The organism is Shinella yambaruensis (assembly GCF_022899355.1).
GTDB classification, from domain to species: Bacteria; Pseudomonadota; Alphaproteobacteria; order Rhizobiales; family Rhizobiaceae; genus Shinella; species Shinella yambaruensis.
Genome location: NZ_JALJCK010000005.1, coordinates 1 through 55,739, shown reverse-complemented (window position 1 = coordinate 55,739; position 55,739 = coordinate 1). Strand labels below are relative to the sequence as shown.

At 64.6% G+C, this 55,739-nt stretch carries 55 protein-coding genes and 1 pseudogene (1 of these 56 running past the window's edge); 31 read left to right on the top strand and 25 right to left on the bottom strand.

The features are described from left to right. The 3 genes from MUU56_RS12805 to MUU56_RS12795 form a co-directional block, all read left to right on the top strand. Positions 1–76 carry the 3' portion of an NAD-dependent epimerase/dehydratase family protein gene (locus MUU56_RS12805; RefSeq protein WP_244767686.1) on the top strand. Its footprint begins 824 nt before the window's first position, so only the last 76 of its 900 coding nucleotides appear in the window; its start codon lies off the left edge, out of view; it ends in the stop codon at positions 74–76. 43 nt (positions 77–119) lie between these two features. Then, positions 120–1,070, top strand: a complete 951-nt coding sequence (locus tag MUU56_RS12800) for a ketopantoate reductase family protein (protein ID WP_244767685.1) — start codon at positions 120–122, stop codon at positions 1,068–1,070. A 108-nt stretch (positions 1,071–1,178) separates the two neighbouring features. Then, a complete protein-coding gene (locus tag MUU56_RS12795; RefSeq protein ID WP_244767684.1) occupies positions 1,179–1,997 on the top strand; it encodes a DMT family transporter in 819 nt (272 codons plus the stop codon). Positions 1,998–2,017: 20 nt separating this feature from the next. On the opposite strand, the gene MUU56_RS12790 is transcribed toward MUU56_RS12795, so the two are convergent. After that, a complete protein-coding gene (locus MUU56_RS12790; RefSeq protein WP_244767683.1) occupies positions 2,018–2,824 on the bottom strand; it encodes a sugar phosphate isomerase/epimerase family protein in 807 nt (268 codons plus the stop codon). A 107-nt stretch (positions 2,825–2,931) separates the two neighbouring features. Here MUU56_RS12790 and MUU56_RS12785 point away from each other — a divergent pair, with 107 nt between their 5' ends. Beyond that, a complete protein-coding gene (locus tag MUU56_RS12785; protein WP_244767682.1) occupies positions 2,932–3,705 on the top strand; it encodes an SDR family NAD(P)-dependent oxidoreductase in 774 nt (257 codons plus the stop codon). A gap of 9 nt (positions 3,706–3,714) precedes the next feature. On the opposite strand, the gene MUU56_RS12780 is transcribed toward MUU56_RS12785, so the two are convergent. Further along, on the bottom strand, positions 3,715–4,497 hold the full coding sequence (locus tag MUU56_RS12780) for an IclR family transcriptional regulator (protein WP_244767681.1): 783 nt from the start codon (positions 4,495–4,497) through the stop codon (positions 3,715–3,717). A gap of 61 nt (positions 4,498–4,558) precedes the next feature. Further along, positions 4,559–5,602: a LacI family DNA-binding transcriptional regulator gene (locus MUU56_RS12775; RefSeq protein ID WP_244767680.1), complete on the bottom strand. Its 1,044-nt coding sequence runs from the start codon at positions 5,600–5,602 to the stop codon at positions 4,559–4,561. Positions 5,603–6,044: 442 nt separating this feature from the next. On the opposite strand from MUU56_RS12775, the gene MUU56_RS12770 reads away from it, so the two are divergent. The 6 genes from MUU56_RS12770 to MUU56_RS12745 all read left to right on the top strand — a co-directional run bounded on the left by MUU56_RS12770 (position 6,045) and on the right by MUU56_RS12745 (position 9,960). Continuing rightward, positions 6,045–6,764: an amino acid ABC transporter ATP-binding protein gene (locus tag MUU56_RS12770; RefSeq protein ID WP_244768099.1), complete on the top strand. Its 720-nt coding sequence runs from the start codon at positions 6,045–6,047 to the stop codon at positions 6,762–6,764. 111 nt (positions 6,765–6,875) lie between these two features. Beyond that, positions 6,876–7,502 carry a nuclear transport factor 2 family protein gene (locus tag MUU56_RS12765; protein ID WP_244768098.1) on the top strand — a complete coding sequence of 209 codons (627 nt, stop codon included), beginning with the start codon at positions 6,876–6,878 and terminating at the stop codon, positions 7,500–7,502. A 61-nt stretch (positions 7,503–7,563) separates the two neighbouring features. Continuing rightward, complete coding sequence (locus MUU56_RS12760) at positions 7,564–8,430, top strand: sugar phosphate isomerase/epimerase family protein (RefSeq protein ID WP_244767679.1); 867 nt, start codon at positions 7,564–7,566, stop codon at positions 8,428–8,430. Further along, positions 8,427–8,900, top strand: coding sequence for a type II 3-dehydroquinate dehydratase (aroQ, locus tag MUU56_RS12755; protein ID WP_244767678.1), 474 nt, complete (start codon positions 8,427–8,429; stop codon positions 8,898–8,900). Before MUU56_RS12760 ends, aroQ begins: the two co-directional genes overlap by 4 nt. Next, on the top strand, positions 8,897–9,658 hold the full coding sequence (locus MUU56_RS12750) for a sulfite exporter TauE/SafE family protein (RefSeq protein ID WP_244767677.1): 762 nt from the start codon (positions 8,897–8,899) through the stop codon (positions 9,656–9,658). The genes aroQ and MUU56_RS12750 overlap by 4 nt, the downstream gene beginning before the upstream one ends. Before the next feature lie 47 nt (positions 9,659–9,705). Then, entirely contained in the window at positions 9,706–9,960 is a 255-nt protein-coding gene (locus MUU56_RS12745; protein WP_244767676.1) for a MurR/RpiR family transcriptional regulator, read from the top strand. On the opposite strand, the gene MUU56_RS12740 is transcribed toward MUU56_RS12745, so the two are convergent. Beyond that, complete coding sequence (locus tag MUU56_RS12740; RefSeq protein ID WP_317633311.1) at positions 9,915–10,220, bottom strand: aldolase/citrate lyase/malate synthase family protein; 306 nt, start codon at positions 10,218–10,220, stop codon at positions 9,915–9,917. The two genes, MUU56_RS12745 and MUU56_RS12740, sit on opposite strands and share 46 nt — an antisense overlap. 125 nt (positions 10,221–10,345) lie before the next feature. On the opposite strand from MUU56_RS12740, the gene MUU56_RS12735 reads away from it, so the two are divergent. Next, positions 10,346–11,227, top strand: a complete 882-nt coding sequence (locus MUU56_RS12735) for an intradiol ring-cleavage dioxygenase (protein WP_244767675.1) — start codon at positions 10,346–10,348, stop codon at positions 11,225–11,227. Positions 11,228–11,236: 9 nt separating this feature from the next. Then, complete coding sequence (locus MUU56_RS12730; protein ID WP_244767674.1) at positions 11,237–12,295, top strand: maleylacetate reductase; 1,059 nt, start codon at positions 11,237–11,239, stop codon at positions 12,293–12,295. Between the two features lie 395 nt (positions 12,296–12,690). Here MUU56_RS12730 and MUU56_RS12725 read toward each other — a convergent pair whose 3' ends face one another. The 8 genes from MUU56_RS12725 to MUU56_RS12690 form a co-directional block, all read right to left on the bottom strand. Next, a complete protein-coding gene (locus MUU56_RS12725; protein WP_244767673.1) occupies positions 12,691–13,155 on the bottom strand; it encodes an SRPBCC family protein in 465 nt (154 codons plus the stop codon). Between the two features lie 13 nt (positions 13,156–13,168). Then, positions 13,169–13,999 carry an XdhC family protein gene (locus tag MUU56_RS12720; protein ID WP_244767672.1) on the bottom strand — a complete coding sequence of 277 codons (831 nt, stop codon included), beginning with the start codon at positions 13,997–13,999 and terminating at the stop codon, positions 13,169–13,171. Between the two features lie 11 nt (positions 14,000–14,010). Beyond that, positions 14,011–15,195: a vWA domain-containing protein gene (locus MUU56_RS12715; RefSeq protein ID WP_244767671.1), complete on the bottom strand. Its 1,185-nt coding sequence runs from the start codon at positions 15,193–15,195 to the stop codon at positions 14,011–14,013. Next, a complete protein-coding gene (locus MUU56_RS12710; RefSeq protein ID WP_244767670.1) occupies positions 15,192–16,070 on the bottom strand; it encodes an AAA family ATPase in 879 nt (292 codons plus the stop codon). The genes MUU56_RS12715 and MUU56_RS12710 overlap by 4 nt, the downstream gene beginning before the upstream one ends. Before the next feature lie 192 nt (positions 16,071–16,262). After that, positions 16,263–18,680 carry an aerobic carbon-monoxide dehydrogenase large subunit gene (locus tag MUU56_RS12705; RefSeq protein WP_244767669.1) on the bottom strand — a complete coding sequence of 806 codons (2,418 nt, stop codon included), beginning with the start codon at positions 18,678–18,680 and terminating at the stop codon, positions 16,263–16,265. Next, positions 18,677–19,177: a (2Fe-2S)-binding protein gene (locus MUU56_RS12700; RefSeq protein WP_244767668.1), complete on the bottom strand. Its 501-nt coding sequence runs from the start codon at positions 19,175–19,177 to the stop codon at positions 18,677–18,679. Before MUU56_RS12700 ends, MUU56_RS12705 begins: the two co-directional genes overlap by 4 nt. A gap of 67 nt (positions 19,178–19,244) precedes the next feature. Beyond that, a complete protein-coding gene (locus MUU56_RS12695; protein ID WP_244767667.1) occupies positions 19,245–20,108 on the bottom strand; it encodes an FAD binding domain-containing protein in 864 nt (287 codons plus the stop codon). 127 nt (positions 20,109–20,235) lie between these two features. Next, complete coding sequence (locus MUU56_RS12690) at positions 20,236–21,426, bottom strand: MHYT domain-containing protein (protein WP_244767666.1); 1,191 nt, start codon at positions 21,424–21,426, stop codon at positions 20,236–20,238. 225 nt (positions 21,427–21,651) lie between these two features. On the opposite strand from MUU56_RS12690, the gene MUU56_RS12685 reads away from it, so the two are divergent. Next, the gene (locus MUU56_RS12685; RefSeq protein ID WP_244767665.1) at positions 21,652–22,641 is read left to right on the top strand and encodes an aldo/keto reductase; all 990 of its coding nucleotides are present in this window, start codon (positions 21,652–21,654) and stop codon (positions 22,639–22,641) included. Between the two features lie 72 nt (positions 22,642–22,713). Further along, positions 22,714–23,775 carry an aldo/keto reductase gene (locus tag MUU56_RS12680; RefSeq protein ID WP_244767664.1) on the top strand — a complete coding sequence of 354 codons (1,062 nt, stop codon included), beginning with the start codon at positions 22,714–22,716 and terminating at the stop codon, positions 23,773–23,775. 86 nt (positions 23,776–23,861) lie between these two features. On the opposite strand, the gene MUU56_RS12675 is transcribed toward MUU56_RS12680, so the two are convergent. From MUU56_RS12675 to MUU56_RS12645, 7 genes are all read right to left on the bottom strand, one after another. Next, positions 23,862–24,704: a transporter substrate-binding domain-containing protein gene (locus tag MUU56_RS12675; protein ID WP_244767663.1), complete on the bottom strand. Its 843-nt coding sequence runs from the start codon at positions 24,702–24,704 to the stop codon at positions 23,862–23,864. Positions 24,705–24,738: 34 nt separating this feature from the next. After that, positions 24,739–25,518, bottom strand: coding sequence for an ABC transporter ATP-binding protein (locus MUU56_RS12670; protein ID WP_244767662.1), 780 nt, complete (start codon positions 25,516–25,518; stop codon positions 24,739–24,741). Continuing rightward, entirely contained in the window at positions 25,515–26,237 is a 723-nt protein-coding gene (locus MUU56_RS12665) for an ABC transporter permease (RefSeq protein WP_244767661.1), read from the bottom strand. Before MUU56_RS12665 ends, MUU56_RS12670 begins: the two co-directional genes overlap by 4 nt. Continuing rightward, positions 26,234–26,956 carry an ABC transporter permease gene (locus MUU56_RS12660; RefSeq protein ID WP_244767660.1) on the bottom strand — a complete coding sequence of 241 codons (723 nt, stop codon included), beginning with the start codon at positions 26,954–26,956 and terminating at the stop codon, positions 26,234–26,236. Before MUU56_RS12660 ends, MUU56_RS12665 begins: the two co-directional genes overlap by 4 nt. Positions 26,957–27,025: 69 nt before the next feature. Next, entirely contained in the window at positions 27,026–27,877 is an 852-nt protein-coding gene (locus MUU56_RS12655; protein ID WP_244767659.1) for a transporter substrate-binding domain-containing protein, read from the bottom strand. A 60-nt stretch (positions 27,878–27,937) separates the two neighbouring features. Next, positions 27,938–29,614 carry a M28 family peptidase gene (locus tag MUU56_RS12650; RefSeq protein WP_244767658.1) on the bottom strand — a complete coding sequence of 559 codons (1,677 nt, stop codon included), beginning with the start codon at positions 29,612–29,614 and terminating at the stop codon, positions 27,938–27,940. Next, positions 29,607–31,031: a M20 family metallopeptidase gene (locus MUU56_RS12645; protein ID WP_244767657.1), complete on the bottom strand. Its 1,425-nt coding sequence runs from the start codon at positions 31,029–31,031 to the stop codon at positions 29,607–29,609. Before MUU56_RS12645 ends, MUU56_RS12650 begins: the two co-directional genes overlap by 8 nt. Positions 31,032–31,169: 138 nt before the next feature. On the opposite strand from MUU56_RS12645, the gene MUU56_RS12640 reads away from it, so the two are divergent. Further along, a complete protein-coding gene (locus MUU56_RS12640) occupies positions 31,170–31,799 on the top strand; it encodes a GntR family transcriptional regulator (RefSeq protein ID WP_244767656.1) in 630 nt (209 codons plus the stop codon). Between the two features lie 315 nt (positions 31,800–32,114). Here MUU56_RS12640 and MUU56_RS12635 read toward each other — a convergent pair whose 3' ends face one another. After that, complete coding sequence (locus tag MUU56_RS12635) at positions 32,115–32,954, bottom strand: IclR family transcriptional regulator (RefSeq protein ID WP_244767655.1); 840 nt, start codon at positions 32,952–32,954, stop codon at positions 32,115–32,117. A gap of 211 nt (positions 32,955–33,165) precedes the next feature. Here MUU56_RS12635 and MUU56_RS12630 point away from each other — a divergent pair, with 211 nt between their 5' ends. From MUU56_RS12630 to MUU56_RS12595, 8 genes are all read left to right on the top strand, one after another. After that, the gene (locus MUU56_RS12630) at positions 33,166–34,065 is read left to right on the top strand and encodes an aminotransferase class IV (protein WP_244767654.1); all 900 of its coding nucleotides are present in this window, start codon (positions 33,166–33,168) and stop codon (positions 34,063–34,065) included. Positions 34,066–34,098: 33 nt separating this feature from the next. After that, positions 34,099–35,646 (top strand): ABC transporter substrate-binding protein, encoded by a 1,548-nt coding sequence (locus MUU56_RS12625; RefSeq protein ID WP_244767653.1) that lies wholly within the window; start codon positions 34,099–34,101, stop codon positions 35,644–35,646. A gap of 75 nt (positions 35,647–35,721) precedes the next feature. Then, complete coding sequence (locus MUU56_RS12620; RefSeq protein ID WP_244767652.1) at positions 35,722–36,660, top strand: ABC transporter permease; 939 nt, start codon at positions 35,722–35,724, stop codon at positions 36,658–36,660. Continuing rightward, on the top strand, positions 36,657–37,532 hold the full coding sequence (locus MUU56_RS12615) for an ABC transporter permease (protein ID WP_244767651.1): 876 nt from the start codon (positions 36,657–36,659) through the stop codon (positions 37,530–37,532). Before MUU56_RS12620 ends, MUU56_RS12615 begins: the two co-directional genes overlap by 4 nt. 2 nt (positions 37,533–37,534) lie before the next feature. After that, the gene (locus tag MUU56_RS12610; RefSeq protein WP_244767650.1) at positions 37,535–39,346 is read left to right on the top strand and encodes an ABC transporter ATP-binding protein; all 1,812 of its coding nucleotides are present in this window, start codon (positions 37,535–37,537) and stop codon (positions 39,344–39,346) included. A gap of 1 nt (position 39,347) precedes the next feature. After that, complete coding sequence (locus MUU56_RS12605) at positions 39,348–40,685, top strand: aminotransferase family protein (protein WP_244767649.1); 1,338 nt, start codon at positions 39,348–39,350, stop codon at positions 40,683–40,685. Then, positions 40,682–41,512: a hypothetical protein gene (locus MUU56_RS12600; RefSeq protein WP_244767648.1), complete on the top strand. Its 831-nt coding sequence runs from the start codon at positions 40,682–40,684 to the stop codon at positions 41,510–41,512. Before MUU56_RS12605 ends, MUU56_RS12600 begins: the two co-directional genes overlap by 4 nt. Before the next feature lie 2 nt (positions 41,513–41,514). Next, entirely contained in the window at positions 41,515–43,272 is a 1,758-nt protein-coding gene (locus MUU56_RS12595) for a thiamine pyrophosphate-binding protein (protein ID WP_244767647.1), read from the top strand. Between the two features lie 555 nt (positions 43,273–43,827). Here MUU56_RS12595 and MUU56_RS12590 read toward each other — a convergent pair. The 5 genes and pseudogenes from MUU56_RS12590 to MUU56_RS12570 all read right to left on the bottom strand — a co-directional run bounded on the left by MUU56_RS12590 (position 43,828) and on the right by MUU56_RS12570 (position 48,419). Beyond that, positions 43,828–44,292 carry an Hsp20/alpha crystallin family protein gene (locus MUU56_RS12590; protein WP_398432071.1) on the bottom strand — a complete coding sequence of 155 codons (465 nt, stop codon included), beginning with the start codon at positions 44,290–44,292 and terminating at the stop codon, positions 43,828–43,830. A gap of 103 nt (positions 44,293–44,395) precedes the next feature. Continuing rightward, positions 44,396–44,961 (bottom strand): annotated as a pseudogene (locus MUU56_RS12585) (biotin transporter BioY). A gap of 96 nt (positions 44,962–45,057) precedes the next feature. Further along, positions 45,058–46,410: an acetyl-CoA carboxylase biotin carboxylase subunit gene (gene accC, locus MUU56_RS12580; protein WP_244767646.1), complete on the bottom strand. Its 1,353-nt coding sequence runs from the start codon at positions 46,408–46,410 to the stop codon at positions 45,058–45,060. Positions 46,411–46,447: 37 nt separating this feature from the next. Further along, entirely contained in the window at positions 46,448–46,957 is a 510-nt protein-coding gene (accB, locus tag MUU56_RS12575; protein WP_244767645.1) for an acetyl-CoA carboxylase biotin carboxyl carrier protein, read from the bottom strand. Beyond that, the gene (locus MUU56_RS12570) at positions 46,944–48,419 is read right to left on the bottom strand and encodes a pyruvate carboxylase subunit B (RefSeq protein ID WP_244767644.1); all 1,476 of its coding nucleotides are present in this window, start codon (positions 48,417–48,419) and stop codon (positions 46,944–46,946) included. The genes accB and MUU56_RS12570 overlap by 14 nt, the downstream gene beginning before the upstream one ends. A 535-nt stretch (positions 48,420–48,954) precedes the next feature. Between MUU56_RS12570 and MUU56_RS12565 the strand changes: the two genes are divergently transcribed. From MUU56_RS12565 to MUU56_RS12530, 8 genes are all read left to right on the top strand, one after another. Continuing rightward, complete coding sequence (locus tag MUU56_RS12565) at positions 48,955–50,244, top strand: ABC transporter substrate-binding protein (protein WP_244767643.1); 1,290 nt, start codon at positions 48,955–48,957, stop codon at positions 50,242–50,244. 60 nt (positions 50,245–50,304) lie between these two features. After that, positions 50,305–51,201, top strand: coding sequence for a branched-chain amino acid ABC transporter permease (locus MUU56_RS12560; RefSeq protein ID WP_244767642.1), 897 nt, complete (start codon positions 50,305–50,307; stop codon positions 51,199–51,201). Continuing rightward, the gene (locus MUU56_RS12555) at positions 51,198–52,163 is read left to right on the top strand and encodes a branched-chain amino acid ABC transporter permease (RefSeq protein ID WP_244767641.1); all 966 of its coding nucleotides are present in this window, start codon (positions 51,198–51,200) and stop codon (positions 52,161–52,163) included. Before MUU56_RS12560 ends, MUU56_RS12555 begins: the two co-directional genes overlap by 4 nt. Continuing rightward, the gene (locus MUU56_RS12550) at positions 52,160–52,909 is read left to right on the top strand and encodes an ABC transporter ATP-binding protein (protein ID WP_244767640.1); all 750 of its coding nucleotides are present in this window, start codon (positions 52,160–52,162) and stop codon (positions 52,907–52,909) included. Before MUU56_RS12555 ends, MUU56_RS12550 begins: the two co-directional genes overlap by 4 nt. 4 nt (positions 52,910–52,913) lie before the next feature. Next, the gene (locus tag MUU56_RS12545; RefSeq protein ID WP_244767639.1) at positions 52,914–53,567 is read left to right on the top strand and encodes an ABC transporter ATP-binding protein; all 654 of its coding nucleotides are present in this window, start codon (positions 52,914–52,916) and stop codon (positions 53,565–53,567) included. Between the two features lie 43 nt (positions 53,568–53,610). Next, positions 53,611–54,633, top strand: coding sequence for an NAD(P)H-quinone oxidoreductase (locus tag MUU56_RS12540; protein ID WP_244767638.1), 1,023 nt, complete (start codon positions 53,611–53,613; stop codon positions 54,631–54,633). A gap of 104 nt (positions 54,634–54,737) precedes the next feature. Continuing rightward, a complete protein-coding gene (locus MUU56_RS12535) occupies positions 54,738–55,499 on the top strand; it encodes an IclR family transcriptional regulator domain-containing protein (protein WP_244767637.1) in 762 nt (253 codons plus the stop codon). Positions 55,500–55,617: 118 nt separating this feature from the next. Then, on the top strand, positions 55,618–55,739 hold a 122-nt coding region (locus tag MUU56_RS12530; protein ID WP_280531055.1), incomplete at its 3' end, for a CoA-transferase.

Here is a 55,739-nt window from a genome sequence, read left to right as displayed (position 1 = left end):
GGGGCTTCCCCGAACGCCGCTCGAAGCCGGCGTGCGGCGCACGATCAATCACTATCGCCGCCGCGTTGGCCGCTAACCGGGGGTTTCACGGCGTTTTCTAGGATGTGGAAAGGACAGACATGAAAATCGGGATCATTGGCGCGGGCGCGATGGGCAGCATCGTCGGCGCGCGGCTGGCGAAGGCCGGCATCGACGTGACGTTGTTCGACACCTGGCGCGAGCACGCCGACGCCATCCGCACGAACGGGCTGACCATCGAGATGGACGACGGTCCGTTCACCGTCACGCTTCCCATCCACGACCGGCCGGCGCCCGACATGCGGTTCGACATCGTCGTGACGCTGGTGAAGTCGCATTCGACGCGCGCGGCCGCGATGATCGCCCGGGAGCATCTTGCTGAGGGCGGGGCCGTCATCTCTTTCCAGAACGGGCTGGGCAACGAGGAGGTGATCGCCGAGGTGATCGGGCCGGACCGCACGCTCGGCGGAACGCTCTATTTCGGCGGCAACGTCATCGGCCCGGCGCATGTGAAACATTCCAACCCGCATGCCGGCATCGCCGTCGGCGGGCTCACGCCCGAGGGGCAGGGGCCAGCCCGGCACCTGGCGGAAGCGTTGCGGGCGGCGGATTTCGAATGCCGGGTCGAGGACGACGTCATGGCCGTGAAATGGCAGAAAGCATTGCTCAATGTCGGCACCAACCCCTTCGCGACGATCCTCAACCTGCCGAACCGTGCGGCCGGCGACATTCCCGGAATCCGCCAGGCGATGATCGCCTGCTGCGCCGAGGCGATCGCCGTGGCGAAGGCCAAGGGCGTACGGCTGCCGGGCGGCGACGATCCGCACGACTATGTGCGCCAGGGCACCGACGTCCACAATTACGAACACAAGTCCTCCATGTGCATCGACCTTGCCGCCGGCCGGAAGACGGAGGTCGACTTCATGAACGGGGCGATCTCGGCCTTCGGCGCGCAATACGGTGTCCCGACCCCGCTTAACACCACGGTGACGGCCGCCATTCATCGCGTCGAGCAGGAAAAGCGGGAGACCGCCGCGGGCGCGTCCGGGTAGGCCGCCACCTGCTCGTTCCACCGTCTCCCTCGCAGCCGTCCGCCGGGCAAGACCATGACAATCGCACAGCCTGCAGCCGTTCCTCAAAGCCTGATCCGGGCGAGCGCCATGATTCTCGCCGCGGTCAGCTTCTTCGCCGTCGGTGACGCCTTCTCGAAGGTCGTTGCGGAACGGTCCGGCCCGGTAATGGCGCTCTGGGGGCGGGCCCTGTTCTTCGTCGTCTTCGTCGTGCCCTATTTCTGGTCGCGGCGCCTGCCGGAAACGTTCCTCGGCCCGAATGCCCGCCTGCTGGCGGTCCGTTCGCTGCTGCCGCTCGTCAGCGGCATGACCGTCATCATCGCCTTCATGTATCTTCCCCTGGGTCAGGTCACGGCGATCATCTACATCTCGCCGGTCATCAGCGTCGCGCTGGCGCGGATCTTCCTCGGAGAGCCGGTCGATCTCTATCGATGGCTCGCTGTCGTGATCGGCTTTGTCGGCGTGCTTCTCGTCACGCAGCCTGGTACGGACGCGTTCGACTGGGTGATGCTGTTGCCGCTGCTCGGCGGTGTCGGCCTGTCGTTCAACCATGTCATCACGCGGCACCTGTCGACGCGCATCCCGCTGAGCGCTGCCATCGTGCACATGGCGATCACCGGGCTTGTCGTCTGCACCATCCTCTTGCCTGTCTATTGGCGGCCGCTGGATGCGCAGGGCTGGCTGCTGGTGGCGGCCACGGGCTTGGCGCAGGCCGTCGGCCAAGTGCTGTTCCTCGCCGCCTTCGCCCGAGCGCCGGCCTCGCGTGTCGCGCCCTTCACCTATGCGCAACTCGTTGTCGCGGCGATCTGCGGCTTTGTCGCCTTCGGAGAGGTGCTGTCGTCGATCACCGTCGCCGGCGCCGGGCTGATCACGGCGGCCGGGCTCCTGACCCTGGCGCGGCGGCGATGAGCACCACGCCCGATCCTGTGTCAGGGCCTGCTGGCGGCTTCCAGCACGCCGCGCGCCGCCTGGAATATCCGCCGCGCCCGGCCGAGCGGATCGACGGGGCGGACGTCTCCGGCGAGCGGCGCCTCGACGCCGATCATCGTGCCCTTCGGCAGGGCCTCGATCATCGCGACGAGCGGGAACTCACCGTCTCCGGGGAGCAGCCTTCCATTGCGCGCCTCAAATGGCAGGTCGTCCGGCCAGGGCGCGCTCAGCGTCCCGTCGCAGAGCTGGAACGATCCGATAGCGTCCGGCGCAAGCGTGCGCAGCGAGGCCGGCGTGCCGCCCGAGCGGACGAGATGCAGGGCGTCCGGCAGGATGCAGCCCGAACCGGCGCGCCGGAGGATGTCGATGGCGTCTTCGAGGCTCTTCACGGGGCGAAACGGCATGAACTCCAGATCGACGACGACGCCGAAAGCGGCCGCGTCTTCGCTGAGCGCGGCGAAGACCTCCGAGAGCGCGGCGAAATCGCTGTCGTTCCCGGCCACCGTCAGGCGCTTCGCGCCGAGTTCGGCGCCGGTCTCCAGGGTCGCAACATAGTCGTCGCGTGTCATTCCGGCGTCGAGGGCGAGCGTCTCGACATAGGCGACGGCGATGCCGAGCGCTTCGGCCCGCCCGCGAACCGCCCGCATTCCCTCGGAGCCCGGCCGGATTTCGTAGACTGGCGCGCCCTTGGCGGCGGCGCGCACGCGCAGGCTGACGCCGGAAAATCCCGCGGCGGCGGCGGTCTCCAGGAAAGCGAGCGGTTCGAGATCGATCAGGCTTTGATGGGCGAGATAGAGCGGCGTCATTCGGTCGGTCCGTCCGTTGGAGGAAATCGTCTTGCAAAAGCTATGTGCCTATATATAAACTTGTTTCTCAAATAGAACAATCTAAAACCTCGGAAGTGGATGTTGCGATGTCGAATCTGGCGCAGTGGTTTTCTCTGGAAGGTAAGGTCGCCCTGGTGACGGGGTCTGCCCGCGGGCTCGGCTGGGCGATGGCGCAGGCGCTCGCCGAGGCCGGCGCGCATATCATCATCAACGACATCAACGAAAGCGCTCTGGAAAAGAGCGCACGCGACCTTTCGGCAAGGGGGCTGCAGGTCTCGACGGCCCGGTTCGACGTCACTAACGAGAAGGAGGTTAACGACGTGCTGGCGGACGTGACGGTGCGGACGGGTTCGGTGGACATTCTCATCAACAGCGCAGGCGTCCAGAACCGCAAGTACTTCATCGACTACGACCTCGACGAAATCCGCAAGCTGATGGAGATCCACTATTTCGGCTCCGCCAACGTCACGCGCGCGGTCATTCCCGGCATGCAGGCGAAGAAGGACGGCCGCCTGATTTTCGTCAGCTCCCTTTCGCTGAAATCGATGCGGGTTCCCATGGCGCCCTATGCGGCGGCGAAAGGCGCGCTGACGGCCCTGATGAACGCATTGGCGATGGAACTCGGCCCCTGGGGGATCACCAGCAATGCGATCGCGCCTGGATTCTTCATCACGGAGATGTCGCGGAAACTGGTGGAGGACAAGGAGTTCAAGTCATATATCGACAGCCGCATCGCCCTGAAGCGCTGGGGCGATCCGAAAGACCTCCAGGCTGCCGTGGTCTTCCTCGCCGGGCCGGGCGCGAGCTACTACACCGGCCAGGTGATCGAAATGAACGGCGGTATCCTGACGACAGTCTGACGCCGCCTGTCAGATCCAGCCACATTGATGGCGGATGTCCGCTACCGCCTTCTCCAGCACGGCGAGGCAGCGGTCGCGCGCGGCGTCCTCGAAGCGGGCGATGGGCATGGCGATGTTGAGCGAGGCGAGGGGGAAGCCCGACGCGCTGAGAACGGGGCGGGCGACGCCGGCGATGCCGATCGTGAACTCCTCCACGACCTGCGCATAACCCTTCGCCCTGACATCCGCCAGTTCGGCCTCCAGCGCCGGGATGGTGGTGATCGTGTTGGGGGTAATCGGCTCGAGCACGACGCGGCTGAGATAATCACGCCGCATCTCTTCGGGCAGATGGGCGAGGAGCGCCTTGCCGCCGGATGTGGCGTAGAGCGGCGCGGAATCACCGGACTGCATGTGGTAGAGCAGGCGGCGCGGGCTCGTCACGGCGGCGACGACCTCCGAGCGGTCGCCCTTGATGAAGTTGAGCGCGCAGGATTCCTGCGTCTCGCCTGTGATCCACGAAAGCACGGGCGCTGCCACCGAAACGAGGTCGGTGCTGTCGCCGACGCGCCTGGCGAGGTCGGCGATCGCCGGGCCGAGCTCGTAGCCTTTGCTGGCGGGCTGGTAGATCAGGTAGCCGCGCCGGACGAGGGTCTTCAGGAGCTGCGTCAGGCTGCTTTTCGGGATGTCCAGCTCCCGGGCGATTTCCGTATGGGTCTTGTCGCCCCAGCGCCCGAGATATTCGAAAAGATCGAGCACGCGCATCGCCGATTTGACGGCGCCCGATTCCTGAAGCTCTGCCTTGTCACTGGTCATGCTTCCTCGTAGGCGCTGCCGCCGGCTTCGGCAAGGGGCCAGCCGTCGGGACGCGCCGGCCTCAATGCTTGACCATGTAGTCGCGCAGCATGTCCAGGTTCAGGTGGTTCGAGATGTTTTCGCGGGTGACGATGGAGATCGAGACCTCGCCGCGCAGGCTGCGCGGCTTGTCGGCGCCCGAGACCAGGAATTGCAGGGCCTTTTCGGCGATCGCCGTCATGTCCTGGTGGATGACCACCTCCATGCGGCGCTGGAGCAGGAAGTCGCGGGTGTTGGCCGTGAGATTGTGGCCAATGACGAAGCTCGACGAGCCGCCGGCGTGCCGCTTCAGGGCGTTGATCGCCCCGATAATGCCGGCGCCGACGCAATAGACGCCGGCAAGCTTCGGGTCCCGCTTCAGCACCTCCGAAAGCCGTTCATAGGCTTCCTCGGTGTCGTCCTGCGTACAGGTGACGTCGAGGATTTCGAGGTTCGGGAAATCGGTCCGGAGTGCGCTGCGAAAGCCGAATTCGCGCTCGTCATGCGCCCGGTAGAGATGCCCGCCCCAGAGGACGGCGATCGGCCCGGCGCCGCGGGTCAGGAGCCCCATGAGATAACCCGCCGTGCGCCCGGCGGCGCGGTTGTCGAGGCCGACATAGCTCACACCCATGCTCGACAGGTCCGACACAACGGTCACCAGCGGAATGTTCCGGTTCGCCATCTGCGAGACGGTGTCGCGAACGGTCGGGTCCTCCAGCGCCTGGAAGGCGACGCCGCTCGTGCCCTGTTCGGCGCAGGCCTGCAGCGCCCGGCAAAGGCTCTGCGGGTTGAGGCGCTCGACGAAGGTCACGCGGTGCTGCACCTTGCATAGGTCCGCATGGTAGCGGAAGGCGGCGGCGAGATATTCCGTGGAAAGGCCGGCATTGCGGGGCAGGATGATGTCGTAGACGCCGAGGTCGCTGCGCTCTTCCGGGCCGTTCTCGGCCAGCTTCTGAATGGCGTCGCGCACGAGATCGACGGCCTTGGCGCTGACGCCCGGCCGACTGTTCAGCACGCGGTCGACGGTCGCCGAGCTCAGGCCCGAAACCCGGGCAATGTCCTGTATCCTTGGGCGTGTTGAGACCATGAATCCTCTTCCTTTGCTCATTCCATAGCGCATGCCGTCGTTCTTGCAAAGACGGGGCGATCGCCTCAAATGAGGGTGCACCGCCACCTGATGATTTGATGCCACACCCATTCGAAGGGCGAGGCAAACGTGCATGACGCACACCGTTGCGCGCGCTATTCTTTCTCGCGACACATCATTTTAGCGCCATGTGAGGCATCAAGACTTAATCAATGATACATCATTTGATGTTGACAGAAAACGGAACTTTGTTACGTTGCCGCTCGGGTGGAAGAGCATGGCGCCGCGGGCCGTTCAAGCGACGGGAACGTGCAAAACGCCGGGGTCGGCCCTGCGTTACGCGGGGCTTTGGCTGCGGCGAAGCCGCATGCGGCGCGAGAAACCGGGAGGATACATGACGACGAACAGGGATCTCGCCGCGACGGACGGCGTCTTCATCGAGATGCGCGACCTGAACAAATGGTTCGGCGTGTTCCACGCCCTGAAGGATGTGAGCCTCACCGTCGGCAAGGGCGAGAAGATCGTCATCTGCGGCCCGTCGGGATCCGGCAAGTCGACGCTCATCCGCTGCATCAACGGCCTCGAACCCTTCCAGAAGGGGCGCGTGCTGGTGGACGGCATCAATCTCGATGACGGCAAGGCGGTCGAGGCCGTGCGGCGCGAGGTCGGCATGGTCTTTCAGAGCTTCAACCTCTTCCCGCACATGACGGTGCTGGAGAACTGCACGCTCGCCCCCCGGCGCGTGCGCGGAATCGCCCAGGGCGAAGCGGAAAAGACGGCGCGGCAGCTTCTCGAAAGGGTGCGCATCCTGGAACAGGCCGAAAAATATCCCGCCCAGCTTTCCGGCGGCCAGCAGCAGCGCGTCGCGATCGCCCGCGCGCTGTGCATGGAGCCCAAGGTCATGCTGTTCGACGAGCCGACCAGCGCGCTCGATCCGGAAATGGTCAAGGAGGTGCTGGACACCATGATCAGCCTTGCCCGCGACGGCATGACGATGATCTGCGTCACCCACGAAATGGGCTTCGCCCGGCAGGTCGCCGACCGCGTGGTGTTCATGGCCGACGGCATGGTCATCGAAGAGGCACCGCCGGAGACGTTTTTCCAGTCGCCGCAGCATCCGCGCGCCAAAGCCTTTCTCGGAGAGATTCTCGCGCATCATTAGGTGGCCGCGACCTGCTGCTTGCCCAATTAGCATAGTTCATATATAAAACTGAGTTCATTATGAAGAACAAATGGAGCAAAGATGACCGAGACCGTGCGAGCCGGCAGCACCCTGTCATCCACGGCGCTGGAGGTGGCGCTCCGGGATCGCCTTGAGATAAGGGACCTCCTGGAAAACTGGGTGGTCTGGCGCGATGCGGGCCATTGGGAGCGTTTCCGCTCAGTCTGGCACGCGGACGGCCGGATGATGGCGACCTGGTTCCAGGGCAGCGCCGACGAATTTATCCGCGTCAGCAAGGAAGGCTGGGAGAAGGGCGTCAGCATCCTGCATTTCCTCGGCGGAACCTCGATCGATCTTTCCGGCGACCGAGCGATCGCCCAGACGAAGATGACGATCTCCCAGCGCGGCCGGATCGGCGACATCGTCTGCGACGTGGTGTGCACCGGCCGGTTCTACGACTTCCTGGAAAAGCGGCGCGGTGCCTGGGGCCTCGTTCTGCGCCAGCCTATCTATGAAAAGGACACAGTCTCGCCGGTCAATCCGTCGGCGACGCTGGTGCTGGACAAGGCGTTGCTCGAGCGCTTCCCCCAGGGCTATCGCCATCTCGCCTACATGCAGACCGGCATCGGCTACAAGGTCAAGGAGGACATGCCGGGCGTGAAAGGCCCACAGGTCGAGGCGCTCTATGCGCGCGGCGCCGCCTGGCTGGCGCGAACCGCATTGGACGGCGCGCCATGAGCGGCCGGCAGAAACGCCGCTCCGTGCGTCGAGCGCTGCGACTACCAGGAGTGCTGCGACCATGACGCGCTCACCCCACGGCAATCCGGCTTTTCTATCACTGGCCCATCTGACGCTGATCGACGCGGACCCGCTGACCCTCGTCGACGCGGCCGCGGCCGGCCGGTTCGACGCCATCGGCCTTCGCATCGTTCCGCCCATGCCGACCGACCGGATCGTGCCTGTCATCGGCGACGAGGTGTTGATCCGCGACATCGAGCGCCGGCTGGACGCGACCGGGATCCGCGTTTTCGATATCGAAGCCGTCTGGCTGACGCCGGAGACCGATGTCGTGCGTCTCAGGCCGGCGCTGGAACTTGGCGCGCGCCTTGGAGCGAACCATCTCCTCGTCGTCGGCAATGATCCGGAGGCGGGCAGACTCAGGGACAATTTCGCAGGACTGTGCGATCTCGCGGCAGGCTTCGGGATCGGCGTGGCGCTGGAGATGATGTCCTATGTCGCGCTGAACACGCTGCCGAAAGCGTTCCGCCTGCTCGACGAGGTCCGCCGCCCCAATGCGCGCCTCCTGATCGACGCGCTCCATCTCATGCGTTCGGGCGGAAAGCCCGCGGATCTCGTAGGGCTTTCCCCGGCGCTCTTTCCCTATGTCCATCTGTGCGACGCGGCTGCGGCCCGGCCGCCGGATCTGGAGCGCCTGCGCTACGAGGGCCGCAGCGGGCGCTTTTATCCAGGCGAGGGAGAACTGCCACTGGTGGACCTGATGCACGCGCTGCCGGCCGATATCGCGGTTGCGGTCGAAGCGCCGTGCGCGGCCTATGCCGGGCTGTCGCCGCTGGAGAGGGCGCGCATCTGCGGGGCGGCGACGCGCGCCTTGCTCAGCGCGGCGCAGGCCGCGCGAACGGCCGGCCAATGGGGGAAACGGGAATGAGCGGCGATTGCAAGGTGCTGGTCCTGAATGGTCCGAACCTCAACATGCTCGGGACGCGGCAGCCGGAAATCTATGGCCATTCGACGCTGGCCGACCTGGAACGGCTGGCGAAGACGGCGGCGGAGCCCTTGGGCCTCGTCATCGATTTCCGCCAGTCCAACAGCGAGACCGAGCTCATTACCTGGGTTCAGGAGGCGCGCGCCGACATGGCCGGCATCGTTATCAATGCGGGCGCCTACACCCACACTTCGGTCGCGATCATGGACGCGCTGCTCGCCTTTCCCGGGCCGGTGCTCGAGCTGCACCTTTCCAACAATTTCCGGCGCGAGGCCTTTCGCCATACATCCTACGTCTCGCTCGCCGCCAAGGGCATCATCGAGGGATTCGGCGCCGATGGATATGAGCTCGCCGTCCACGCCATGGCGAAGCTGCTGCGCGGCGCGGCGACGGAGGGCAGGAAGAACGGATGACCGAGATGACGTCCCTCGTCATCGTCACGGCGACGGTCGCGGCCTTCCTTGTTGGGCTCTCCAAGGGGGGCCTCGCCTCGGTCGGCATGCTCGCGGTTCCGCTGATGGCGCTGGTGATGTCGCCCGTCACGGCGGCAGCACTTCTACTTCCCATCTACGTCATCAGCGACATGGTCGGCCTCTACCTCTACCGCGGCGATTTCTCCAGCCGGAACCTCGCCATCCTCATGCCCGCGGCGGTCTTCGGCGTCTGTCTCGGATGGGCCTTCAGCGCGCACCTGCCGAGCCTCTTCATCGGCATGCTGGTTGGGCTGGTGGGGCTGCTCGGCTGCTTCAACGCCTGGGTCGGCGCGCGCTTTCGCAAGACCGTGCGGCGGGCCGACGTGCCCGCGGGCCTCTTCTGGGGAACGCTCGCAGGCCTGACGAGCTTCGTCTCGCATTCGGGCGCGCCGCCCTTCCAGATCTACGTGCTGCCGCAGCGTCTCGACAAGGTGACGTTCGCCGGCACCTCGACCATCCTCTTCGCCGCGATCAACGCGGCGAAGATCGCCCCCTACTGGGAATTGCGGCTGTTTTCGCGCTTCGATGCGACCGTGGCGTTATGGCTCCTACCGAGCGCGATCGCCGGCACCTTCGCAGGCGCGAAGCTGACGCGCGTCATTCCGGAAAAGCTGTTCTACCTGGTCATCCAGATCGCCCTTCTGGTTCTGTCCCTGAAACTGATCGCCGATTACGTCGTCACGCTTTTCCCGACGTGAAGTCGGCAAATTCCAATGCGCGGTATCCATTGCAAAGGAGGTGGATTATGCCCTTTCCCCCGGCCGATATCGGCGAACTCAAGCGCACGATCGTCAAACGGCAGCTTTCCTTGCCGCGGAGGGTTCGTGTGGTGCTGCGCACGGCGCTTGAAGAGCCTTACCTGGTGGCTTTCGGCACAGCCGGTTCGCTGGCGCAAGCCTGCTGCGTCGGCGAGACGACGGTGCTTCGAACCTCAAAATGCCTGGGCTTTGCCAGTTACACGCAATTCAGGGGGCTTTTCCGTACCCATCTGCAGGCCTGAAGCGGGCGAGCAAGTCGTCGGCCCCGCGGACCAGAAGGCCCATATCGCTGCCAATCGCGATGAAAGCTGCCCATCTCGATATAGCACCGTGCAGCGGCCTCCGCCGTCGCGAAGATGCCGACGGGCATATTCGCATCGCGCACCTTGTCGAAGATGTCCTTGATTTCGCGCTGCACGTCTTCGTGCGCGAGATTTCCGAGATGCCAGAGCGCCACCGCAAGGCTGGAGGGGCTGACGAAGACGCCGTCGACCGATGCCATGGGCTCCAGGTTACGAACGCCTGCCACGCTTCCGATCTGTACCGGCAGGCAAATGTCGCCTCTTGCGGTTTGAAGAGAACCACTGTCACGGCAAAAGTCGGAAATCAACTAGAGAGGAGTATGCAATGACCACTCGACCTTCTGAGGGTTCTACCTCCGCTAGGTATTTTACCGAGGACAATTCCGTGGAAGCAGTGAACGGCCGGATGGGGGCTGAAACCGACGCTCGCTTCGCGGTCGTGATGTCTAGCCTCGTCAAGCACCTGCACGCTTTTGCTCGCGAGATTGAGTTAACACAGGACGAATGGGAGATCGGCATCGAGTTTCTGACACGAACCGGTCAGATCTGCAGCCAAGAACGACAGGAATTCATTCTCCTTTCCGACACGCTCGGATTCTCGATGCTCGTCGACGCGATCAATAATCGTCGTCCTGAGGGCGCAACCGAGAACACTGTCTTTGGTCCGTTTCACGTCGAAGGCGCGCCGGTCCGTTCCATGGGCGACAGCATCTGTCTTGATGGTAAAGGCGAGACATGCCTGTTTATAGGTCGGGTCATCGACCTCGGTGGAAATCCGATTGAAGGTGCGCGGATCGATGTATGGTCGGACAATGCCGAGGGTTACTACGATGTTCAACAGCCGGACGTGCAACCCAAGTGGAACAACCGCGGAGTTTTCGTTACAGGAGCTGATGGGCACTACAGCTTTGTCGGTATAAAGCCGGTTTCCTATCCGATCCCCGATGATGGCCCCGTCGGTACGATGTTAGGCAATCTCGGCCGCCATCCATTTCGTCCAGCCCATATGCATTACATGGTCAGGGCTGACGGCTTTCAGAAATTGGTGACGCACACATTCGTTGGGGGTGATCCTTATCTGGAATCTGACACCGTCTTTGGTGTGAAGAAAACCCTCGTTGCGCCTTTCGAAAAGGTGACGGACGGTTCCACTCAGTGGAGGTCCGACTACGACTTCGTTCTCGTCCGCCCTGACCAGACCCGATAGGAGGCAGCGTTGCATAACTTTGTCTACAACGGAAATCCTGGCCGCGTGATTTTTGGCCAGGGCACGATCTCGCGCCTGAGGGAGGAAGCCGAAAGGCTCGGCATTCAGCGGTTGCTTGTGCTCGCAACACCCGAGCAGGCCGATCAAGCCGCCGCGATTGCGCAAAAACTCGGCGATCGAAGTGTCGGCCTCTTCTCGAAAGCTAAGATGCATACGCCTACCGAAGTCACTGCAGAGGCTATGGAAGTGGTCACGGAAACTCGAGCAGACGGCCTCTTGGCGATAGGCGGCGGATCCACGATCGGTCTCGGCAAAGCGATCGCTTTTCGGACAGACCTGCCACAGATAGTGGTTCCGACCACATATGCGGGTTCGGAAGCCACTCCGATCTTAGGCGAGACTGAAAACGGTCGGAAGGTGACGAAGTCGGCCCCGTCTATATTACCGGAAGTCATCATCTACGATGTTGATTTAACGATGACGCTTCCGTTCACCATGTCGGTGACCAGTGGAATGAATGCGATCGCACATGCCGTCGAGGCTCTTTACGCCCGCGAAACAAATCCCGTGACCTGCTTGATGGCCGAAGAGGGAACTTCCGCCATCGCGGGCGGGTTGCCAGTGCTCCAGCAGGATGCGACGAGCGTTTCGGCGAGAAGCGATGTTCTCTACGGTGCCTGGCTGTGCGGCGTTTGCCTTGGCTCAGTCGGAATGGCGCTGCATCACAAGCTCTGCCACACGCTCGGTGGGATGTTTGATCTTCCCCATGCGCAGCTTCACACGGCGGTCTTGCCACATGTAGTGGCATACAATCGCGCCGCTACGCCCGACGCGATGGCGCGTGTGAATCGAGCGCTTGGCTCCACGGAGCCGGCACGGGGACTCTACGAGCTTTCCAGCCGCCTCGGTGCGACAATGGCGCTCAAGGATCTCGGCATGCGGGAAGATGGCATCGACGCGGCACTTGATCAGGCACTTTCCAATCCATATTGGAATCCTCGTCCACTTCATCGTCAACCACTCCGTGAATTGCTCACTCACGCCTTTCACGGAATTGCGCCGCTCTAATCGCAGCTTGGCCGCCGCATTATGGAGCTTTGCAGAACGAGCCTTCAATGTGGATGACGCACCTTGCTGAGACAACGGTTCAACACTCACAGCGGAATGGCTCGGCTCACGCCCCGGCAACGCTATGTGGACTTACGTTATGGCTCCTGCCTTCTAAATCGAAGAGTTCGCCAGTCTTGGGCATGGTGTACATGATCACCGCCGCTCTGCTCGACAGCTCCGGGCCCAATCGAGCTGACATGATGGAACCAGAGGGAGAGGCCCCTTTTGGCTTTGACGCATATGTGGAACGACCCGGTTGGCAAGGCTTTTGTTGTATCATTCTTCATTTCTCGCGCCGCAATGGTTTCAATAGCTCGGTTCGTTGTTGCCGGCGTTTTCATGGCATTAGAGGCTCAACTCGCAATCTCTTCCCGCACCCTTGCGACCTTCTGAGTAAAGTCGGCAAAGAACTGCGCCGCCAGTTTTTTCGCCGTGGAATCGATCAGCCGGCTGCCGAGCTGGGCGATCTTGCCACCGACCTCGGCCTTGACGACATAGGTGAGCAGGGTCGCATCCGGCCCGTCTTCGGCGAGCGCCACATCCGCGCCGCCCTTGGCGAAGCCGACCATGCCGCCCTTGCCTTCGCCGCTGATCGTGTAGGAATGCGGCGGGTCGAGGTTCAGGAGCTGGACCGTGCCCTGGAAGCGCGCCTTCACCGGCCCGACCTTCAGCGCGACGGTCGCCGTCATCTCCGTGTCGGAGGTCTTTTCCAGCGTCTCGCAACCGGGAATGCACTGGCGCAGGATCTCCGGATCGTTCAGCGCCTGCCAGACGGTCTGCACCGGGGCTTCGATCCGTTCGCTGCCGTTCATGTCCATGAGAAATGTCCTTTCAGGCTGTGGTGGTGTCGCCACGCTGGTCGCGGCGGCGGATGACGAGAATTTCGGCGAGGATGGACAGGGCGATTTCCTCCGGCGTGATGGCGCCGAGATCGAGGCCTGCCGGTCCCTTGATCCGGTCGAGCCGCTCGGGCGGAATGTCCGCGTGGGACAGATCGGCCTTGAGCGCGGCCATCTTCCGCCCGCTTCCGACGAAACCGTAATATTCGGCCTCAAGGGCGAGCGCCGCCTGGAGTGCGGCGAGGTCGCCGCTGCCCTGGGTGGCGACCAGCGCGAAAATCTTGCCGACCGGCGGTTCGGCAATGGCAAATCCATCCACCACGACATCAGCCATAGGCGGCGCGGCGCGGTCGGCGGCGGGTGCGGCGAGCGTGATGTGGAAGCCGAGCAGGGCGGCCTGTTCCACCACCGCCATCGCGACGGGGCTCGCCCCGAACACGACGAGCGCCGGGCGCGGCAGCACCGGCTCGATGAAGATGTCCATCGTGCCCTTGCTGGGGCACATGTTGGCGGAGAACTGGATGCCTTCGCGCAATTCGCCGGCCGCAACGCCGTGTTCGGCCAGAAGCTCCTTCGGCTGCACCGAGATCAGCCGCGCCTTGCCGTCCATCAGCGCCTGCCGGGCGGCACGCAGCACCGCGCCGCGGGCGCAGCCGCCGCCGATCCAGCCGGCGACGATCGTGCCGTCCGGGCGGATCACCGCCTTGGCGCCGGCCTTGGCCGCGGTCACCGAGACGGTGCGCACGACGGTGGCGAGCACGAAGGCTTCCTCGGCGGATTTGAGGCGATTGGCGAGATCCATCACATCGACATGGGCGTTCATCGCGACCTCCCTCAGAGTTTCGCAAGATAGGGTTCGAGCGCCGCAAGGCTTTCGAGCGTATTGGCCGGCGCATGCAGGTCGACGAACGGCAGCGCGGCGCGGATGCCGGCCGCCTCCGGCGCATAGCCGTCCCAGCCCATCATCGGGTTCAGCCAGGCAATACGCCGGCAGCGGCGGCGCAGCGCCGCCATCTCCCGAGCCAGCTGCGCGGCATCGCCCGTCTCGTAGCCGTCCGAGACGATCATCACGCAGGTGCGCGAATGGATGACGCGGGCGGCATGCCAGCGGTTGAAGGTGGCGAGGCATTCGCCGATGCGCGTGCCGCCGCCGGCGCCCTCCGCCATCATGGACAGCCGGTCGAGGGCGCGTTGCGCATCGCGCTCCTTCATGGCGTCGGAGACATGGGCAAGCCGGGTGTGGAAGAGGAAGGCCTCCGACTCGCGAAAGGCGTCGAGCACGCCATGCATGAAGCGCAGGAAGAGCCCCGTATAGGGCGTCATCGAGCCGGAGGCGTCGAGCAGCATGACGAGGCGCAGCGGCTTTTCCTTGCGCCGGCGCCGGACGAGATCCAGCGGCACGCCGCCATGGCCGATATTGCCGTGGATCGTGCGGCGCAGGTCGATGCGGTAGCCGCGCCGGCGGGCGAGATCGCGGCGGGTGAGCCGCGTGCGCATCGCCCGCGCGAGATCGGCGGCGATGTCATGCGCCCGCGCCATGTCCGCCGGATCGGAGAGTTTTCGGAGGTCGATGCCGGAAAGCGTCTCGACGGCGGAGGCGCCCTCCATCCGGCTTTCGCCGCCGCCCACGCCCTCTCCGCCGTCGGCAGGGGCCTGATCAGAAACCGCGCCGCCCTTCGCCCCGCCGCCCTCCAGGGCTTTCAGGCCTGGGCCGACATGTCCCGAAGCCGCGCTCCGGCTGCGTACGCGTTTTCCCAGCCAGAAGGCATCGAAAATGCCGTCGAACCGCTCCCATTCGCTGCGGCGGGCGGAAAACAGATGTTTCAGGGCGGAGCGCAGCAGGCCGGGCTTTTCCGCATAGCCGGCGGCCATCAGCGCTGCGGCATCGCGGCCCTCGCCGAGCCCGACGGAAAAGCCGTTGTCGCGCAGCGTCTTCAGGAAGGCCGACAGCTTTTCCGCGATGAGACGGCCGACCGCGCTCGATTCCTCCGGGGTTAGGGGCGTGCCGCAACAGCTCATGCCACCCTCCCCAACAGGCGCTCGGTGACTTCGCGGCGGAAGCGCGCCTTGTCCTCGCGGGTCTTGAGCAGGCAGGCCAGCGTCTCGTGCACCGCTTCGGGATCGTCCTTCAGGTCGGCAATATCGAGGCCGACGAGCACCGCCGCCCAGTCCAGCGTTTCGGCGACGCCCGGCACCTTGCGCAGGTCCTCCTTGCGGATGTTCTCGACCATGCGGGCGATCTGCAGGGCGAGCGCCGCGCCGGCCCCTTCGATGCGGGCGAGGATGATACGCGCCTCGCGCTCGACATCGGGATAGTCGATATGGTGATAGAGGCAGCGCCGCCGGAGCGCATCGGAAAGCTCGCGCGTGCCGTTCGAGGTCAGCACGACATGCGGGATCGTCGTGGCGGTGATCGTGCCGAGTTCGGGAATGGAGACCTGGAAATCGGAGAGCAGTTCCAGGAGGAACGCTTCGAATTCCTCGTCGGCCCGGTCGATCTCGTCGATCAGCAGCACCGGCGCCTTCTGCCGGCGGATGGCCGCGAGCAGCGGACGTTCCATCAGGTATTTTTCGGAAAAGACCGCGTCTTCCAGCCCGCCGGCCGCCTCGCCCTGCCGGGCCTGGATGGCCAGCAGCTGGCGCTGGTAGTTCCACTCGTAGAGCGCCGCCGACTGGTCCAGCCCCTCGTAGCATTGCAGCCGGATCAGTTCCGTCTCGTGCACCGATGCGATGGCATAGGCGACCGCCGTCTTGCCGACGCCGGCCTCACCTTCCAGCAGCAGGGGGCGGGAGAGCATCTGCATCAGCGAGAGGGCGACCGTCAGGTCGCGGTCGGCAATGTAGCCGGCGCTCGCCAAACGCTCGCCGATTTCGGGGCGGGAGAGCGTGTTCATGTCGTGGCCCCATCCGTCGCATGGCGGGAGGCCTGCCGGCACCTTCTCCCCGCAAGCGGGGAGAAGGAGAACGATGCACCGTTTTCCCTAAACAAGATGAAGGAAGGCCAAGCCTCCTGCCCCTTCTCCCCGCTTGCGGGGAGAAGGTCGCGGCAGCGGGATGAGGGGCGAAACCTGCGCATCGGACCAATCCTACACCGCGCCGAGCGTCTTCGCCGCCTGCCAGTTGCGCCAGAAATCGTGCGGCATCTGGATATGCGTCGATCCCAGGAACGAGAAGGCGTCGTTGACGGCGTTGGAGAAGGCCGGCACGCCGCCGACATTCGGGCTTTCGCCGACACCCTTGGCGCCGATCGGGTGGTGCGGCGAGGGCGTGACGGTGAAATCGGTCTCCCAATGCGGCGTTTCCACCGCCGTCGGCAGGAAGAAGTCCATGAACGAGCCGGTCACCACATTGCCGTTCTCGTCGTAGCGGATCTCCTGGCCCATGGCGATCGCGAAGGCTTCCGTCAGCCCGCCATGCACCTGCCCCTCGATGATCATCGGGTTGATGCGCGTGCCGCAATCGTCGAGCGCGTAGAAGCGGCGCACCTTGTAGACGCCGGTATCGACGTCGATATCCATGACGCAGAGATAGGCGCCGAAGGGATAGGTCATGTTCGGCGGATCGTAATAGCTCACCGCCTCCAGGCCCGGCTCCATGCCGGGCGGCGGCGCATTGTAGGCGATCCAGCAGATGTCCTTCATGCCGAGGAATTTTTCCGGCAGGCCCTTCACGCGAAAACCGTCGATATCCCATTCGAGGTCGTCCTCGTGCACCTCCAGCCGGTAGGCGGCGATCATCTGCGCCTTGGCCTTCACCTTGCGCGCCGCCATGGCGATCGCGGCACCCGCGACGGGCGTGGAGCGCGAACCGTAGGTGCCGAGCCCGTAGGGCGCGGTGTCGGTGTTGCCTTCCTCGACCATGATGTCGTCGGCGGGAATGCCGATCTCCGTGGCGATGATCTGCGCCCAGGTCGTCTCGTGACCCTGGCCCTGGCTTTTCGTGCCCATGCGGGCGATGCCGGCACCGGTCGGGTGGAGCCGGATCTCGCAGCTGTCGAACATGGCGATGCCGAGGATGTCGCAGTTCTTCGACGGGCCGGCGCCGACGATCTCGGTGAAGAAGGAAATGCCGAGGCCCATGATCTCGCGGGTCTCGCCGCGCTGGAAGGCCGCGCGCTTTTCCGCCTGCTCGCGGCGCAGGCCGGCATAATCCACCACCTCCATCATCTTCTTCATGGCGGTGTGGTAGTCGCCGGAATCATATTCCCAGCCGAGCGCCGAGTGATAGGGGAACTGCTCCTGGCGGATGAAATTCTTCAGCCGCAGTTCGGCCGGGTCCATGCCGAGCTTCTGGGCGAGGATATCCATCGCCCGCTCGATGCAATAAGCCGCCTCCGTCACCCGGAAGGAGCAGCGATAGGCGACGCCGCCCGGCGCCTTGTTGGTATAGACGCCGTCGACCGCGAGATGGGCGGTGGGGAAATCATAGGAGCCGGTGACGATGTTGAAGAAGCCGGCCGGCCATTTCGACGGGTCGGCACAGGCATCGAAGGCGCCGTGGTCGGCGAGCACATGCACGCGCAGGCCCGTGACCTTGCCCTCCTTCGTCGCGGCGATCTCGGTCGTCATGTGGTAGTCGCGGGCGAACGAGGTGGCGCAAAGGTTCTCGATGCGGTCCTCGACCCATTTCACCGGCCGCCCCGTGACGATCGAGGCGACGGCGGCGCAGATATAACCCGGATAGGCGCCGACCTTGTTACCGAAGCCGCCGCCGATATCCGGCGCGATCACATGGATCTTGTGCTCGGGAATCTTGGCGATCAGCGCCACGACGGTGCGGATGACGTGCGGCGCCTGGAAGGTGCCGTAGATCGTCAGTTCCCCCTTCACCTTGTCGAACGAACACAGGCACTGGCAGGTCTCCAGCGGGGAGGGGTGCGTGCGGTGATAGGAGATCATCTCCTTGATCGTCACCTCCGCCTTGCGAAAGGCGGCATCCGTCAAATCCCGGTCGCCGACGGTCCATTCGAAGATGTGGTTGTGGTGTCTTCGCGGGCCGTGCGCGCCTTCCGTCTTGCCTGCGAGGTCCTCGCGCAACACCGGTGCATCGGGGTCCATGGCGTGGAACGGATCGACGAGGACAGGTAGGGCCTCGTACTCCACCTCGACCGCATTGATGCCGTCATCGGCCGCATAACGGTCGGTGGCGACGACGAAGGCCACTTCCTGGTTCTGGAACAGCACCTTGCCGTCCGCCAGCACCATCTGCACGTCGCCGGCCAGCGTCGGCATCCAGGCGAGGTTGACGCCCTTCAGGTCCTCCGCCGTCAGCACGGCGAGCACGCCCGGCACTTTCAGCGCCTTCTCCTTGTCGATCGATTTGATGCGGGCATGGGGATGCGGCGAGCGGACGAAATCGCCGTGCAGCATGCCGGGCAGCTTGACGTCGTCGACGTAATTGCCCTTGCCCTGGGTGAACCGGATATCCTCGACGCGCTTGCGCTTGCAGCCCATGCCTTCGAGTTTGGCCTCGCGCTCGGCGCGCGTGATGGTCATGTCGTTCATTCCGCAGCCTCCCTGAACTCCGTGCCGTTGATCTTGGCGGCAGCGTATTGGATCGCCTTGACGATGTTCTGGTAGCCGGTGCAGCGACAGAGATTGCCGGCGATGCCGAAGCGGATCTCCTCTTCGCTCGGGTTGGGATTTTCCTTCAGCAGGCGGTGGGCGCGCACGATCATGCCGGGCGTACAGAAACCGCATTGCAGCCCGTGCATCTGGCGGAAACCCTCCTGGAGGGCCGACAACGTGCCGTCCGCATTGGCCATGCCTTCGATGGTGGTGATCTCGGAACCTTCGGCCTGCACGGCGAAGACGGTGCAGCTTTTCACCGACATGCCATCGAGATCGACGGTGCAGGCGCCGCAATGGGTGGTCTCGCAGCCGATATGGGTGCCGGTCAGGGCGAGATTTTCGCGGATGAAATGCACGAGCAGCGTGCGCGGCTCGACAAGGCCCTCGACCTCGCTGCCGTTCACCCGCATCGTCACATGGGTCTTTGCCATCGTTTCCTCCTAGAGTTTTTACGCATTTCCGGACGGAAAACCGCTTCGCACTTTTCCTGGAAATGCTTTAAGCGGCTCTGGCCGCAGCGCGCTTCAGCGCCCGCATGACCATGATGCCGCCGACATGCGTGCGGTATTCGGCCGGGCCGCGCCCGTCGGCGGCCGGCTGCATGACGGCGCGGGCGAGGTCGGCGGCCTTGGCCAGCGTCGCCTCGTCGAGCGTGATGCCGATCACGCAGGCGGCGGCGTCCTCGGCGAGAAGCGGCGTCTCGGACAGGTTGGTGAGGCCGATGCGACAGGTCGCCACCTTGCCGGCGGAGAGCGTCAACACCACCGCGGCGGCGGCCGTCGCATAGTCGCCGATCTTCCGCTTCAGCTTCTCGTAGGCGTAGCCGTGGCCGGACGGTGGAACCGGGATCGCGATTTCGGTCAGGAGTTCGCCGGGCTCGAGCGCGGTGAAATAGGCGCCCTGGTAGAAATCGACGGCATCGACGTCGCGTACGCCGTCCGGCCCTTCCAGCCGGTAGCGCGCGCCGAGCGCCATCATCAGCCCCGGCATGTCATTGCCCGGATCGCCATTGGCGACATTGCCGCCGAGCGTGCCGCGATAGCGCACCTGCGGTTCGGCGATCTGCAGCGAGGTTTCCTTGACGATCGGCACGAGCGCCGCGATCTCCGGCGAGGCCACCAGCTCATGCTGGGTGGTCATGGCGCCGATGACGAGCGTGTCGCCCTCGCGCCGGATGCCCTTCAGCGCGCCGATGCCGTGCAGGTCGACGAGATGCTCGGGCGTGGCGAGGCGCAGCTTCATCATGGGAACGAGGCTATGGCCGCCGGCAAGCGGACGCGCTTCATCCCCGAGGCTGGAGAGCAGTTTCACCGCATCGGCAACCGATTGCGGCCGATGGAACTGGAACGGGCCGGGTATCATGGGTCTCCTCCGCTATAACGGAGGATCAGCATTTTCCTCGGGCGACGGACAGGCAAGGAGACGGCCGGCTTTCCGGCACCAGCGCCGGATTTCTGCACGAAAGGCGGCTTTGCCCGCACGAATTGCGTCAGGCACTTTGACCTATGGCATCGTTCCGGTGCGGGCCGTCACGCCGGCTGAGGCCCAGCCGCGCCTTCAGCTCGGAGATCTTCGTCCGGCTCACCGGAACGAGATGCGGGACGGCGCCGCCAAGCTCGACGACCGCGCCATCTCCCTCCTTGCGCATCAGCACGATATGCGGCACGGCGACGATATGGCTGCGGTGGACGCGCAGGAACGTCTGGGGACAGAGCTGCGATTCCATTTCCGAGATCGACCAGGCGCACATGCGCTCGCGTTGCCCGTCGTGGACGAGCGTGTAGTGTGCATCGGCGCGGACGCTGCGGATATCGGCCGTCTCGATGAACCGGATGCCGTCCGCGCCGTCGACGGGAACCTTGGTGACCAATGGCCGGGCCGGCTGGCCGAGACCGGCCAGCGGAGCCGCCCTGTTCGCCCGGATGGCGGAAACGGACGGATCGGGCCGCTCGGTCTCCGCCTTGAGATGCGCTTCCGGCACGAGGAGAAGCAGGAAGCCGCCGGCGACCAGGAAACAGAGCAGCGCCACGACCAGCGAGAGGACCTGCTGCGAGGCGACGAGCCCGTCCATGGCCATGGCATGCCCGCCAGCGGGGCCGGGCTCGAAATGCATGCCGTACATGGCCGTATAGTGCATGCCGGAAACGGCGATGCCGAAGGCGACGGCGCTGAGCGCCAGCCGCAGGCCGCCATGGCGCGCGATATAGATGCGCAGGCCCCCATAGGCCGCGCCGATGGCGATCAGCAGCGACAGCGCCACCATCGGATAATCGTGGCGGATGGTGAAAGGCCCCGCGAGCCCATGGATGCCGACATAATGCATGGAGGCGATGCCGAAGCCGAGAAGCAGCGCCGCCCAGAGCACGCGCATGCGCGAGGGACCGCCGATGCTGACGAAATAGAGCGAAATGCCGACGACAAGGGCGCAGATGAGGAAGGAGACGAGCGTCGGCAGCACGAGATAGGCGGCGTCCTGCGGCAGGGGGGCGGCCATCATGCCGATGAAATGCATCGTCCAGATGCCGACCGCCAGGAAGCCGGCCGCTCCGGAAAGAAGCAGCCGCCGGCCGGTATAAACCGAATTGCCGATCCGCGCCGCGAGGGCGAAACCGGTATAACCTCCCAGTATCGCGACCAGCACCGAAAGTGCGACGAGATACGGATCGTGTTCCTCGAACATCGTCGTTCCCACCGTACCCGTTCCTCCCCGGGCCGGCTTTCTCCTTATGCAGACGAGGGTACATCCCTCGTCCAGAGATTGGCAAGCGACCCGCCGGAAATGCCGGCGGGCTCGCGGTTCCTGGTCTTTCCAGCTAAACGGATTGTCTGCCGCAAAAAGGGGCGCGCTCCGAAATCCTGCGCGACTTGAAACAGAACGGATCTCGTAACGGGGGACAAGTGGGCGATGGCCGAGCGCTTCAATATGGCATCGAACCGAAACGAGCTTTCCGATTTGGTCGTTTTCCTGACAATTCTCAGGCACCGCAGTTTCCGGAAGGCTGCCGATCAGCTTGACGTCTCTGTATCGGCGCTCAGTCATCGCATGAAGGCGCTGGAGGCGCCTCTCGGTGTCCGCCTGCTCAACCGCACGAGCCGCAGCGTATCTCCGACCGCTGCAGGTGCCGCCCTTGCGGAAAAGGTGGCCACCGGCCTCGATCTCATCAGCAGCGGTCTTGAAGACCTGCAGGGTCGGTTCAGCGGCTCGCGCAAGCATCTCATGGCTTCGCTCGACCAGAGCCTCAAGCGCATGCAGCTCGACTACGTGGATATCTTCTATTCCCATCGTCCCACCCTCGACGTGCCGCTGGAAGAAACGATGGGCGCCCTCGTGCAGATGGTGCGCCAGGGCAAGGCACTCTATGTCGGGATCTCCTCCTACGGCCCCGAACGCAGCCGCGAGGCCGAGCGCATGCGCGCCGAAGGCGTTCCCCTTCTCATCCACCAGCCTTCCTATTCCATGCTGAACCGCTGGATCGAGGATGGCCTGCTCGATACGCTCGACGAACTCGGCGTCGGCTGCATCGCCTTCTCCCCGCTGGCGCAGGGCCTCCTCACCTCGAAGTACCTGAACGGCATCCCGGATGACGCCCGCGCCGCCAGGGGTGGCTCCTTCAAGGAAAAGCTGCTGAGCGAGGACAATCTCGCCCGGGTGCGTGCGCTCGACGCCATCGCGCAGCGCCGTGGCCAATCGCTGGCGCAGATGGCCATCGCCTGGGTGCTGCGCGACCAGCGCATCACCTCCGCCCTCATCGGCGCGCGCAATGTCGCTCAGTTGGACGATTCCCTCGATGCCCTGAAGAACCTCTCCTTCTCCGCCGAGGAGCTGAAGGATATCGACCGCTGTGCCATGGAAGGTGGTATCGATCTCTGGCGCGGCCTCGACAGCCACGCCTGACGCCTCGCAATGCCGCGGCTCGGCGCTGCTGTCCGGCCGCGGTCCCCGCATCCGATTTCTGGAGGATTACCGATGGAATACCGTCTGCTTGGCCGTTCAGGCCTCAAAGTCTCAACAATCACCATGGGCACGATGACCTTCGGCGGCAAGGGCTGGGCGAGGACCGTCGGCGACCTCGGCGTCGCTGATGCGCGCAGGCTGGTCGACCTTTGCCTCGACGCCGGCGTCAACCTCATCGATACCGCCGACGTCTACTCGCAGGGCGCTTCCGAGGAGATCCTCGGCGAGATCATCGGCGGGCCGCGCAAGGACGGCGTGCTGGTCGCCACCAAGGCCCGCTTTCCGATGGGCGAGGGCCCGAATGACGAGGGCTCTTCCCGCCACCATCTCATCCGGGCCTGCGAGGCCAGCCTCAAACGGATGAAGACCGACGTCATCGACCTCTACCAACTGCACGAATGGGACGGGCAGACGCCGCTAGAGGAGACGCTGGAAGCCCTCGATACGCTCATGCGCCAGGGCAAGGTCCGTTACATCGGTTGCTCCAACTTCTCCGGCTGGCACATCATGAAGGCGCTCGGCGTCAGCGAGAGGGAGCGCTACCAACGCTTCGTCAGCCAGCAGATCCACTACACGCTGGAAACGCGCGACGCGGAAAACGAGCTGCTGCCGATCAGCCTCGACCAGGGGCTTGGCGTCCTGGTCTGGAGCCCGATCGCCGGAGGGTTGCTCTCGGGCAAGCACCGCCGCAACCAGGCCGCGCCCGAAGGCACACGCCAGTTCGCCGGCTGGACCGAACCGCCGATCCGTGACGAGGACCGCCTCTGGAACATCGTCGATGCCCTCGTCGACATCGGGGAGGGTCGCGGCGTCTCGGCGGCCCAAGTCGCCCTTAGCTGGCTGATCGGCCGGAAGGGCGTGACCTCGGTGATCATCGGCGGGCGCACGGAAGCCCAGTTCAAGGACAATCTCGCTGCCGCCGGGCTGAAGCTCAGCCCCGAGGAGCGCAAGCGGCTCGACGATGTCAGCCGGCCCTGGCTACAATATCCCTACTGGCATCAGAGGAACACCGCGAGCGGCCGCCTCGGCGATGCGGACCTCAGCCTCATCGAACCGTACCTGAAGGACGCCTGACAGGCGCGCCGGGAGTGACATTAACGGGCATCGAACGAGATCGCCGCCACATAGGGCGGCGATCCGCAGATGATGAGAAGTTGACGTCAATGGGGTGTCAGATCGAAACCGAACCACTTTTCCGACAGGCGCTTGATGGTGCCGTCGGCGATCGCCGCACCGATCGCCTCGTCGAATCTGGCCTTGAGGCCGGTGTCCTCCTTGCGCATGCCTACGGAGCTGCCGGCGCCGAGCATGCCGCCCTGGAATCGCGGGCCGGCGATGACCATGTCGGAATTGGCCGGCTTCTCGACCGCGGTCACCAGGTAGCCCATCGAGGCCATCGTGAGATCGACACGTCCGGCGACAAGGTCGAGGTCATGCTGCTCGGTGGTCTTGTATTCGCGCACTTCGACCGCGTCCTTCAGGTATTCATCGATGAAGCGGGCGGCGATGGACGCGGTCTGCACGCCGATGACCTTGCCTTTGAGCAGCGGCTTCAGCTCCTCCGCGGCCTTGCGCGCGCCGGCTTCGTTGGTCGCCAGCGAGAAGAGTTCGCCCGTCATCGGCAGATTCGTGAGCGGGCTTCCCTTCAGCGTGGCGAACGACTGGCCGGTGCTGCCGTAGGAGATGGAGAAGTCGATGATTTCCTTGCGCTTGTCGGTGGCGGACATGCCGGCCATGATCGCGTCGAACTTGCCGGCGGTGAGCGCCGGGATCATGCCGTCGAAGGCCTGGGCGATGAAGGTGCATTCGATCTTCATGCGGGTGCACAGGTCGTTGCCGAGCTCGACGTCGTAGCCGTCGAGCGTGCCGTCGGGACGGGTGAGGTTGTAGGGCGGGAAGGCGCCCTCGGTGGCGATGGTGATCTTGTCCCCGGCCGATGCGGATGGCGCAAAGGCGGCGGCGACGGCCAGCGTCGCGGCCAGGGCGATCGTATGTTTCTGCATTGAGTTCCCCTTTTCGTTTCCGTGCAGTGATCGGTTATTTGCTGATGAACTGTCGGAAGCGCTCGGACCGGGCGTTGCCGAAGACCTCCGCCGGCGGTCCCTGCTCCTCGATCTCGCCCTTGTGCAGGAATACGACGCGGCTCGAGACGTCCCGGGCAAAGCCCATCTCGTGGGTGACGACCAGCATGGTCCGCCCCTCTTCGGCGAGCGCCCGCATGACGCGCAGCACCTCGCCGACCAGTTCCGGGTCGAGCGCCGAGGTCGGCTCGTCGAACAGCATGACCTTCGGCCGCATGGCGAGCGCGCGGGCAATGGCGGCCCGCTGCTGCTGACCGCCGGACAGATGCGCCGGATAGGCGTTCCGCTTCTCGGCGATGCCGACCTTCTCCAGGAGCGCCTCCGCCTCTTCGATGCATTCCGCGCGCGGTCGCTTCTGCACATGGATCGGCGCTTCGATCAGGTTTTCGAGGACCGTCTTGTGGGTCCACAGATTGAAGCTCTGGAACACCATCCCAAGGCCGGTGCGGATCCGGTCGACCTGCCGCTGATCGGCGGGCCGGCTCTTGCCGTGCGCCGCCGAGATGAGGCGGATCGTCTCGCCGGCCACGGTAACGGTTCCGGCATCGGGCGTCTCCAGCATGTTGATGCAGCGAAGCAGCGTGGATTTGCCGGAGCCGGACGATCCGAGGATCGAGATCACCTCACCCTGGTATGCTTCGAGGGAGATACCCTTCAACACCTTGACGGGGCCGAAGCTCTTGTGCAGGTCCTTCACGACCACCACGGGTTCGGACGGGGTTTCGGACATGGTCATGGGCTGTCTCCAGTCACCCGCGGGCGGGTTGGCAGGGGCTGGCGCAGATGGCCGCTCAGCCGGTATTCGAGGAAAGCGACGCAGCGCGTCAGGACGAAGTTGATGGCGAGATAGATGGCGCCGGCGACGAGGAAGACCTCGATCGCCCGGTAGGTGTCGGAAATGATCCTGGCCGCGACGCCCGTGATCTCCATGATCGTGATGATCGAGGCGAGCGATGTGGCCTTCACCATGGAGATCATCTCGTTGCCGTAGCCGGGCAGTGCCTGGCGGATGGCGAGCGGCAGCACGATGCGCCGGAAAGCGAGGAACCGCGACATGCCGCAGGCCCGCGCCGCCTCGATCTGCCCCTGCGGAACCGAGAGCAGCCCACCGCGGATGATCTCGCCCGAATAGGCGGCCGTGTTCATCATCAGCGCGATGACGGCGCACCAGTAGGGTTCCCGCAGGATCGGCCAGACGGCGCTGTGGCGCACTTCGGGGAACTGGCTGAGGCCGTAGTAGATCAGGAAGATCTGCACCAGGAGCGGCGAACCGCGGAAGACGTAGATGTAGAAGCGCGCCGGCCAGTCGAGGATGCGCAGGCCGGACGTGCGGCAAAGCGCGAGCAGCAAGGCCAGAACGGCGCCGAGACCCACTGCCGTCACAGCCAGCCGGAGCGTCGTCGGCACGGCCGCGATGAGCTCCAGGAAGGTCTCCCACATGAAGACGAGGTTCATGACGCCCTCCCGGTTCCGCGGCGGCTGTGCTTCTCGGCCAGTTGCAGCGCGAGGCCCGAGACCGTGGAGATCGCGAGATAGAGGGCGGCGGCGACGACATAGAAATCGAACGGCCTTCCGGTCGAGCCGGCGCCGATCTGCGACTGGCGGAGCAGTTCCACAACGCCGGTGATGGAGACGAGGGCCGACTCCTTCAGCACGACCTGCCACACATTGCCGAGGCCGGGCAGGGCGTGGCGCAGCGTGAGCGGGGCAACGATACGGCGGAACCGCAGCATCCGCGACATGCCGCAAGCGACCGCCGCCTCGATCTCGCCGGGATGGACCGCGCGAAAGGCGCCACGAAACACCTCCGTGTGCTGCGCCCCCGACGTGACGCCGACGGCAAGGGCGCCGGCGAGAAATCCGGGAAAGCTGATGAAGCCCTCGTTGCCGAACAGCCGACCGGCCGCCGAGATGACGGCAGACCCTCCGAAATAGAAGAGGTAGATGACGAGCAGGTCCGGAATGCCGCGCAGGACGGTGGTGTAGGTGCCGGCGGCGGCGCGGGCCACCGGCCCGCCGGAGATCTTCGCCCAGGCGCCGAAAATGCCGATGACGGCCCCGATCGCAAAGCCGCATACGGCGATCAGCACGGTCATGACGGCGCCGACGGCCAGCGCGGCGCCCCAGCCGTCCGGCCCGAAGCCGAAGGTTTCGAAAAAGCCAGGTGAATTCATGCGCGATCCTTCCGCACGCTGTCAGCGATCAATGAGGGACCGCCCCGCGATGACGGGGCGGCGACCTCTCTACTGGTCAAAGGACGGCGTCAGGTCGAGCTTGCTCCATTTTTCCGAAAGGCTCCTGATGACCCCTTCGGCGGCGGCCTCCTTGATGGCGGCGTCGAATTTTTCCTTGAGCTCCGTCTCGCCCTTGCGCAGACCCATGGCCACTTCCGTTGCCAGCATGGCGCCCTTCAGCAGCGGACCGGCCATGGCGAGATCCTCGTTTCCGGGCTTGGCGAGCATCGAGGTGCCGTAGACGCCGCTGTCGAAGCCTGCGTCGATGCGGCCCGCCTTGAGGTCGAGGTCGCGCTCGGCGGAGTTCTTGTAGGTGCGAACCGTCACGGTGTCGCCGAAATAGGCGTTGATCAACTGTTCCTGGCTTGTCGACTGGACGACGCCGATGGACTTGCCTTTCAGCGCGGTTCCGATTTCGGCCATCACCGGATCGGCCGTCGCCTTGTCGTTGAGGTTCAGCCGCTCGCCCGCCATGGGCAGCGCGGCGACAGGGCCATCCTTGAGGACGATGAAGGTGGCGACGCCGGAGGCATAGGGTACGGTGAAGTCCACCACTTCCCTGCGCTTGGCATTGATGCCCAGCGTCATGATCAGGTCGAACTTGCCGGCGTTGAGACTCGGGATCATCGCACTCCATTCGCCGGTGATGAGTTCGCATTCCACCTTGGCCCGGGCGCAGAGATCATCGATGACCTCGACGTCGAGACCCGTGAGAGCGCCCTTGGAGTCGAGCGCGTTCCATGGCGGGAAGGCACCTTCGATGCCCACCTTGACATGGGTCCAGTCCTTCGCGCCAGCCGGTGCGACGGCTGCGGACAGGGCCATTGCGGTCACGGCCGCAAGAATTCCCAATTTGGTCATTTCGAATTCCCCTTTCTTCGAACCGGCCTTTTGTCCGGTCCTGTTGAATCGTGCTGGCGGCTAGAGTGCCGCCAGCGCGGCTTGGGCTTCCCGCAATGCGTATGCGGCAAGATTCCTGCATTGCCGCGCATGCACGGCATGAAAGAGCGCGTCCTCGCCCGCCTCAGCGGCCGCCAGTGCGCGCAGCCCGTCGAGGGACGGCCAGGGCGCATGGGGCAGGGCGCTGTCGTGAGCGAAGCGATTGCCTTGCGTGTAGTTGAGCGGCACCAGCAGCCGGGAGACCCGCATCAGCGCCCGATTGATCGCGTGCGCTTCTGCGCCGGTCGCCGAGGCCGCTTGCACCCTGACCGCCTCGGCCAGCTCGCCGAACCGCTGCGCCTCGGCGATCAGCGGCGTGACATCGAACCGGCCGGCGAGATCGGTGCCGATGCGTTCGAGCTCGCGCTGCAGCGAGGCCGCGGTGGCGCCGTAGTCGAGCGGCAGCACCTCGTCCGTCAGCAGCCTGTCCAATACGCGCAGCACGATGCGCGTGTCGCGGACGAGATTGGCGGGATCGATATGCTCGGCGGTGTCTTGCGGCGTGTGCCACCACCAGCCGAGCGCCGTCGGCATCCTGATGGGCCCGGGCGGCTGATGGCTGAGACTGCCGAACATCGAGGGCAGGCCCACGCCCCAGAAGGACTGGTCGGCCGCCCGGCCGTGGCGCCGCCCGGCATGCACCTGCCCGGTCTCCGCCAGCACGGCCTCGGCGGCAAGCGCCTTCAGCTCGTCGATGACGGCGGAATTGGTAAGGACATCGGCACCTTCGCCGCCCGTGGAATCGACGTTGACATGCGCCACGCAGCGCCGGTCGAGTTCGTCCCAATATTCGTCCGCATACCAGGCCGACCCCGAATAGCGCCCATGGGAATGGCCGGACCAGAAGCAAAGGCGCAGGCCCCGGCGCCAGCGGTCGCGGCTTTCGGCCAGCAGCCGCGCGGCCTCCAGCATGGTGGCGTTGGCCCCGCCATTGTCCATGACGCCGAAGTGCCAGGTATCGTGATGGCCGGAGAACAGGACGAAGGGCCGTTCGTCATCGGTCGTATCGACGGCGTCGAGCTCCGCGACGAGGATCGGCGTCTTGCGCCAGCCCGTGTCGACGCTCGCCCACATGGTGGCGCTGACGGTCTCCCCGGATTTGCAGCGCTGCCGCAGAGCCGCGCCGGCTTCCGCGGCGATGGTGCAGATCACGGCGGCCGGCAGTTGATCGCGGGTGAGCTGCGAAGGACTGCCCCAGACCGGCGAGACGCACATCTCGTAGAGCAGTTCGTTCGGGCTGACATGAATAAGCCCCGCGGCGCCGTGGTCGCGCGCCTGCGCTGCGACCTCTTCGGTCGCAATCCCATCGACCAGAACGATCCGCCCCTGCGCGTCGAGGCGGGCGAAATCCGCCGGGCCGCCGTCGCCGCCATAGACGACCTCGGCCGTCAGGCCGCCGGCAGGGCTGGAGGCGGACATGGAATGAGTGATGCAGCGGATATCACCGCCGTCGACCTTCAGCCGGGCCTCGCCGGGCAGGCTGATATAGGCATCGTGCTCGATGATCCGTGTCGCATAGCCATAGGAGGCCATCTGCCGCTGCAGATAAGCGAAGCTCTCGCGCTCCTGCGGCGTGCCGGAGAGTTTCACACGCCTGGCGAATTCTCCGATATGGGCCATCAGCCGGTCACGGTCCGGCTCGAAGGAACGCTCAGGCATCGGCCTTCTCCGGCAGCGGCGGATTGACGTCGTCAGGGATCGGATTGACGAAAGGCGTGCCTTCCAGCCGGGCAGCATGGTCGGCTTTGGCGGCGGCGATCTCCCGTGGATCGGCAAAGAGGTCGACCGCCGTGCCGGCCATGACCTTGGCCGCGTGGATCATGCCCTTGTGCGCGGCCGGCAACTTGCCCTGGGCGACGAGTTGCCAGGAATGGCCCGGCGTTCCCACGGCATAGGTGGCGCCGCGCATCTGCACCGTCGGCACCACCCAGCTGACCGTGCCGACATCGGTCGAGCCGACCAGCGTTCCGTCGCCGCTTTCCGGCGGAAAGATCACGTCGCAAAGGGGAACGCCCTTGCGCACCTTGAGGCCGAAACGCCCGAACGAAGCGGCGATATCGGCATCGCTGAACGTGCCCTGGAATTGTGCCGCGCGATCGCGGTCGGCATCGTCGAACTCCGGAGGCCCAAGGCGTTCGAGGTTGCGGTGCATCAGTTGCTCCAGCGGCGTGTTGCCGACCAGATTGGCATCGCCGCTCACCACCGCGTCGCTGACGGACGTTCCCGTCATCAGGGCGGCGCCCCGGGCGACGTTCTTCACCCGTTCGACGAGTTCGAGCAGTTCCGGCAGTGTCCGCGCCCGGACGAGATACCGCACGGATGCCCGGGCCTGCACGACATTCGGCGCATGGCCGCCGGTATCTGTAATGGCATAGTGGATGCGCGCGGTGGACGGCATGTGTTCGCGCAGATAGTTCACGCCGACATTCATGAGTTCGACGGCATCGAGCGCGCTGCGCCCCAGATGGGGAGAGGCCGACGCATGCGAGGCGCGTCCGGTGAAGCGGAACACGATTTCATTGCAGGCAAGCGACAGGGGATTGTTGACGCCGGCGAAAGCGGCGGGATGCCAGGAAATGGCGATGTCGACATCGTCGAAGACGCCGGCGCGGACCATGAAACCCTTGGAGGAACCGCCTTCTTCGGCCGGGCAGCCGTAGTAGCGTACGCGGCCCGGCAGGCCGTTCTTCTTCAGGTAGTCCTTGACGGCCGCGGCCGCCAGCATGGAGCCGGACCCGAGCAGATTGTGCCCGCAGCCGTGGCCGTTTCCACCGTCCACCATCGGCCGTTCTTCGGCGACGCCCGCTTCCTGGCTGAGGCCGGGCAGAGCGTCGAATTCGCCGAGGATGGCGATGACCGGGCCGCCCTCGCCGGCCTCGCCCATGAGGGCGGTGGGCATGCCCGCAATGCCGCGCTCGATGCGGAAGCCTTCCGCCGCCAGCATCGCCGCGTGCTCGGCGCTTGAGCGATACTCCTCGTAGTTTGTTTCAGGCGTGTCCCATATGCGGTCGCTGAGGGCCGCAAAGGCCGGACCCTTCTCATCGACCAGCGCCCAGACCGCATCCGCATTCTTCATCGATCCGCCTCGATTTCAATGTTATCCAAAATTGGCACCAATTTATGCGCCGATTTTGGATTTACGCAAGGGCCGTCGCCGATTATATTTTTCGCACGAAGCACCTTGCGGCTCGACGCTATGGGGAGATTGGGGCGGATGAAGACGGTGAAGCCGAAGGAAAGCGAGGCGGCGCAGACCGTCGACGTGACGGACCTCATCCTCAACGATATCCAGACGGGCGTTCTGGCGCCGGGATCCTGGCTGAAGCAGATCGACCTTGAACGCCGCTATGGCTGTGGCCGGCCGGACGTTCGGCGTGCCTTGGACCGCCTGACGCAAAAGCGGATCGTCGAGCACGTTCCGAACCGCGGCTACCATGTGTTCGAGCCGGATGGGGATCGTGCACGCCAGGTCAGCGAGATTCGTATCTTGCTGGAAACAGGCGTTGCGGACAGAATCATCGACAATGCCACGGCGGGCGCGATCGCCGAACTGCGCCGTCTTGCCGACCAGTTCGATGCGGTCATCCTGGATGGAACGACGATCGACCTCTATGAGGCCAACCTGGCGTTTCACCACGCCTTGCTCTCGCTCTGCGGCAACGACGAACTGGTAAGCCTCGTAACGGAGATCCGCCAGCGCACGTCGTCAGCGCCGGTCTCACAATGGATCACGCGCGCCCGCATCCAGCAATCGAGCCTGGAGCACTACGAGATGGTCGATGCCATCAACATGAAGGATGTCGAGAAACTGAAATCAGTGATTGTCCGGCACATCCGTCAATAGTTGGTTCCAAAAATCGTTGTCCCACCCGTTCGAAATAGCGGCTTTGACTGTTCAGATCACTTCAAGAGTATGCGCTCGATACGCGCCAGACACCTGCAAGATTTCCTCAAGGCTGCCGTGGGGCTCATGCCTGCTGAATAGCAAGCCTGGGGTGGAATTCGATCATTTCAATTGGGCTGGAACGATTGCTGCTCATTGTTGTCAATGGGCCTCCTCTCCTCCGCAAAGCAAGGTGAGTAGGCCGGATGAGATTCATATCCGGACAGCGGAGGTGGACACTAATTTGTAGAGGCTGGGCGTCATCAAAGTCCGCTTTTATGGTCTGACCTGTAGCATCGGTGCATCGAGAACCGGCTGGATCTCCTCCTCCAGCCGCCGTGCCTCGGTGCGAAGCATCTCGACGAGACTTTCGCGGCGGGGCGGGGCGAGTCTCTGCGTTATGGCGGTGAGGTGGATGGCGCCGGCCGGCTGTCCGTCTGAGCGCCTCAAGGCCACCGCGATGGCAGCCATGCCGGTGATGTCGGCCATTTCCTTGTAGATGTGCGTGTCGTTGTAGCTGTATCCGTGCTCTCGGGTCGTGGCGATCATCGATCGGATCTGGTCGTCGCTGAATGCAAAGCGCGATCTTTCCATCTTCTGTTGCGCCAGAACCCGTTCGATTTCGGCATCCGTCATGGCAGCCAGCATCGCCAGGCTGCCCGCTCCGACACCGAGTGGTCGCCGGTCGCCGATGTTGAGGGTCAGGACCCGGATCGGGAAGGCGCCCTCCCGCGCATCGAGGCAGACCGCATGGTCGCCGGATCTGCCGATGAGGTAGATCGTATCCTGTGTCTTGCGGACGAGCCGGGCCAAGGATGGTTCGGAAAGCTTGGCGACCGCAAAGCGGTTGCGCGCCGCCGAGGCGAAGCTGAGCAGCTTGATGCCCACGAAGTACCGAGCCGTCTCCGGATCGAAATCGACGAGGCCATGGTCGCACAGGCCGTTGACCAGGCGATGCGCGGTCGTCTTCCCGAGCGCCGTGGCCTCGACCAGATCGGCAAGGCGCAGCCCCTGCGTGGATGCGCGCGATAGCGCGTCCAGTATGACCATCAGGCGCTCCGCGCTGCGCGGACTGTCGCTCGCCGACTGCTCTGGCAGATCGTCCTGCTTCTTCACCTTGCCGTCCTTCCGTTTCGAACGCACCGAACGACCGTTTTCAAAAAACAAGCATTTTGGAACGGTCTGGATCTTCGAATTTTCATACCGTCTCGGCAATTCCGCCGCAAGCCGCCTGATCGACGGATATTTTCATGCGAATGCCGCTTGACGATGTTCCATTTTTTATGTTTTAAACAATAAAAATCGGAACAGTTAGGAGCTAAGCAAGATGCCAGAGCCCATCGCTTACGTGAATGGAGAGTTCCGTCCGGAGTCTGAGGCCTCCATATCGATCCTCGATCATGCGGTTCTCTACGGAGACGGCGTGTTCGATACGGTCTTCGGCTGGAAGGGCCGCATCTTCAGACTTGACGAGCACATCGAGCGCACGTTCCAGTCGATGGCGGCGATCGCCCTGGATCCGCCATTCTCCCGGTCAGAACTGAAGGCGCTCGTGCTGGAGGCAGCCCGGCGCAACGGCTTCGAGAATGCCTACATCAAGTGGATCGTCACGCGCGGCGTGAACGGACGGCCGTTGATGGACCCGCAGGGTTGCGTCGCGAACCTGATCATCATCGTGCAGCCCTATCTGGAGCGCGTTTCGGCGGAACGGGCCGCCCGCGGCGTTGCTCTGAAGACGGTCGCATGGCGGCGGCCGTCGGGCCAGGTGCTCGCGCCCCAGGTGAAGAGCCTCAACTACCTCAATCTCGTCATGGCCAAGATGGAGGCGAAGGCGGCGGGTGCCGACGAAGCGCTGCTGCTGACGCTGGACGGCCATCTGTGCGAGGCGACCGGCTGCAACATCTTTCTCGTGAAGGACCGGCGGCTGCTGACACCCGACCGCGACATTCTGTTCGGAATCACGCGGGCGGCCGTCATCGAGCTGGCGCCCAGCCTGGGCTTTACCGTGGAGGAGGGCGCCTTCGGGCTTTATGACGCCTATACGGCCGACGAGATTTTCGTCTGCAGCACGGCTGGCGGGCTGCTGCCCGTCTGCCGCATCGACGGACGCACTGTGGGCGGCGGTGCGCCCGGTCCGGCCTTCGCGTGCCTGTCGGCTGCATATGGAGCTCTCATCAATGCACCGGAGGCCGGTCCGGCCTACCTGACGGTCGAGACTGCCGCATGAATCGCGACTGACAACAAAGCAAAGGGGAAAACCATGACACGCAGTGCATTTTCAGCAGCCGTGGCATTCTGCATGCTAGCGGCTCCCGCCGTCGCGCAGGAGCCTAAGCGGGACCTCGTCGTGGCGACGTCCCAGGCCGACGCCGGCAAGCTCGATCCGCATCTGGCCTCGGCAGGCGCGGACAAGGGGGTCCTGAACTGGGTATTCAACGCGCTGGTGCGCATCAGGCCGGGTGAGACGAGCCCTGAATTCATCGAACCGGACCTTGCGGAAAGCTGGACGTCGAGCGCCAACGGAACGGAATGGACGTTCACGCTGCGGCAGGGCGTGGAGTGCCATGGCGGCTACGGCGAATTCACGGCGGAGGACGCCGTCTACTCCATCAGGCGGGCGGCAAACAAGGAGACCTCCGCCTTCTCCGGCGACTTTGCCGCACTCGACAGGGTCGAGGCGCCCGATCCATACACGGTGAAGGTCACGCTCAAAACCCCCATCCCGAGCCTGCTCGGCCTGCTGTCGAACTATCATGGCGGGCTGATGGTCTGCGGCAAGGCGGCCGAAAAGCTCGGCGCAGACTTCTCCACGCATCCGATCGGCACCGGCCCGTTCGAGTTCGTCGAGTATCTGCCGCAGCAATACATCAAGCTGAAGGCGAACGTGGCGTATTTCCGCGGCACGCCTCAACTCGATACCGTCACCTACCGCTACATACCGTCCGACGCGACGCGCGACCTGGCTTTCCAGTCCGGGGAAGTCGACATGATCTTCGGGCGGCAGAACAACCAGTGGGTGGAGCGGACGCAAGCGGTCCCCGGCGCGGTGGTCGTCGGGATGGAACCGGCGGAACTGAATTCGCTCTATCTCAACAAGACGGTCAAGCCGCTCGACGATATCCGCGTTCGCCAGGCGATCGCGCACGCCATCGATCGCAAGCTGATGGTTGCCTTCACCGGCGACAAGGTGGCGCGCGAGGCGATTTCCGTCGTGCCGGACGGCAATCTCGGAGTCGTGGATGCCGGACTGTTTCCTTACGACCCCGAAAAGGCGAAGGCGTTGCTCGCCGAGGCGGGCTATCCCGACGGCATAACCCTCAAGACGATCCAGTCGAGTCTTCCGGTCCTGCTCAAGATCATGGAGACGCTGCAGGCAGACCTGAAGAAATCCAACATCACCCTGGACATGCAGGTCGTCGATCACCCGACCTACATGGCCGACATCCGCAAGGACCTGTCCCAGGTCACGCTCTACCAGGCCGCACGCTTTCCCGTGGCCGACGTCTACCTGACGCAGTTCTTCCATTCCCGCTCGACGGTCAATACGCCCGGCGGCGTGGTCAATTTCTCGCACTGCGACGCCGCCGATGCCGAGATCGACGCGGCAAAGCGGGAACTTGACCCCGTCAAGCAAAAGCAATTGTGGAAGACCGCGCAGGAGAAGATTGTCGCGGATGTTTGCGCGGTTCCCTTCTCCGAGCAACTGGTCGTCTGGGCCTGGAACGGCGCGCTCGATCTCGGCTACGACCTGCAGGGCTCCCTCAACCTCGTGCCGCAACTGACCGAACAGACGCACTTTACCAAGTGACTGCGATAATCTGAGGTCCATCCTTCCGTGCCGGGGGTGCGGAAGGCCATGCCTGCAAGGCGGAAATTCATCATCATGCTATCATTCCTCATTCGCAGAATTGCCCTGGCGCTGACAACCGGCTTCGTGGTGCTGACGCTCGTCTTCGTCGTCGTCCGCATCCTGCCCGGAGACCCGGCGCAGGTGATCCTTGGCGACATGGCGTCGGAAGAGAGCTTGACGGCGCTGCGCCAGCGGCTCGGGCTCGACCGTTCGCTGCCGGCCCAGTATCTCGACTTCGTCGGCGGCGCGCTCTCCGGTGACTGGGGCGAGTCCATGGTCACCGGCCGCCCCGTCGTCACCGAAATCATGACGGTGCTGCCCTGGACCATCGAACTGACCGTGGTCTCGCTCCTTCTCGGCACGGCGGTCGGCGTTCCGCTCGGCGTCTGGGCGGCCGTCAATCGCAATCGTGCCGTTGACTATGCGGTTCGGGTCGTCTCGCTGCTCGGCCTGTCCTTTCCGGCCTTTGTTTCGGCGGTCATCCTGTTGCTGGCCTTTGCCATCCAGCTTCGCTGGTTTCCGGTGATCAGCGCCCGGAGCGGCAGCGTCGGGGCCTGGTTCCAGTCCATCACGCTGCCGGCCTTGAGCCTCGGGCTGATCATGGCCGCCTACATCACCCGCGTCACCCGTTCGGCGATGCTGGAAGTGCTGTCCGAGGACTACGTGCGTACGGCCCGCGCCAAGGGCGTGCCCTGGCCCGCCGTGGTCAGGCGGCACGCCCTGCGCAATGCCCTTCTCCCCATCATCACCGTGGTCGGCCTGTTCCTCGGCATCCAGATCGGAAACTCGGTGCTGACGGAAATCGTCTTCAACCGGCCGGGGCTCGGCAAGCTCATCGTCGGCGCGCTCAACCAGCGCGACTACACGATGCTGCAGGGGATGATGGTCATCTACACGCTGATCGTCGTCTTCGTGAACATGCTGACCGACATCGCCTATGGCCTTGCAGATCCGCGAGTGAAGCTACAATGACCCATGCTGCTCTTCCCGGCGCGCCGCGCGGCGCCTTGCGCGCCCTGGTCCGCGTCTTCAACGTCAACAAGACCTCCTGGGTGGGGCTTTCCATCCTGCTTGCCGTGATCGTGATCGCCGTCTTCGCGCCGCTGTTCACGGCACACGATCCCCTTGCCCAGGACGTCACGCACCAGCTTTCCGGCCCGTCTGTGGAGCATATCTTCGGCACGGACGAATATGGCCGCGACACCTGGGCAAGACTGATCTACGGCGCCCGCGTTTCGCTCGCTGTTGGCATTGCCTCGACAGTGATCGCCATGCTGGTCGGCTCGGCCATCGGTCTGCTGGCCGGCTGGTACGGCGGCCGCTTTGACGCCGTCATGATGCAAATCATGGATGTGCTGCTCGCCTTCCCGTCGCTCATCCTCGGGCTGGTCATCGTCGCCATGCTCGGCGCCACGACGCCGAACATCGTCTTCGCCATCGCGCTGACCTCGATCCCGCCCTTCGCGCGGATCGCGCGGGCGCCGACCATCGCGCTCAAGGAGCGCGACTATGTCGAGGCCTGCCGGTCGCTGGGCTATTCCGACGCGCGCATCCTGCTCGTGCATATCCTGCCCAACATCGCCGCCGAGATCGTCGTGATGGGCTCGCTCTGGCTGGCCAACGCCATCCGCACCGAGGCGTCGCTGGCTTTCATCGGGCTCGGCATCAAGCCGCCGACCCCGACCTGGGGCGGTATGATCCGCTCCGGCTTCGAGAATATCCTCGACAGCGCCTGGCTGGCCGTTGTGCCGAGCCTTGCGATCCTGATCGTCATCTTCGCCCTCAACCTGCTCGGCGACGGCCTGCGCGATGCGGTCGACCCGAAGCTCAAGAACGAGGTGTGAAAATGGGCGAACCCGTGCTTTCCGTCAGGGATCTGACGACGTCCTTTCGCGGGCCTCAAGGGTGGACTCCCGTCGTCAAGGGACTTTCCTTCGATCTCAAGCCGCGCGAGACACTCGCCATCGTCGGCGAGTCCGGTTCCGGCAAGAGCGTCACGGCGCTGTCGCTTCTCAAGTTGGTGCCGGAGGCCAACGGCCGGGTCGAGGGCTCAGCCCTGCTCGGTGGTCGCGACCTCGTGTCCTTGCCGGAGGCGGAGATGTGCCGCATCCGCGGCAACGAGATCGCCATGATCTTTCAGGAGCCGATGACCAGCCTGAACCCGGTGCTGACCGTCGGCGACCAGATATCGGAGGCGTTGATCCTGCATCGCGGCATGGACAGGGCCGCGGCCCGGGCCGAGGCGCTGCGTATCCTCGACCGCGTCCGCATCCCGGCGGCGCGTGAGCGTCTGGACGAGTACCCGCATCGCTTTTCCGGCGGCATGCGCCAGCGTGTGATGATCGCCATGGCGCTCGCCTGCCGGCCGAAGGTCCTCATCGCCGACGAGCCGACGACGGCGCTCGACGTGACCGTGCAGGCCCAGATCCTCGACCTGATCCACTCTCTTCAGGACGAGTTCGCCATGGGGGTGGTCTTCATCACCCATGACATGGGGGTGGTCGCGGAAATCGCCGATCGCGTGCTGGTGATGCTGCGCGGCGACAAGGTCGAGGAAGGCGAGACCACGCAGATCTTCGACAGGCCGGCCCACGCCTATACGCGGCGGCTGCTCGCCGCGGTTCCCACGTTGGGCTCGATGCGCGGCGAGGCAGCGCCGAAGAAGATGCCGGACTTCGTGGAAGGGGACGAAAGCGCCAGCCCGGCGGCAGCGCCGGGTCACGCGCCGGCCTATCACGACGAGCCGCTTCTTGAGGTGGAAGGTCTGACGACCCGCTTCGAGATGCGCAGCGGGCTTCTACGGCGCGTCTCCGGCCGCGTGCACGCGGTGGAAAACGTCTCCTTTTCGCTGGCGCGGGGTGAGACGCTCTCGCTGGTCGGGGAATCGGGCTGCGGCAAGTCGACGACCGGACGCTCTATCCTCCGGCTGGTCGAGCCGCTCGCCGGTTCGGTCCGCTTCGAGGGACGCGAGGCGATCGGCATGGGTGGGGCGCAGTTGAAGGCGCTGCGCCGCGACATGCAGATGATCTTCCAGGATCCCTATGCCAGCCTCAATCCGCGCATTCCCGTCGGCAGGGCGATCGCCGAACCCATCGTCGTGCACGGGCTTGCCGGCCGGCGCGAGGCGGAGGAGCGCGCCGCTGGTCTGCTGGAGAAGGTGGGGTTGGAGCCTGGCATGGCGGCCAGGCTGCCGCACGAATTCTCGGGCGGCCAGCGCCAGCGGGTCTGCATCGCCCGTGCGCTCGCTCTCTCGCCCAAGCTGATCGTGGCAGACGAGGCCGTTTCCGCCCTCGACGTCTCGATCAAGGCCCAGGTGCTCAACCTGATGCTCGACCTGCAGTCCTCGCTGGGGCTTTCCTACCTGTTCATCTCGCACGACATGGCGACCGTCGAACGCGTCAGCCACCGCATCGCGGTCATGTATCTGGGGGAGATCGTGGAGATCGGCCCCCGCGCGGCGATCATAGAGAACCCGCAGCATCCCTACACGCGCAAGCTCCTGTCCGCCGTACCCGTGCCGGACCCCGCACGGCGCGGCGCCCGTCCGCCGCTTCCCGCCGAAGACCTGCCCAGTCCCGTTCGCGCGCCGGACTTCGTTCCGCCCGAACGGATCTGGCGCACCGTTTCGCAAGGCCATCTGGTCCAGGAGTCGTCCTGACATGCACAACCATTCTCCTGTTTTCTACCGCGACCTCAACGCGGTCCCGCCGTCCATCGTCAGGGGTGAAGGCTCCTACCTGGAGGATGCGTCCGGCCGCCGCTATCTCGATGCGTCGGCAAGCGCCGGCGTGGTCGGCATCGGCCACGGCCGCTCCGAGATATGGGATGCCTTGGCCGCGGCGGGGGACAAGGTCACCTTCGTCTACAACGCGACTTTCACCCACCCCTGGCAGGAAGAGCTTGCCGGCCGCATCCTTGCCATGGCGCCTTCCAACATGGCCGGCGTCTACTTCACTTCGGGCGGGTCCGAAGCGAATGAATCGGCCTGGAAGCTCGCGCGCCAGTATTTCGTCGAGCGGGGCAAGCCCCAGAAGTACAAGGCGGTCGCAAGATGGCTCAGCTATCACGGGGTGACGCTCGCCACGCTGTCGCTGTCCGGCCGCACCAGCTGGCGCGAGATCTATTCGCCGCTGCTCCTGCCCGTGGCGCGCGTCGCCCCGCCCTACGAATACCGTTGCAGGATATGCGGCGGGGGCCGATGCACGCTGGCGTGCGCCGACGATCTGGAGCGCACGATCCTGATGGAAGGACCCGAAACGGTCGCGGCGTTCTTTGCAGAACCCATCGTTGGAACCACGGCAGCCGGCCTCACGCCGAATCCGGGCTATTATCGCCGCATCCGCGAAATTTGTGACCGCTACGACGTGCTCTTCGTCGCCGACGAGGTGCTGTGCGGTTACGGCCGCACCGGCCACCCCTTCGCGATCTCGGGCTGGGATGTCGCGCCGGATATCGTCACGCTCGGCAAGGCGATCGGTAGCGGCTATGCGCCGCTGGGGGCAATGGTCGTGTCGGAGAAGATCCGCGAGGTCTTTGCCGCCGGCAGCGGCCGCTTCGTCCACGGCCTTACCTACAGCGGCACGCCCTCCGCCTGCTTCGTCGGAAACCGGGTGCATGAAATCATGTCCCGCGAGGGGCTCTTCACGCGCGGCGCGGAGATCGGGCGCTATCTGGAGGCCGGATTGCGTGCGCTTGCGGATCGGCACCCGGCGATCGGCGACATCCGGGGACGCGGTCTGCTGTGGGGCGTCGAGTTCGTCGAGGACCGCGAGACGCGACGGCCTTTCGACCCGAAGGTCGGCTTCACCGCGAAGATCGTCAGCCACATGCGCGTAAACGGGATTCTCGTCGCCGCCGGCATTCCCGGCATCAACCATGGGCAAGGTGGCGACCACATCCAGATCAGCCCGCCCTTCACCATCAGCGAAAGCGAGATCGACGTCCTGCTCGACGGTCTGGACGAGGCGCTGAAGCGGTATGGGAGCGTTCCGGCATGATCACGCTGGGCTCCGTGACGGACCTTCGTCCCGAACATGCCGGCCGGGTCGTTCTGGTCGGCTCACATGGCGGCCACGCGACGGGCGAGTATGCGCTCGCATTCGCGATAGCCTCGCTGATGTGTCACGACGCCGGCATCGGGCTGGAGGAGGCCGGGGTCGAAGGGCTGACGGTTCTTGCGAACCAGTCCGTTCCGGCAATCGCAATCGATTACCGTTCGGCACGCATTGGCGATGCGCAGGACATGCTGGCCCGCGGCCGCGTCAGCCGGGCGAATGCGCCCGCCGTCGCGCTGGGCATCTTCCCCGGAAGCCGGGCCGCGGATGCGGCGGCGTTGCTATCCGATCGAGCAGGGCAGGCAACGGCGCTTTCCGGGGCAACCGGTGACGCCATCTTTCGTCGCCGGGAATGCTCGCTCGGCCCCGGTCGACGCCTTGTCTTCCTCGACAGCGCATCGTCGATCACGCCTTTCGACAACGGAGCCATCATCGTTACGGGCTCTCACGGCGGGCTGCCGGCCGGGGCGGCGGACCGCGCGATCAAGGCACGCCCCTTGATCGCCATCTTCAACGACGCCGGCGTCGGCATCGACACAGCGGGCATCGCGCGCCTGCCCGTGCTGGATCGGCAGGGGGTGGCCGCGGCCTGTGTCAAGGCCGCGTCGGCCAGGATCGGCGACGCCCGGTCCACCTACGAAACCGGCATCGTCTCCTTTGCCAACGAAAAAGCGCTCGCCCTCGGCGCACAGCCCGGCACGCGGATACGCCATCTCATCGGCAGCCTGACCGGCATCGCCGCTGATCAATTTCCAACATGGGACACATGACAATGACCGAAGCAAAGCTGACCACAGCGACATCCGACGCAACGATCCGCCTCACGGGCGGGGAGGCGATTGCCGAAATTCTCGAACGGGCGGACGTCGGGCCGATGTTCGGCATGGGCGGGTTTCAGCTTCTGCCCTTCTACGAAGCCGTCCGGCGCAAGGGGTTACGCCATCATCTGATCAACGACGAGCGGTGCGGAGCCTTCGCCGCCGACGCCTGGGCGCGGATGTCCGGACGGCCGGGCGTGTGCGATGCGACGCTGGGGCCGGGCGCCACCAACCTTGTGACGGCGCTCGTCGAGAGCTTCAACGCCGGGATTCCCCAGGTCGTCTTCGTCGGCGATACCCACCGCGATCATTCCTGGAAGAACATGACGCAGGAGACCCGGCAACTCGACATCCTGCGTCCCGCCGTCAAGGAGGTGATGCGTATCGAGCGGCCCTCCCGGGTGCCGGAGGCGGTGCGCCGCGCCTTTGCGGTCGCCACCTCCGGCAGGCCCGGACCCGTCGTGGTCGACGTGCCGGAAGACGTCGCGCACGAAGTCCATGACTATTCGGTCGCCGACTTCTGGATCGATCCGGCGACGACCCGGTTCCCGGGTTATCGGTCGAGACCCGATGCGGGTGATGTCGAGCACGCTGCTGCGGTCATCGCGGCGGCGAGGCGACCGCTCCTGCTGGTCGGCGGCGGCGTGCATATCTCCCAGGCCTACGAGGCGCTGCGGGCCTTCGCCGAAGCCCACGCGATCCCGGTCGCCCACACGCTCTCCGGCAAGGGCGCCATCGCCTGCACGCACCCGCTTTCGGCCGGCCTGTTCGGCCGCTACTCGCGCATCGCCAACGAACTGATCGAGGCCAGCGATTGCCTGATCGTCGTCGGCTGCAAGCTGGGCGAGATCGCCACCAAGCGCTTCCAGCTCTTCAACGGCCACGCGCCCGTTATCCATGTCGAGGTGCTTGCGGAGGAGATCGGCCGGACCACCCGGACGGACCATGCGCTCGTCGGCGACGCGCGGCTGGCGCTGGAGGACCTGTCCGCCGCCCTCTATGGCGAAGCTGTCCGGGCATGCGCCACCCGCGCGGACTACGCGGCCGAGATTCCCGCACGCATGCGCAGGTGGCGGGATGGCGCCGCCGACCGCCTTCTTTCGAGCGAGGTGCCGATCAACATGGGCCGAATGTTGCATGAGCTGAATGAGGCGATGCCGGCCGAGTCCGTGCTGGTCGCCGACGGCGGCTTCGCCGCCCATTGGGGTGGGCTGCTCTACGATACCAAGGCGGCGGGCCGGAGGTTCGTAGCCGACCGGGGTTTTGCCTCGATCGGCTACGGCCTTCCCGGAGCGATGGGCGCACAGCTCGCGGTGCCCGACCAGCCGGTCGTCGCCATCACCGGCGACGGCGGGTTCAACATGACGATCGGCGAGCTGGAAACCGCGCGCCGGGCCGGCACGCCGTTCACGCTGATGATCGTCAACAACGCTGCCTCCGGCTACATCAAGGCGTTGCAGCATGCGATGTACGGTGCCTATCAGTCTTCGGATCTCGTGGAGATGAACTATGCCCGGATCGCCGAGGACTTCGGCTGCCAAGGCATCCGTGTCGAACGGCCCGAGGAACTCGGCCCGGCCATCCGCGCTGCGAACGAGGAGCGCCGCCGGCCCTCCGTTATCGACGTCGTTGTCACGCGCGATCCCGCAAGGATGCTGCCGGGTGTCGATAATCGCACCTTAAAAGTGACCAAGGGAGACAGGCCGGTTTGAGGAGCAAGTCGCGATCCCACAAATCGGATCGGACCATCTTGAAATGAACGTCCTCTGTTTCACGGTGTCCGGCGATGTTGCCTTTGCCATCGGTTCAATCATGGCTGCTCGCAATAAACAGGTCGTCGCTTCATATCCGTTCAAGAACTTTGCGCTCGATACGCTATGGAGACTTGTGAGATTTCCTCAAAGCGGCCGTTCGGCTTATGCGCGCTGAATGGTCGGCTTTGGGTGGCTACGCCGGAAAAATCATCGTTCGCTGACTGAGAGAGGAATGGCTGCTGTGCACCATTGGTTGAGGCACTGAGCGAAGCGGTGCGCAAACCCGCGAGCGGATATGCAACCTCACATTGACGGTACGATAATGTTGCGTGGTGGAATCAAACGACAGACTGGCTCCCGCCAAGCAGATGCTTGAGGCCGGCAACCACCTTGCGCGCCGGCGGCGGCATCGTATACCTTCTGCCGCCGCCGGTTGGCGAAAAGGGCGCGAGGCACCTTGTCCCGGTCCATAAAACGGAACACGGGGACGGCGCCTCTGCTGCCCGCCATGCGTCAGCCTTTTATGGCGATGCGCTTGACCTGTGACTGCGCCTTCCCGCTCTTGGGCAGGGTCACCGTGAGCACGCCATTCTTGAAGCGGGCGTCTATCTCCTCTTCCCTGATTTCGCATCCAAGCGGTATGCGCCGCTCGAAGCGACCGTAGACGCGCTCAGAGAACCGCTTGTCCTTATCTTCCGTTTCGGAGCGCTTCTCGCCCTTCAGCGTCAACACGCCGTCATTCAGCAGGACCTCGATGTCCTTCTCTTCCAGCCCGGGCACTTCGGCGGTTATCCTGATCTCCTTCTCGCCGTCGGAGATCTCGACGCTCGGCCAGCCGTCGCCGAAGGCGGAAGCGCCGCTGAACGCGGGCAGGTTCGAGCCGAAGCCGCGGAAGACATCGTCGAACATGGTTGGCCAACTGGAAGCGCTGGCGGAAGGCGCGTTCGGCGATGCCGCGATGCAGGTACTGACCCTCATCCACGCCGGTCCGTTCGCTGGCCACCGTCAACAGGTTCTGCATCGTTCGCCCCTGCTTCTCAACATGGACTTGCGAGAACGACATCATCTGGAAACCGCCAGCTCAGCGAACTGCGGAGGCCTGCCGGCCCGCCGGCGTGATGATGGGATAGGATTTCCTGACGATAACGATGACGGTTGCGGCGATGACGCACTTGATGATGTCACCCGGCAGAAACGGCAGGGAGCCCGTCAGCGCCGTGGAAAGCGGAATCCGGGCGACGGCGGCGCTCCATGGAACGCCGATCCCGTAAAGCACGACGATCCCGCCCGTCGCGGATGCGAGGAAGGCCGTGACATGGCCGAGGCGTTGCCAGAGACGTTCCACCAGGAGGCCGACGACGACGTGACGACCCATCCCAGCAGGAAGCCGCCGGTCGGCCCCATGCAGGCGCCGAAGCCGCCGCGACCTCCCGAGAGAAGCGGCAGGCCGATCGCAACGAGGATCAGGAAAAGGATCATCGACAGGCCGCCGCGCCTGGCACCGAGAACGCCGCCGGCGAGGATGGCACCGAGAGATTGCGCCGTGATCGGCACGCCCACGACCGGCAGGGTCATGGGCGGGAAGACGGCGAGGGCGGCCGTGATGGCGGCAAAGGTTGCTATGAAGACGGTGTCACGCGTTTCCATGTGGTTCGGCGGGCAGGACGCGTATCATCCGGGTCCGCCGCGGAGCAGCGGACCATGCGTTTGGCGGCGGGGCGCCTTGCCGCTGCCCCGGGATTGCTATTTTCCGAGCAGCGTCGCGACGAAGGACGTGTTGAAGACGCCGGAGACGAACTGCTCGTTCTGAAGGATTTCCTTGTGGAACGGCGCCGTCGTCGTGATCGCCCCGAGGTCGAGCTCGTCAAGCGCCGCGATCATGCGGGCTCTCGCCTCCTCGCGCGTCTGGCCCCAGCAGATGAGCTTGCCGACCATGGAATCGTAGAAGGGCGGAATGACGTATCCGGCCTCGATATGCGTATCCATCCGAATCCCGAGGCCGCCGGGCATATGGAAGCGCTTCACGGTGCCGGGGCATGGCATGAAGTTCTGTTCGGGGTCCTCGGCATTGATGCGGCATTCGATGGCGTGGCCGGAGATACGGATATCGTCCTGCCGGATGGCAAGCGGAATGCCGCTGGCGACTTCGAGCTGCATCTTGATGAGGTCGAGCCCGGTGATCATTTCCGACACGGGATGCTCGACCTGGATGCGGGTGTTCATCTCGATGAAGTAGAACTTGCGCTCATCGAGATCGAACACGAATTCGATGGTGCCGGCATTGGTGTACTTGACCTCGCGGCAAAGATTGACCGCGGCGGCGGCAAGTTCCTGGCGCAGCCTGTCGTCGAGAACCGGAGAGGGGCCTTCCTCGATCAGCTTCTGATTTCGCCGTTGGGTCGTGCAGTCGCGCTCGCCCATATGCAGGAAGGTTTCCCCGTCGCACATCACCTGGATTTCGATGTGGCGGATGTTGGTGAGATAGCGCTCGATGTAGACGGAGGAGTCGCCGAAGGCGGTTTCGGCCTCGGACATGATTTCGGAAAGATCGCTTTCCAGGCTTTCCATCTGGCGCACGACGCGCATGCCGCGCCCGCCGCCGCCTGCCGCCGCCTTGATCAGCAGGGGGAAGCCGACATCCTTGGCGACCTTCAGCGCCTCGGCGAACTCGGTGATCGCGCCGTCGGAACCGGGAACCGTGGGCACGCCGGCCTTCTTCGCGATCTTCTTCGCCTCGATCTTGTCGCCCATCTGGTGGATGACCTTGCTGGACGGGCCGATGAAGATGATGCCTTCCTTCTCGCAGGCGGCCGCGAACTCCGCGTTTTCGGCAAGGAAACCGTATCCGGGATGAATGGCGTCGGCACCGAAGGAGAGGGCGGCGCCGAGAACCGCCTGCTGGTTGCGGTAGCTCATATTGGAGCGCGCAGGTCCGATGCAGACGGCCTTGTCGGCGAGCCGTACCGGCAAGGAATTTGCGTCCGCCTCCGAGTGAACCAGGATGGTCGATATGCCGAGCTCGCGACAAGCGCGGATAATACGAAGAGCGATCTCGCCGCGATTGGCGATCAACACTGTTTTGATCAACGCAGACATGCAAATTCTTTCCAGTTGAGTGTGTTTACGACGGCCTTCAGTTGGTCCTGATGACCATCAGAGGCTGGCCGTATTCGACGGGCTGCTCGTTCTCGACCAGGATCTTCGTGATGACGCCCTCGACCTTGGCTTCGACATTGTTCATGAGCTTCATGACCTCGACGATGCAAAGCACGGTGTCGGATTTGACACGATCCCCGACATTGACGAAGGCCGGGGCGCCCGGCTTCGACGCCGCATAGAAGGTACCGACCATGGGAGCCTTGATGACCACCTCGTTCTCGGCGGGCTGCTCATAGGCAGCGGGCGCCTGGGCCGCCGGCTGAACGGCGGGCGCGACGGCGGGGGGTGCCGGGACGGCCTGCACCGGCGCGGCGGCGGACTCCTTCGCGATCTTGCTGTCGGCGAAGAACGAGGAATTCTCGTTCCGCGACAGCGAGATTTCGACCTCGCCGACCTTCAGGTAAAAGTCCTTCACGTCGTCAGCGACATTGATCCACTTCAGGATCGCGTTTACTTCCTTGATCGCCTCGTTATCCATTGGCATTGACCTTCTCGACTCCAAGTTTCAGTTCAAAGTTTGCGGTTTTGATCGCCAGGGCGCGCTTGCCGGTGTTTTGCGCGTGGGCGCGCTTGATGAGGGCAAGCAGGGAGCTGCCGCCGTCGGCCGGGGCGGCTTCCTTTTTGGCCTTCACCATCTCGTCCACCTGCGTCCCCGCGAACATCGCGCGCAGGAGCAGCGTGTGGATGTCGTCGTCCGGATAGCGCGCGGCGAGATCGGGCAGCATGGGCGCAATAGGGCCGGGCTCGGCGGCGATTTCGGAGGCGCCGTTGCGGATGATGCGCTCGCGCAGTTCCGGATCGATCGGCGCCAGCAGCTTGCCGTAGTAGCCGAGGACGTATTTCTTGATCTCGTTCGGCACGATCTTGTAGCGCTCGCCGGTGATGACGTTGAGCACCGCCTGGGTGCCGACGAATTGCGCGAACGGCGTGATCATGATGGGATAGGCAAGCTCCGAGCGGACCTTGGCGACTTCCACCAGGAGTTCGTCGAAGCGGTCCTCGAGGCCGGCCGTCTTCAACTGCGACTGGAAGTTCGACAACATGCCGCCGGGAATCTGGTGCATGTAGTGGAGGCCGTTGTATTCGACCGGCACGCCGAGCGGCTTGCCTTCGTCTTCGGCGATCTGGTGAAGCCGTTCGCTCACCCTGGCGATGCGCGCCATGTCGAGGTTCACCTCGTAGCCGAGCGCCTTCAGGTCGCGCACGACACTCTGCACGGCAGGCTGGCCGTTGGCATTCGCCAGCGGCGCGATGGAGAGGTGCAGCACGTCGACACCGTGCTCGACGGCCTCGAGATAGACCAGCGGGGCAAGCGCCGTGAGGCAGTGGCTGTGGATTTCCAGAGGCCGGTCGCCGATCAGATCCTTGATCGCAGGGACCAGCGTGCGGATGCGCTCGGGTGTCAGGAGGCCGCCTGCATCCTTGAGCATGAACGCATCTATATCCGTCTTCTCCAGATATTCCCTGGTCTTGGCGATATAGAGTTCGTCGGTATGCACCGGGCTCTCGCAATAGGACAGGGCGCCGAAGGTGTAAGCACCCAGCTCCTTGGCTCTGCGCAGCCCCGGCGCGATGTTGTCGATGTCGTTCAAACCATCGAACGAACCAATCACACGGAAGCCATTTGCATAAAGGCTATCCACCCATGATTGTATTATATCGTCAGGAAGAAAATCAAAGGATGCGATGTTCCGCGAACGGATCAGCGCGCGGAACTTCGTGCCCGGCGCGCGCTCGTGAAGTAGTCTTACGCGCTCCCAGGGGTCTTCCTTCAAGTAACGAACAGAAACGTCGAATTGAATGGGAGCGACGAGGTCGATCTGTGTATATCCTGCCGCGGTGATATCGTCGAGCATCGAAAGCATGTGTTCCGTGCGCATGCGCGTTGCCCAAAGGCTCTGCTGGCCATCGCGAAACGTCGTGTCGACGATTTTGATCTCGCGCATGCTTCCGGCCGGGCGGCCGCCATTGGCCATGATCTGTGATATAGTCTGCATATGATCTTTAGCCACAGCAAAACTCCCGTTGAATTTTGATCTCGATATGAAAAATTCTCCGAATGAGATCGAAATCTCTGGAAAAACTCTGCGAGATCAATGGTTTGATTGTGTAATCGTGCACAGTATATCCTCCTGATGCGCAAGATTACGATTGTGAAGCTAGTTTTCGGACCAGCCGCCCGTCAACAAAAAAATCGCTATTTGACATTTGTTCGCATTTCGCACGCCACGCTGATTGACGGTCTGACCGAAAAGATAATAGTCTGTTTGTCGGACAATGAAGCTCGCCAGAATTGGGGAGCGGGCCGGGCGCCGATGGGGCGTGATGCCAGAGACTTGGAGGGGCTTTTTGCTGGGCGGCCTCGTCCAGGCGGGCTCCTATGTTCGGCCGCCCAGGGGCGCGCCGATCTCAAGAATGGACGAGGCGATCAATTCCGGCCGCAAATGCCGTTTGGCCGGACGCAAACCGGGAGGAGAACCGATGCGAAATTTTGTGAAGTTTGGCGGACTGTTGGCCGCGCTGATCGCCGGCACGAGCACTGCCGCTGCAAAGGACACCTTCAAGGTCGGCATCGTGACCTTCCTTTCCGGGCAGGCGGCGCAGAGCTTCGGCGTTCCGGCAGCCAACGGCGCGAAGCTGCTGGTCAAGAAGCTCAATGCCGGCGAAGTGCCCGCGCCCTACAACACGCCGGGCATGGGCGGCATGCAGATCGAAGCCGTCCTGATCGACGAGGCGGGGGGCGCCACCGTCCAGGTTCAGGAATACCGCAATCTGGTGCAGCGCGAGAAGGTCGATGTCGTCATCGGCTATGTCGGTTCGGGCGACTGCCTTGCCGTCGCGCCGGTCGCCGAGGAACTGAAGACGTTCACCATCCTCTACGATTGCGGCACGCCCCGCATCTTCGAGGATGCCGACTATCAGTACGTCTTCCGTACCGCCGCGACCGCGACGCAGGACAATGTCGGCCTCGTGCGCTATCTGAAGGCGCTCGGCGTCGATATCAAGACCTATGCAGGCATCCATCAGGACTATGCCTGGGGGCATGATAGCTGGGTCGACTTCAAGGCCGCCATGGGCCGGATCTATCCCGAGGCCACGGTAGCGGCCGAGCTGTTCCCGGCCTTCGGCGCCGGCCAGTACGGAACGGAGATCTCTGCGCTCATGCAGAGGCGCGCCGATGTCATCCATTCCTCCCTGTGGGGCGGCGATCTCCAGTCCTTCATCCTGCAGGGTCTGCCGCGCGGCCTCTTCAGGCAGGCGCAGGTTGCCTTGTCCACCGCAGACCATGTCCTGCCGCCGCTCGGCAACAACATGCCCGAGGGCGTGATCATCGGCGCGCGTGGCTCCTACGGCTACATGGCGCCGGAAAGCGCGCTCAACACCTGGTGGGACGCCGCCTATCGCGAGGCCTACGACAACGTCGTGCCGGTGCAGGGTCCCTATCGCATGGCGCAGGCGCTTCTCGGCCTGAAAAGCGCCGTCGAAAAGGCGATGAAGGAAAACGGCGGCGTCAAGCCGTCCTCCGAGCAACTCTCCGCCGCCATGACGGGCCTGTCCTGGGAAAGCCCCGCGGGGCTGATCGAGATGACGAACGGCAAGGGCCATCAGGCGATCCAGTCGATCGGCTTCGGACGCACGCAGAAGGACAAGGACGGTAACATCGTCCTCGGCGACATCCTCCACTTCGACGCCCGCTGCGTGAACCCGCCGGCGGACAAGAAGAGCATCGAATGGATCGAGGCGGGTTTCCCCGGCGCCGACTGCGACTGACCAAGGCTGCCGGGGCGCGCAGCCCCGGCCTCCCGCAACACCGACGATCGGTTTTCTGACATGGACCTCATTTTCACCATTCTCTTGGATGGGCTTATCTATGCCTCGTGGCTTTTCATCGTCGCGCTCGGGCTGACGCTCGTCTTCGGCGTCCTGAAGATCCTCAACTTCGCCCATGGCGGGCTCTACGCGCTCGGTGCCTACGGGGCCGCGATCGCCGTGCCCTTCTTCGCCGGCCTCGGCATGCCCGAGTGGTTCAGCCTGCTTGCCATGTTCATCGCCGCGGCGGCCGTGGCCATCCTGATCGCACCGCTGATCGAACGCGGGCTGCTGCGCTACTTCTACGGCCGCGACGAAGTGCTGATCCTTCTCATCACCTACGCTGTGTTCCTCATTTTGGAGGACGTGACGAAGATGATCTTCGGCGTGAATCCCTACTATGTCTTCGAGCCGCGCAACCTCCTCGGCAATGTGGAGATGGGGTCGCTGTTCTATGTCGGCTACGACCTCGCGCTGATCGGCCTTGCCATCGTGTGCGGTCTCGGCGTCTGGTTCGGCCTCAACCGCACGCGGATCGGCAAGATCACGCTCGCCGTCATCAAGGAGCCGGAAGTGAGCCAGGCGATGGGCGTCAACATCGCGCGCATCTATCTCCTCGCTTTCGGCGTCGGCGTCTTCCTCGCCGCGCTCGGCGGTGCCTTCACGAGCCCGTTGATCTCGGTGCAGCCGGGCAACAGCGTTTCGGTCATCGTCGTCAGCTTCGCCGTCGTCATCATCGGCGGCCTCGGCTCGATCCCCGGCGCGGCGATCGGCGCGCTGATCGTCGGCATCGCCCGCGCCTTTGCGGTCTACGAGCTTCCGGAAGCCGAGATCTTCATCATCTACCTCGTGATGGTGGCCGTGCTGATCTTCCGGCCGGAAGGCCTTTTCACTCCCATCAAGGCGCGCAAGATATGAACCCGATCCTTCGCACATTCGGCCTCGCCGCGCTCGGCGCGCTGGTCTTCATCGCCATCGGTCTCGTCGTGCCGGCCTGGTTCCTCTTCACCATGACCAAGGCGGTCGGCTTCGGCCTCGTCGCACTCGGTCTCGTCGGGCTGCTCAGGGGCGGGCTGCTCAGCTTCGGGCAGGGGCTCTACTATTGCGGCGGCGCCTATGTCTCGGGCCTCATGGCGAACTGGGCAGGCGTCACGGATATGATCGTGCTGCTTTCCGTCGGCTGCATCGCCGGCGGCCTGATCGCCGCCCTGGTCTCGCCGCTGGTCGCCCGCTATCGCGGCATCTTCTTCGCCATGCTGACCATGGCGCTTTCGATGGTGGCCTACGGCGTCCTCACCAAGATCGCCGCCATCGGCGGATCGGACGGCTTCAACGTCCCCAAGCCGACCCTTCTCGGCTACCACCTGGCGGAGACCGGCTTCGGCCTCTATGCCATCGCCGTCGTCATCGCCGCGCTTGCCGCCGCGGTCTGTCGGGTTCATTTCGACAGCGGCCTCGGCCTCATCGCCAGCGCCGCGCGCGAGAACGAGTTGCGCATCGAATATCTGGGCGCCTCGGTGTTCTCCGTCAGCACGCGCAGCTTCATCCTCGCCGGAGGCCTGGCCGGGCTCGGCGGCACGCTGAACGGCGTCGCGCTCGGCCATGTCGATCCCTTCTTCAGCTATTGGACGACGTCGGGCGAGATGGTCTTCATCGCCATCCTCGGCGGCTATGCCTCGGTGACGGCCGTCTTCGGCACGGCGCTGGTCACGGAACTCGTCCGGTCCTTCTCCGGCCAGTACTTCCCCGAAAGCTGGCAGATGCTGCTCGGCATCTTCCTCCTGCTCGTGATCGTCTTCCTGCCGCGCGGCGTGGGGTCGATGTGGGCGAAGCCGGCGAAAAACCATGCAATCCGCAGCATCAAGGAGCCAGCGACGTGAGCGGTGCAGTCCTCGAGGTAAAGGGCCTCATGAAATCCTTCGGCGCGCTGGTCGCCGCCAACAACCTGAACGTGGAGGTCATGCCCGCCGCCCGGCTGTCGCTGATCGGCTCCAACGGCGCGGGCAAGACCACCTTCGTCAACATGGTGACGGGCTATCTCAAGCCCGATGCCGGCCAGGTGAAGCTGGACGGCAAGGACATCACCCGCCTGCCGCCGCGGCTCATCACGCGGGCAGGCCTCGGCCGCTCCTTCCAGATCCCGCAGCTCTGCGAGGCCATGACGCCGGTCGACAACATCCTCGTGGCGCTGGAGATCGCGGGCGACGGCGGGTCGGTCTTTCGTCCGGCGCGCACGAAAGGTTCGCTCGACAGGGCCGTCGAGATGCTGGAGCGCTTCGGGCTGGAGCGCTACGCCGGCCGTCCCGTGAACGAATTGCCGGGCGGGGTGCGCAAGCTGATCGATATCGCCATGTCGCTTGCCAGCCGCCCGCGCGTGTTCCTGCTCGACGAGCCCACATCGGGCGTCAGCACGGAGGAGAAGTTCCCGCTGATGGACAAGGTCATGGCCGCGCTCGAGGGGGAACGCTCCGCGGTGATCTTCGTCGAGCACGACATGGAGATCGTGACGCGTTACGCCGACCGGGTGCTCGCCTTCTACTCCGGCGAGATCATCGCGGACGATGCGCCCGACGAGGTGCTGAACGATCCCGCCGTGCAGAAATACGTCACCGGAACGGCGAGGTAAGGCGATGCTGACTATTCGTGACATCAACGTGAAAATCGGCCAGGTCGAGGCGGTCCGCAACTTCTCGATGGATGTGCCCGCCGGATCGATGATTGGCCTGGTCGGCCGCAACGGGGCCGGCAAGACCACCGTGATGCGCGCCATCATGGGCCTCGCCAGGCTCAGCGGCGGCTCCGTCACCCTCAATGGTGAGAACCTGGAGAAGGTCGACATCCATCGCCGCCCGGCGTTGGGCCTCGGCTACATGCCGGAAACCCGGGGGCTGATCCCGGACCTGACGGTCGAGGAGAATATCCTCCTGCCGACATGGGTGATGCGCGGCATCGACGGCAAGGCGCGGCTGAAGCTCGTCTACGACATCATGCCGGAACTGATGCCGATGGCCGACCGCAAGGCGCTTCTCCTGTCGGGCGGCCAGCAGAAACTGGTGGCGCTCGGCCGCGCGCTCACCGTCGGCACCCGGCTTCTCCTGCTCGACGAGCCCTTCGAGGGCGTCGCCCCGGCGCTCGCCCAGCGCCTCTCCGAGGTGATTTCCTCGCTGAGGAGCGAGAGCCTCTCGACCATCATGAGCATGTCCGAGACCACCCATTCCGAAAGCCTGCTCGACCAGGTCTGGCGCATCGAACGCGGCGCGAACGTCGCGGCGGGCGCGGCGTGACGCCCGGCGCAAGACCCTCTTCCGATAGAAAGGATATCATCTCATGCAAACGACACGATCCGTCATCGCCGATGGGGCCGGAGGTCCCGAAGTCCTGCGCATCGTCGAGCGCGCCTTGCCGGCGCCTGGTCCGAACGACATGGTGGTGCGGGTTCACGCGGCGGGGATAAACCGGCCCGACGTGATGCAGCGGCAGGGCAACTATGCGCCTCCGCCCGGCGCGAGCGACGTGCTCGGACTGGAACTGGCGGGGACCGTCGAGGCGGTCGGAACCGACGTGACGCGCTTTGCGCCGGGCGATCGGGTGCTGGCGCTGGTCGCCTCCGGCGCCTATGCCGAACGTGCCGTGGTACACGAGGATGTCGCCATCGCCATTCCGGCGGGGATGAGCTTCATCGAGGCGGGCGCCGTGCCCGAGACCTATTTCACGGTCTGGAGCAATGTCTTCGAGCGTGCCGGCCTTGCCGATGGCGAGACGCTTCTCGTGCATGGCGGCACCTCCGGCATCGGCTCGACGGCGATACAGGTGGCCAAAGCGCTCGGGGGGCGGCGCGTGATCGCCACGGCCGGCTCGGACGAGAAATGCGCGGCCTGCCTGGAGATGGGCGCCGATCATGCGATCAACTACCGGACTGCGGATTTCGTGGAGGAGGGGCGGCGGCTGACCGAGGGCCGCGGGCCTGATGTGATCCTCGATATGGTGGGAGCGCCCTATTTCCAGAAGAATCTCGACCTGATCGCCCTCGACGGGCGGATTTCCCAGATCGCCTTCCAGTACGGCAGCCGCGCCGATATCGACCTGGCTCCGCTTCTGTTCAAGCGGGTGACGATGACCGGTTCGACCTTGCGCGCCCGCCCCGTCGCCATGAAGGCCCGCCTTGCCCGCGTCCTGGAAGAGCACGTCATGCCGCTCCTGGCGGCGCGGCAGGCCTTGCCGGTGATCGACAGCGTCTTTCCCTTCGAAAAGGTCGCAGACGCCCATGCCCGGATGGATGGGGGCAGCCATGTCGGCAAGATCGTTCTGGCGATGACCATGGAAGCCGACGCCACCGCCGGCGGCGGGTGACCGTCGCTGACGGTGCATCCGGCAATCCATCTTTTCGTCGAAACCTCACCATGCCCGGGCCTTTGCGAAGGCCCGGCAAGGCGCCCGATACGGGAGGCAGGATATTGACCGCAAACAAGCGCGATTTGATGGGGGGGCTCGCGAAAGGCCTGCGGGTGATCGAGGCCTTCACGGCGGAAGCCCCGAAGCTCAGCATCACGCAGGCTGCCGGGCGCATCGGCCTCGACCGCGCCACGACACGCCGCTGCCTGCTCACTTTGGCGGAACTCGGCTACTGCGCCTATGACGGGAAGTTCTTCACCATCACGCCCCGCGTCCTGCGCCTGGGGACGGGCTGCCTCGCATCCATGCCTCTCCACAAGATCGTGCAGCCGATGCTGGACGAGGTGTCCGAGGAGATAAGGCAGAGCACGTCCGTCTCGATCCTGGATCATACGGAAATCGTCTATATCGCCCGGGCCGCGCAGACCCGCGTCATGTCAATCGCGCTGATGCCGGGTTCCCGCCTGCCTGCCTATTGCACCTCCATGGGGCGCGTTCTGCTGGCGGCACTGCCCGAAGCAGAGGCGCAGGGCATCCTGGAAGCCTCGACGCTCGCCCGGCGCACCGAGTTCACACAGACGAGCCTCAAGGGCATCATGGAGGAGTTGGCCCGTGTGCGCCAGCTTGGCTATGCCCAGATAGACCAGGAGGTCGAGATCGGCCTCAGGTCGATCGCCGTTCCGCTGAAGAACACGCGTGGCAGGACGGTCGCGGCTTTGAATACAGGGCTGCCCGCAGCAATCGTGCGCATGGAGGATGCGGTCCAGGAGTTCTTGCCATCGCTGCTTCGCGTTCAGAAGGAATTCGCGACCCTGTCATTGTAATGCCAAGGAAACAACGCCGCCGGGCACATGCGGAGCCGGACGGGCGAACATCGCCGCTTCGCTTGCCGCATCGATATTCTAACGGAGGGGCGGTTCTATCCGCCGCATTGAAAACACCATGGACAAGACACTTGCAAGCCTGGAGGCCGCCGTCGCGGAGATTGGCGACGGCTCGGTCGTGATGATTGGCGGTTTTGGCGGCTCGGGCGCGCCGATCGAGCTGATCCACGCCCTGATCGA

Bases quoted from the DNA above. Each gene is read 5' to 3' on its own strand.
- MUU56_RS12800 (WP_244767685.1), top strand. From the start codon at position 120: ATGAAAATCGGGATCATTGGCGCGGGCGCGATGGGCAGCATCGTCGGC.
- MUU56_RS12795 (WP_244767684.1), top strand. From the start codon at position 1,179: ATGATTCTCGCCGCGGTCAGCTTCTTCGCCGTCGGTGACGCCTTCTCG.
- MUU56_RS12790 (WP_244767683.1), bottom strand. From the start codon at position 2,824: ATGACGCCGCTCTATCTCGCCCATCAAAGCCTGATCGATCTCGAACCG.
- MUU56_RS12785 (WP_244767682.1), top strand. From the start codon at position 2,932: ATGTCGAATCTGGCGCAGTGGTTTTCTCTGGAAGGTAAGGTCGCCCTG.
- MUU56_RS12780 (WP_244767681.1), bottom strand. From the start codon at position 4,497: ATGACCAGTGACAAGGCAGAGCTTCAGGAATCGGGCGCCGTCAAATCG.
- MUU56_RS12775 (WP_244767680.1), bottom strand. From the start codon at position 5,602: ATGGTCTCAACACGCCCAAGGATACAGGACATTGCCCGGGTTTCGGGC.
- MUU56_RS12770 (WP_244768099.1), top strand. From the start codon at position 6,045: ATGCGCGACCTGAACAAATGGTTCGGCGTGTTCCACGCCCTGAAGGAT.
- MUU56_RS12760 (WP_244767679.1), top strand. From the start codon at position 7,564: ATGACGCGCTCACCCCACGGCAATCCGGCTTTTCTATCACTGGCCCAT.
- aroQ (WP_244767678.1), top strand. From the start codon at position 8,427: ATGAGCGGCGATTGCAAGGTGCTGGTCCTGAATGGTCCGAACCTCAAC.
- MUU56_RS12750 (WP_244767677.1), top strand. From the start codon at position 8,897: ATGACCGAGATGACGTCCCTCGTCATCGTCACGGCGACGGTCGCGGCC.
- MUU56_RS12745 (WP_244767676.1), top strand. From the start codon at position 9,706: ATGCCCTTTCCCCCGGCCGATATCGGCGAACTCAAGCGCACGATCGTC.
- MUU56_RS12740 (WP_317633311.1), bottom strand. From the start codon at position 10,220: ATGGCATCGGTCGACGGCGTCTTCGTCAGCCCCTCCAGCCTTGCGGTG.
- MUU56_RS12735 (WP_244767675.1), top strand. From the start codon at position 10,346: ATGACCACTCGACCTTCTGAGGGTTCTACCTCCGCTAGGTATTTTACC.
- MUU56_RS12725 (WP_244767673.1), bottom strand. From the start codon at position 13,155: ATGGACATGAACGGCAGCGAACGGATCGAAGCCCCGGTGCAGACCGTC.
- MUU56_RS12720 (WP_244767672.1), bottom strand. From the start codon at position 13,999: ATGAACGCCCATGTCGATGTGATGGATCTCGCCAATCGCCTCAAATCC.
- MUU56_RS12715 (WP_244767671.1), bottom strand. From the start codon at position 15,195: ATGAGCTGTTGCGGCACGCCCCTAACCCCGGAGGAATCGAGCGCGGTC.
- MUU56_RS12710 (WP_244767670.1), bottom strand. From the start codon at position 16,070: ATGAACACGCTCTCCCGCCCCGAAATCGGCGAGCGTTTGGCGAGCGCC.
- MUU56_RS12705 (WP_244767669.1), bottom strand. From the start codon at position 18,680: ATGAACGACATGACCATCACGCGCGCCGAGCGCGAGGCCAAACTCGAA.
- MUU56_RS12700 (WP_244767668.1), bottom strand. From the start codon at position 19,177: ATGGCAAAGACCCATGTGACGATGCGGGTGAACGGCAGCGAGGTCGAG.
- MUU56_RS12695 (WP_244767667.1), bottom strand. From the start codon at position 20,108: ATGATACCCGGCCCGTTCCAGTTCCATCGGCCGCAATCGGTTGCCGAT.
- MUU56_RS12690 (WP_244767666.1), bottom strand. From the start codon at position 21,426: ATGTTCGAGGAACACGATCCGTATCTCGTCGCACTTTCGGTGCTGGTC.
- MUU56_RS12685 (WP_244767665.1), top strand. From the start codon at position 21,652: ATGGCCGAGCGCTTCAATATGGCATCGAACCGAAACGAGCTTTCCGAT.
- MUU56_RS12680 (WP_244767664.1), top strand. From the start codon at position 22,714: ATGGAATACCGTCTGCTTGGCCGTTCAGGCCTCAAAGTCTCAACAATC.
- MUU56_RS12675 (WP_244767663.1), bottom strand. From the start codon at position 24,704: ATGCAGAAACATACGATCGCCCTGGCCGCGACGCTGGCCGTCGCCGCC.
- MUU56_RS12670 (WP_244767662.1), bottom strand. From the start codon at position 25,518: ATGACCATGTCCGAAACCCCGTCCGAACCCGTGGTGGTCGTGAAGGAC.
- MUU56_RS12665 (WP_244767661.1), bottom strand. From the start codon at position 26,237: ATGAACCTCGTCTTCATGTGGGAGACCTTCCTGGAGCTCATCGCGGCC.
- MUU56_RS12660 (WP_244767660.1), bottom strand. From the start codon at position 26,956: ATGAATTCACCTGGCTTTTTCGAAACCTTCGGCTTCGGGCCGGACGGC.
- MUU56_RS12655 (WP_244767659.1), bottom strand. From the start codon at position 27,877: ATGACCAAATTGGGAATTCTTGCGGCCGTGACCGCAATGGCCCTGTCC.
- MUU56_RS12650 (WP_244767658.1), bottom strand. From the start codon at position 29,614: ATGCCTGAGCGTTCCTTCGAGCCGGACCGTGACCGGCTGATGGCCCAT.
- MUU56_RS12645 (WP_244767657.1), bottom strand. From the start codon at position 31,031: ATGAAGAATGCGGATGCGGTCTGGGCGCTGGTCGATGAGAAGGGTCCG.
- MUU56_RS12640 (WP_244767656.1), top strand. From the start codon at position 31,170: ATGAAGACGGTGAAGCCGAAGGAAAGCGAGGCGGCGCAGACCGTCGAC.
- MUU56_RS12630 (WP_244767654.1), top strand. From the start codon at position 33,166: ATGCCAGAGCCCATCGCTTACGTGAATGGAGAGTTCCGTCCGGAGTCT.
- MUU56_RS12625 (WP_244767653.1), top strand. From the start codon at position 34,099: ATGACACGCAGTGCATTTTCAGCAGCCGTGGCATTCTGCATGCTAGCG.
- MUU56_RS12620 (WP_244767652.1), top strand. From the start codon at position 35,722: ATGCTATCATTCCTCATTCGCAGAATTGCCCTGGCGCTGACAACCGGC.
- MUU56_RS12615 (WP_244767651.1), top strand. From the start codon at position 36,657: ATGACCCATGCTGCTCTTCCCGGCGCGCCGCGCGGCGCCTTGCGCGCC.
- MUU56_RS12610 (WP_244767650.1), top strand. From the start codon at position 37,535: ATGGGCGAACCCGTGCTTTCCGTCAGGGATCTGACGACGTCCTTTCGC.
- MUU56_RS12605 (WP_244767649.1), top strand. From the start codon at position 39,348: ATGCACAACCATTCTCCTGTTTTCTACCGCGACCTCAACGCGGTCCCG.
- MUU56_RS12600 (WP_244767648.1), top strand. From the start codon at position 40,682: ATGATCACGCTGGGCTCCGTGACGGACCTTCGTCCCGAACATGCCGGC.
- MUU56_RS12595 (WP_244767647.1), top strand. From the start codon at position 41,515: ATGACCGAAGCAAAGCTGACCACAGCGACATCCGACGCAACGATCCGC.
- MUU56_RS12590 (WP_398432071.1), bottom strand. From the start codon at position 44,292: ATGAGGGTCAGTACCTGCATCGCGGCATCGCCGAACGCGCCTTCCGCC.
- accC (WP_244767646.1), bottom strand. From the start codon at position 46,410: ATGTCTGCGTTGATCAAAACAGTGTTGATCGCCAATCGCGGCGAGATC.
- accB (WP_244767645.1), bottom strand. From the start codon at position 46,957: ATGCCAATGGATAACGAGGCGATCAAGGAAGTAAACGCGATCCTGAAG.
- MUU56_RS12570 (WP_244767644.1), bottom strand. From the start codon at position 48,419: ATGCGCGAGATCAAAATCGTCGACACGACGTTTCGCGATGGCCAGCAG.
- MUU56_RS12565 (WP_244767643.1), top strand. From the start codon at position 48,955: ATGCGAAATTTTGTGAAGTTTGGCGGACTGTTGGCCGCGCTGATCGCC.
- MUU56_RS12560 (WP_244767642.1), top strand. From the start codon at position 50,305: ATGGACCTCATTTTCACCATTCTCTTGGATGGGCTTATCTATGCCTCG.
- MUU56_RS12555 (WP_244767641.1), top strand. From the start codon at position 51,198: ATGAACCCGATCCTTCGCACATTCGGCCTCGCCGCGCTCGGCGCGCTG.
- MUU56_RS12545 (WP_244767639.1), top strand. From the start codon at position 52,914: ATGCTGACTATTCGTGACATCAACGTGAAAATCGGCCAGGTCGAGGCG.
- MUU56_RS12540 (WP_244767638.1), top strand. From the start codon at position 53,611: ATGCAAACGACACGATCCGTCATCGCCGATGGGGCCGGAGGTCCCGAA.